Origin of the sequence: Streptomyces sp. NPDC058239, assembly GCF_042882185.1 — a bacterium.
Taxonomy (GTDB): Bacteria; Actinomycetota; Actinomycetes; order Streptomycetales; family Streptomycetaceae; genus Streptomyces.
Genome location: NZ_JBHVWS010000042.1, coordinates 1 through 57671, shown reverse-complemented (window position 1 = coordinate 57671; position 57671 = coordinate 1). Strand labels below are relative to the sequence as shown.

41 protein-coding genes and 8 pseudogenes (1 of these 49 running past the window's edge) are annotated in these 57671 nt (G+C 69.9%); 30 read left to right on the top strand and 19 right to left on the bottom strand.

Annotation, left to right across the window (positions count from 1 at the left end):
• The 3 genes in view from mutA to meaB are tightly spaced (at most 12 nt apart) and all read left to right on the top strand, a layout consistent with a single transcriptional unit that may run on beyond the window.
• Nucleotides 1–1607 carry the 3' portion of a methylmalonyl-CoA mutase small subunit gene (gene mutA / locus ACFVYE_RS33625; RefSeq protein ID WP_389608060.1) on the top strand. It extends 259 nt beyond the left edge of the window, so the window shows 1607 of its 1866 coding nt (coding positions 260–1866); the start codon falls outside the window, past its left edge; the stop codon is at nucleotides 1605–1607.
• Nucleotides 1607–3808: a methylmalonyl-CoA mutase gene (gene scpA, locus ACFVYE_RS33620; protein WP_383965834.1), complete on the top strand. Its 2202-nt coding sequence runs from the start codon at nucleotides 1607–1609 to the stop codon at nucleotides 3806–3808. The genes mutA and scpA overlap by 1 nt, the downstream gene beginning before the upstream one ends.
• Nucleotides 3809–3820: 12 nt before the next feature.
• Nucleotides 3821–4840 carry a methylmalonyl Co-A mutase-associated GTPase MeaB gene (meaB, locus tag ACFVYE_RS33615; RefSeq protein WP_389608059.1) on the top strand — a complete coding sequence of 340 codons (1020 nt, stop codon included), beginning with the start codon at nucleotides 3821–3823 and terminating at the stop codon, nucleotides 4838–4840.
• A gap of 58 nt (nucleotides 4841–4898) precedes the next feature.
• Here the strand turns inward: meaB and ACFVYE_RS33610 are convergent, their stop codons facing one another.
• Nucleotides 4899–5786 carry a GNAT family N-acetyltransferase gene (locus ACFVYE_RS33610; protein ID WP_389608058.1) on the bottom strand — a complete coding sequence of 296 codons (888 nt, stop codon included), beginning with the start codon at nucleotides 5784–5786 and terminating at the stop codon, nucleotides 4899–4901.
• A gap of 378 nt (nucleotides 5787–6164) precedes the next feature.
• Here ACFVYE_RS33610 and rho point away from each other — a divergent pair, with 378 nt between their 5' ends.
• Both rho and ACFVYE_RS33600 read left to right on the top strand, forming a co-directional pair.
• Nucleotides 6165–7304: a transcription termination factor Rho gene (rho, locus tag ACFVYE_RS33605; RefSeq protein ID WP_389608057.1), complete on the top strand. Its 1140-nt coding sequence runs from the start codon at nucleotides 6165–6167 to the stop codon at nucleotides 7302–7304.
• An 86-nt stretch (nucleotides 7305–7390) separates the two neighbouring features.
• Entirely contained in the window at nucleotides 7391–8389 is a 999-nt protein-coding gene (locus ACFVYE_RS33600) for an aldo/keto reductase family protein (RefSeq protein ID WP_389608056.1), read from the top strand.
• A gap of 227 nt (nucleotides 8390–8616) precedes the next feature.
• Here the strand turns inward: ACFVYE_RS33600 and ACFVYE_RS33595 are convergent, their stop codons facing one another.
• From ACFVYE_RS33595 to ACFVYE_RS33540, 12 genes are all read right to left on the bottom strand, one after another.
• Nucleotides 8617–9978, bottom strand: a complete 1362-nt coding sequence (locus ACFVYE_RS33595) for an NAD(P)/FAD-dependent oxidoreductase (protein ID WP_389608055.1) — start codon at nucleotides 9976–9978, stop codon at nucleotides 8617–8619.
• Between the two features lie 132 nt (nucleotides 9979–10110).
• Entirely contained in the window at nucleotides 10111–10452 is a 342-nt protein-coding gene (locus ACFVYE_RS33590; protein WP_383965818.1) for a hypothetical protein, read from the bottom strand.
• A 29-nt stretch (nucleotides 10453–10481) separates the two neighbouring features.
• Nucleotides 10482–12212 carry a cytochrome c oxidase subunit I gene (gene ctaD / locus ACFVYE_RS33585; RefSeq protein ID WP_383965815.1) on the bottom strand — a complete coding sequence of 577 codons (1731 nt, stop codon included), beginning with the start codon at nucleotides 12210–12212 and terminating at the stop codon, nucleotides 10482–10484.
• 357 nt (nucleotides 12213–12569) lie between these two features.
• Nucleotides 12570–13307, bottom strand: coding sequence for a glucose 1-dehydrogenase (locus ACFVYE_RS33580; RefSeq protein ID WP_389608054.1), 738 nt, complete (start codon nucleotides 13305–13307; stop codon nucleotides 12570–12572).
• 212 nt (nucleotides 13308–13519) lie between these two features.
• Entirely contained in the window at nucleotides 13520–15742 is a 2223-nt protein-coding gene (locus ACFVYE_RS33575) for an NADP-dependent isocitrate dehydrogenase (RefSeq protein WP_383965808.1), read from the bottom strand.
• Nucleotides 15743–15857: 115 nt separating this feature from the next.
• Nucleotides 15858–16904, bottom strand: coding sequence for a glutathione S-transferase family protein (locus tag ACFVYE_RS33570; protein WP_389608053.1), 1047 nt, complete (start codon nucleotides 16902–16904; stop codon nucleotides 15858–15860).
• The gene (locus ACFVYE_RS33565; protein WP_383965802.1) at nucleotides 16901–18415 is read right to left on the bottom strand and encodes an MFS transporter; all 1515 of its coding nucleotides are present in this window, start codon (nucleotides 18413–18415) and stop codon (nucleotides 16901–16903) included. Before ACFVYE_RS33565 ends, ACFVYE_RS33570 begins: the two co-directional genes overlap by 4 nt.
• 211 nt (nucleotides 18416–18626) lie before the next feature.
• On the bottom strand, nucleotides 18627–19985 hold the full coding sequence (locus ACFVYE_RS33560; protein ID WP_389608052.1) for a nitrate/nitrite transporter: 1359 nt from the start codon (nucleotides 19983–19985) through the stop codon (nucleotides 18627–18629).
• Nucleotides 19982–20386, bottom strand: a complete 405-nt coding sequence (locus tag ACFVYE_RS33555; protein ID WP_383965798.1) for a nitrite reductase (NAD(P)H) small subunit family protein — start codon at nucleotides 20384–20386, stop codon at nucleotides 19982–19984. The genes ACFVYE_RS33560 and ACFVYE_RS33555 overlap by 4 nt, the downstream gene beginning before the upstream one ends.
• Entirely contained in the window at nucleotides 20383–22920 is a 2538-nt protein-coding gene (gene nirB, locus ACFVYE_RS33550) for a nitrite reductase large subunit NirB (RefSeq protein ID WP_389608076.1), read from the bottom strand. The genes ACFVYE_RS33555 and nirB overlap by 4 nt, the downstream gene beginning before the upstream one ends.
• Nucleotides 22921–22952: 32 nt before the next feature.
• Entirely contained in the window at nucleotides 22953–24200 is a 1248-nt protein-coding gene (locus ACFVYE_RS33545) for an NAD(P)/FAD-dependent oxidoreductase (RefSeq protein ID WP_389608051.1), read from the bottom strand.
• Entirely contained in the window at nucleotides 24197–26275 is a 2079-nt protein-coding gene (locus tag ACFVYE_RS33540) for a molybdopterin oxidoreductase family protein (RefSeq protein ID WP_383965792.1), read from the bottom strand. The genes ACFVYE_RS33545 and ACFVYE_RS33540 overlap by 4 nt, the downstream gene beginning before the upstream one ends.
• Nucleotides 26276–26467: 192 nt before the next feature.
• Here ACFVYE_RS33540 and ACFVYE_RS33535 point away from each other — a divergent pair, with 192 nt between their 5' ends.
• The 23 genes and pseudogenes from ACFVYE_RS33535 (at nucleotide 26468) to ACFVYE_RS33425 (ending at nucleotide 49906) form a co-directional block, all read left to right on the top strand.
• The gene (locus ACFVYE_RS33535; RefSeq protein ID WP_383965789.1) at nucleotides 26468–27595 is read left to right on the top strand and encodes a uroporphyrinogen-III synthase; all 1128 of its coding nucleotides are present in this window, start codon (nucleotides 26468–26470) and stop codon (nucleotides 27593–27595) included.
• Nucleotides 27592–27909 (top strand): annotated as a pseudogene (locus ACFVYE_RS33530) (sirohydrochlorin chelatase); the annotation flags it as partial. The gene ACFVYE_RS33535 and the pseudogene ACFVYE_RS33530, both read left to right, overlap by 4 nt.
• 123 nt (nucleotides 27910–28032) lie before the next feature.
• Nucleotides 28033–28528: pseudogene (locus tag ACFVYE_RS33525) on the top strand (CbiX/SirB N-terminal domain-containing protein).
• 97 nt (nucleotides 28529–28625) lie between these two features.
• Nucleotides 28626–29099: a universal stress protein gene (locus ACFVYE_RS33520; RefSeq protein ID WP_383966271.1), complete on the top strand. Its 474-nt coding sequence runs from the start codon at nucleotides 28626–28628 to the stop codon at nucleotides 29097–29099.
• Nucleotides 29100–29394: 295 nt separating this feature from the next.
• Nucleotides 29395–29958, top strand: coding sequence for a hemerythrin domain-containing protein (locus tag ACFVYE_RS33515; RefSeq protein ID WP_383966285.1), 564 nt, complete (start codon nucleotides 29395–29397; stop codon nucleotides 29956–29958).
• A 12-nt stretch (nucleotides 29959–29970) separates the two neighbouring features.
• Nucleotides 29971–30228: pseudogene (locus tag ACFVYE_RS33510) on the top strand (hypothetical protein); the annotation flags it as partial.
• Between the two features lie 818 nt (nucleotides 30229–31046).
• Nucleotides 31047–31286, top strand: a complete 240-nt coding sequence (locus ACFVYE_RS33505) for a hypothetical protein (RefSeq protein ID WP_383966282.1) — start codon at nucleotides 31047–31049, stop codon at nucleotides 31284–31286.
• A gap of 29 nt (nucleotides 31287–31315) precedes the next feature.
• A complete protein-coding gene (locus ACFVYE_RS33500) occupies nucleotides 31316–32188 on the top strand; it encodes a TauD/TfdA dioxygenase family protein (RefSeq protein WP_383966269.1) in 873 nt (290 codons plus the stop codon).
• A gap of 52 nt (nucleotides 32189–32240) precedes the next feature.
• Complete coding sequence (locus ACFVYE_RS33495; RefSeq protein ID WP_383966266.1) at nucleotides 32241–33368, top strand: hypothetical protein; 1128 nt, start codon at nucleotides 32241–32243, stop codon at nucleotides 33366–33368.
• Nucleotides 33369–33912: 544 nt separating this feature from the next.
• A complete protein-coding gene (locus tag ACFVYE_RS33490) occupies nucleotides 33913–35778 on the top strand; it encodes an ABC transporter ATP-binding protein (protein ID WP_383966279.1) in 1866 nt (621 codons plus the stop codon).
• A gap of 101 nt (nucleotides 35779–35879) precedes the next feature.
• Nucleotides 35880–37355, top strand: a complete 1476-nt coding sequence (locus ACFVYE_RS33485; RefSeq protein ID WP_383966263.1) for an NUDIX domain-containing protein — start codon at nucleotides 35880–35882, stop codon at nucleotides 37353–37355.
• An 81-nt stretch (nucleotides 37356–37436) separates the two neighbouring features.
• On the top strand, nucleotides 37437–37883 hold the full coding sequence (locus ACFVYE_RS33480; RefSeq protein ID WP_383966260.1) for an HIT family protein: 447 nt from the start codon (nucleotides 37437–37439) through the stop codon (nucleotides 37881–37883).
• Nucleotides 37880–38914 (top strand): phosphotransferase enzyme family protein, encoded by a 1035-nt coding sequence (locus tag ACFVYE_RS33475; protein ID WP_389608050.1) that lies wholly within the window; start codon nucleotides 37880–37882, stop codon nucleotides 38912–38914. The genes ACFVYE_RS33480 and ACFVYE_RS33475 overlap by 4 nt, the downstream gene beginning before the upstream one ends.
• Nucleotides 38856–39695 (top strand): annotated as a pseudogene (locus tag ACFVYE_RS33470) (MFS transporter); the annotation flags it as partial. The gene ACFVYE_RS33475 and the pseudogene ACFVYE_RS33470, both read left to right, overlap by 59 nt.
• Before the next feature lie 91 nt (nucleotides 39696–39786).
• Nucleotides 39787–40431, top strand: a complete 645-nt coding sequence (locus ACFVYE_RS33465; RefSeq protein WP_383966277.1) for a hypothetical protein — start codon at nucleotides 39787–39789, stop codon at nucleotides 40429–40431.
• A 28-nt stretch (nucleotides 40432–40459) separates the two neighbouring features.
• Nucleotides 40460–41632, top strand: a complete 1173-nt coding sequence (locus tag ACFVYE_RS33460; protein WP_383966274.1) for a protein-L-isoaspartate O-methyltransferase — start codon at nucleotides 40460–40462, stop codon at nucleotides 41630–41632.
• Nucleotides 41629–42486, top strand: coding sequence for a class I SAM-dependent methyltransferase (locus ACFVYE_RS33455; RefSeq protein ID WP_383966254.1), 858 nt, complete (start codon nucleotides 41629–41631; stop codon nucleotides 42484–42486). Before ACFVYE_RS33460 ends, ACFVYE_RS33455 begins: the two co-directional genes overlap by 4 nt.
• On the top strand, nucleotides 42483–43913 hold the full coding sequence (locus ACFVYE_RS33450) for a phosphotransferase (RefSeq protein ID WP_389608049.1): 1431 nt from the start codon (nucleotides 42483–42485) through the stop codon (nucleotides 43911–43913). The genes ACFVYE_RS33455 and ACFVYE_RS33450 overlap by 4 nt, the downstream gene beginning before the upstream one ends.
• Nucleotides 43910–44953: a GNAT family N-acetyltransferase gene (locus ACFVYE_RS33445; protein ID WP_389608048.1), complete on the top strand. Its 1044-nt coding sequence runs from the start codon at nucleotides 43910–43912 to the stop codon at nucleotides 44951–44953. Before ACFVYE_RS33450 ends, ACFVYE_RS33445 begins: the two co-directional genes overlap by 4 nt.
• Nucleotides 44950–45600, top strand: a complete 651-nt coding sequence (locus ACFVYE_RS33440; RefSeq protein WP_389608047.1) for a M15 family metallopeptidase — start codon at nucleotides 44950–44952, stop codon at nucleotides 45598–45600. The genes ACFVYE_RS33445 and ACFVYE_RS33440 overlap by 4 nt, the downstream gene beginning before the upstream one ends.
• Before the next feature lie 35 nt (nucleotides 45601–45635).
• Nucleotides 45636–47951, top strand: a complete 2316-nt coding sequence (fxlM, locus tag ACFVYE_RS33435) for a methyltransferase, FxLD system (protein ID WP_383966242.1) — start codon at nucleotides 45636–45638, stop codon at nucleotides 47949–47951.
• Nucleotides 47944–48751 (top strand): annotated as a pseudogene (locus ACFVYE_RS33430) (PIG-L deacetylase family protein). The gene fxlM and the pseudogene ACFVYE_RS33430 overlap by 8 nt, the downstream one beginning before the upstream one ends.
• A gap of 60 nt (nucleotides 48752–48811) precedes the next feature.
• On the top strand, nucleotides 48812–49906 hold the full coding sequence (locus ACFVYE_RS33425) for an NUDIX domain-containing protein (protein ID WP_389608046.1): 1095 nt from the start codon (nucleotides 48812–48814) through the stop codon (nucleotides 49904–49906).
• A 706-nt stretch (nucleotides 49907–50612) separates the two neighbouring features.
• Here the strand turns inward: ACFVYE_RS33425 and ACFVYE_RS33420 are convergent.
• The 3 genes and pseudogenes from ACFVYE_RS33420 to ACFVYE_RS33410 all read right to left on the bottom strand — a co-directional run.
• On the bottom strand, nucleotides 50613–51248 hold the full coding sequence (locus tag ACFVYE_RS33420; protein WP_383966234.1) for a DUF6000 family protein: 636 nt from the start codon (nucleotides 51246–51248) through the stop codon (nucleotides 50613–50615).
• Between the two features lie 79 nt (nucleotides 51249–51327).
• On the bottom strand, nucleotides 51328–53316 hold the full coding sequence (locus ACFVYE_RS33415; RefSeq protein ID WP_383966231.1) for a tyrosine-type recombinase/integrase: 1989 nt from the start codon (nucleotides 53314–53316) through the stop codon (nucleotides 51328–51330).
• Nucleotides 53317–53551: 235 nt separating this feature from the next.
• A pseudogene (locus ACFVYE_RS33410) lies at nucleotides 53552–53750 on the bottom strand (SAM-dependent methyltransferase); the annotation flags it as partial.
• Nucleotides 53751–54426: 676 nt separating this feature from the next.
• On the opposite strand from ACFVYE_RS33410, the gene ACFVYE_RS33405 reads away from it, so the two are divergent.
• Both ACFVYE_RS33405 and ACFVYE_RS33400 read left to right on the top strand, forming a co-directional pair.
• Entirely contained in the window at nucleotides 54427–54630 is a 204-nt protein-coding gene (locus ACFVYE_RS33405; RefSeq protein ID WP_010982331.1) for a cold-shock protein, read from the top strand.
• Between the two features lie 631 nt (nucleotides 54631–55261).
• Nucleotides 55262–55507 (top strand): annotated as a pseudogene (locus ACFVYE_RS33400) (hypothetical protein); the annotation flags it as partial.
• Between the two features lie 252 nt (nucleotides 55508–55759).
• Here the strand turns inward: ACFVYE_RS33400 and ACFVYE_RS33395 are convergent.
• From ACFVYE_RS33395 to ACFVYE_RS33385, 3 genes and pseudogenes are all read right to left on the bottom strand, one after another.
• Nucleotides 55760–56551, bottom strand: coding sequence for a DUF2785 domain-containing protein (locus tag ACFVYE_RS33395; protein ID WP_383966228.1), 792 nt, complete (start codon nucleotides 56549–56551; stop codon nucleotides 55760–55762).
• 330 nt (nucleotides 56552–56881) lie between these two features.
• On the bottom strand, nucleotides 56882–57229 hold the full coding sequence (locus ACFVYE_RS33390) for a hypothetical protein (protein WP_389608045.1): 348 nt from the start codon (nucleotides 57227–57229) through the stop codon (nucleotides 56882–56884).
• Between the two features lie 49 nt (nucleotides 57230–57278).
• Nucleotides 57279–57578 (bottom strand): annotated as a pseudogene (locus ACFVYE_RS33385) (integrase core domain-containing protein); the annotation flags it as partial.
• Nucleotides 57579–57671 lie beyond the last annotated feature (93 nt).

Here is a 57671-nt window from a genome sequence, read left to right as displayed (position 1 = left end):
ACGCGGCGGGCGGCTGGGACGTACGGCAGCGGCACACCCTGTCGGATCCTGCGCGTCTCAACGAGGCGGTGCTCGCCGATCTGGAGAACGGTGTCACCTCGCTGTGGCTGACCGTGGGCGGTGCCGGCGGCGTTCCGGTGTCCGCTCTGGCGGGGGCGCTGGACGGCGTATATCTCGATCTGGCTCCCGTGGTGCTGGACGCCGGGAGCGAATTCGACGCTGCGGCGACGGAGTTGCTGCGGCTCTACGCGGAGCGGGGTGTCGGTGCGCAGACCGCGCGTGGCAACCTCGGCGCCGACCCGCTCGGGCAGGCCGCCCGCAGCGGCGCCGCCCCCGGCCTGACGGCGGCGGTCCACTGGGCACAGCAGTGCGCGCAGGAGTATCCCGGACTGCGGGCCCTGACCGTCGACGCTCTGCCGTACCACGAGGCCGGCGGCTCGGCCGCCGAGGAGCTGGGCGCTTCGCTGGCGACGGGTGTCGCCTATCTGCGGGCGCTGACGGAGGCCGGGCTCCGTGTCGAAGAAGCCTGCGCGCAGCTGGAGTTCAGGTACGCGGCGACGGCCGATCAGTTCCTGACCATCGCCAAGCTGCGGGCTGCTCGGCGGCTGTGGGCCCGGGTGGCCGAGGTGTGCGGGGCCGCCGACGCCGGCGCGCAGCGCCAGCACGCGGTGACGTCCTCGGTGATGATGACGCGGCGCGATCCCTGGGTGAACATGCTGCGGACGACGCTGGCATGTCTGGGCGCGGGCGTCGGCGGGGCCGACTCCGTCACCGTGCTGCCGTTCGATCACGCCCTGGGGCTGCCGGACGCGTTCGCCCGGCGCATCGCCCGTAATACGTCGACGATCCTGCTGGAGGAGTCGCATCTGGCCCGGGTGATCGACCCGGCGGGCGGTTCCTGGTACGTGGAGCGGCTCACTGCCGAACTCGCCGACGCCGCCTGGGCGTTCTTCCAAGAGATCGAACGGTCGGGCGGCCAGGAGGCCGCCTTGCACTCGGGAATGATCAGCGAGCGTCTTGCGGCCACCTGGGCGGCACGCAGCAAGGATCTGGCGCGACGCAAGGAACCGATCACCGGGGTCAGCGAGTTCCCGCAGCTGGCGGAGCGCGCGGTGGAGCGCGAGGCGGCCCCCGCCGAGGTGTCCGCCACGGAATCGGGCGGTCTGCCCAGGGTCCGTCGTGACGAGGCTTTCGAGGTGCTGCGCGCCCGGTCGGACGCCCATCTCGCGGCGACCGGGCAGCGGCCGCGGGTGTTCCTCGCCGCGCTCGGGCCGGCCGCGGCCCACACCGCGCGGGTGTCGTTCGCCTCCAACCTGTTCCAGGCGGGCGGGATCGAACCGGTCCACGACCCGGTCTCGGTCGACGCGGCAACGGCCGCCGACGTATTCAGGGCCGGCGGAGCCACCGTGGCGTGCCTCTGCTCCAGCGACACCCTCTACGCCGAGCAGGCCGGGGCGGTCGCCGAGGCACTGGGCTCGGCCGGAGCCCAGCGAGTGTTCCTCGCGGGCCGACCCGGCGAGTACACCGGTGTCGACGAGTACGTCTTCGCGGGCTCCGATGTGGTGGCCGTGCTCTCTTCCCTTCTCGACCGTATGGGTGTGGCGTAATGCGTATCCCTGACTTCTCCGACATCGAGCTCGGACCGGGCGGCGCCGCCGAGGTGTCCGAGGACCAGTGGCGCGCCTCGGTGAAGGAGTCCTCCGGCAGTTCCGACGGCGATCTGCTGTGGGAGACCCCGGAAGGCATCGCGGTCAAGCCGCTATACACCGGGCGTGACCTGGAGGGGCTCGACTTCCTCGGTACATATCCGGGCATGGCCCCGTATCTGCGCGGCCCGTATCCGACGATGTATGTCAACCAGCCCTGGACGATCCGGCAGTACGCCGGGTTCTCCACCGCCGAGGAGTCCAACGCCTTCTACCGCCGCAACCTCGCGGCCGGACAGAAGGGCCTCTCCGTCGCCTTCGACCTGCCGACCCATCGCGGCTACGACAGCGACCACCCGCGGGTGACCGGAGACGTCGGCATGGCCGGCGTGGCGATCGACTCGATCTACGACATGCGTCAGCTCTTCGACGGCATTCCGCTGGACAGGATGTCGGTTTCCATGACGATGAACGGCGCGGTGCTCCCCGTACTCGCGCTGTACATCGTGGCCGCCGAGGAACAGGGCGTCGGGCCCGAGAAGCTGGCCGGGACCATTCAGAACGACATTCTGAAAGAGTTCATGGTCCGCAACACGTACATCTATCCGCCGAAGCCCTCGATGCGGATCATCTCCGACATCTTCGCGTACACCTCGCAGAAGATGCCGCGCTACAACTCGATCTCCATCTCCGGCTATCACATCCAGGAGGCGGGTGCGACAGCCGATCTGGAGCTGGCGTACACCCTCGCGGACGGTGTGGAGTATCTGCGGGCCGGGCGGGACGCCGGTCTTGACGTGGACGCTTTCGCACCGCGGCTGTCGTTCTTCTGGGCGATCGGCATGAACTTCTTCATGGAGATCGCGAAGTTGCGGGCGGCCCGGCTGCTCTGGGCCAAGCTGGTCAAGGAGTTCGAGCCGAAGAACGCCAAGTCGCTGTCCCTGCGCACCCATTCGCAGACGTCGGGCTGGTCGCTGACCGCGCAGGACGTATTCAACAACGTCACGCGGACCTGCGTGGAGGCGATGGCTGCCACCCAGGGGCACACCCAGTCGCTGCACACCAACGCGCTCGACGAGGCCCTCGCCCTGCCGACGGACTTCTCGGCGCGGATCGCCAGGAACACCCAGCTGCTGCTCCAGCAGGAGTCGGGCACCGGCCGGGTCATCGACCCGTGGGGCGGCAGCGCGTACGTGGAGAAGCTGACGTACGACCTGGCACGCCGGGCCTGGCAGCACATCCAGGAGGTCGAGGCGGCGGGCGGCATGGCGCAGGCCATCGACGCGGGCATCCCGAAGCTCAGGGTCGAGGAGGCCGCGGCCCGTACTCAGGCGCGAATCGACTCCGGGCGCCAGCCGGTGATCGGGGTCAACAAGTACCGGGTGGAGACCGACGAGCAGATCGATGTGCTCAAGGTCGACAACTCCTCGGTGCGCACCCAGCAGATCGAGAAGCTGCGCCGGCTGCGCGAGGAGCGCGACGAGTCGGCGTGCCGGGCCGCGCTGCGGGCGCTGACGGCGGCGGCCGAGCGGGCCCCCGGCCCCGGCCTCGAAGGCAATCTGCTGGCACTCGCCGTCGACGCGGCACGCGCGATGGCGACCGTGGGCGAGATCTCGGACGCCCTGGAGAAGGTGTACGGGAGGCATGCGGGCCAGATCCGTACGATCTCCGGTGTGTACCGCAACGAGGCAGGTGAATCCCCTTCCGTGGAACGGACCCGGGCGCTGGTGGGCCAGTTCGAGGAGGCCGAGGGGCGCCGTCCGCGCATCCTGGTCGCCAAGATGGGGCAGGACGGCCACGATCGCGGCCAGAAGGTGATCTCGACGGCCTTCGCCGACCTGGGCTTCGACGTCGACGTCGGCCCGCTGTTCCAGACGCCGGCCGAGGTGGCACGGCAGGCGGTGGAGGCGGACGTGCACATCGTGGGCGTCTCCTCGCTGGCCGCCGGGCACCTCACGCTCGTACCGGCGCTCCGCGAGGAGCTGGCCGCCGAGGGCCGCGACGACATCATGATCGTGGTGGGCGGGGTGATTCCGCCGCAGGACGTCGAGGCATTGCACGAGGCGGGGGCGACGGCGGTGTTCCCGCCCGGCACCGTGATTCCGGATGCCGCGTACGACCTGGTGACGCGGCTCGGTGCCGCGCTCGGCCACGAGCTGTGAGCCGCTGACCCGATGCCTCCGAAGATCGACATCGACAGCTATGTGAAGGGGGTGCTCGACGGGAAGCGGGCGTACATCGCGCGCGCGATCACTCTCGTCGAGTCCACCCGCCCCGATCACCGGGCGCTGGCCCAGCAGTTGCTGCGCGAGCTGCTGCCGCGCTCCGGGAACGCCCGGCGCATCGGCATCAGCGGCGTGCCGGGGGTCGGGAAGTCCACCTTCATCGACGCACTCGGCACGATGCTCACCGGGCTCGGTCACCGGGTCGCGGTGCTCGCCGTCGATCCCTCCTCCAGCCGTACCGGAGGCTCCATTCTGGGCGACAAGACCAGGATGGAGCAGCTCGCGGTGGACCCCGCGGCGTTCGTACGTCCTTCTCCGACCGCCGGGACGCTCGGTGGAGTGGCCAAGGCGACCCGTGAGTCCATCGTGGTGATGGAGGCCGCGGGGTACGACGTGGTGCTGGTGGAAACGGTCGGCGTCGGCCAGTCGGAGACGGCGGTGGCCAATATGGTCGACACGTTTCTGCTGCTGACCCTGGCCCGTACCGGGGATCAGCTCCAGGGCATCAAGAAGGGCGTCCTGGAGCTGGCGGACGCCATCGCGGTCAACAAGGCGGACGGCCCGCACGAACGCGACGCACGAGCGGCCGCGCGCGAACTGGCGGGCGCACTGCGGCTGATGCACCCGGTCGACGCGGCCTGGACGCCTCCGGTCCTCACCTGCAGCGCCCGGGAGTCCACCGGTCTCGACACGCTGTGGGAGCGGCTGGAGCAGCACCGTGCGCTGCTCGAATCGACCGGCCGGCTCGCCGCAAAACGGCGTGACCAGCAGGTCGACTGGACCTGGACGATGGTGCGGGACGAGCTGCTGGAGAGTCTGCGCGGCCATCCGGAAGTGCGCGCGCTCACTCCGGATCTCGAACAGCGGGTACGGGACGGTGAGTTGACGGCCACACTGGCGGCCGAGCAGATCCTGGGGGCGTTCCGGGGCACGCTCCCTGCGGCGGAGGCCGGTAACCCGGCGGGCTAGGGGGCGAGGTTCCAGGGTCCTGCCGGCGGACCGGGGTCGGCCCCGATCCGCCGGACGGTCACCCCTGGAGATCGAGCTGGTACTCGACCGACTTGTGCGTCGGCTCGTAGCCGAGCGCGTCGTTGATGCTCCGCATGTACGTGTTGCTGTCCGCGGTGTCCGCCAGCAGCCCGTCGAGGGCCGGGTGGCGTTCGCGGGTCTGCAGGATGGACTGCGCCTTCATCCACCGTGCGAGGCCGTGCCCCCGGTGTTCGGGGAGGACTCCGGTGCCGTAGTGATGGCCGTCGCCCTTTCCGTCGCCCGGGACGACCAGTTCGGTGAAGCCCGCGATCGTGGAGTCGGACTCGTCGACGGCGGCAACGGTGTGGAGCAGCTCGCCACGTGCCGCGACGGCAGCCGCGACGGCCCGGACCCGGTCCACGTCCCAGACGACCGTGCCGTAGTCGGTGTCGTCCATGGGCATGTCGTCCATGGCGCGGCGCGATGCGGCGAACGTCGGCGCAAGGTCGTGCGGGACGGTGCCGTCCCAGGACACCAGCCGGTAGCCCGGATGCGGCTGTCCGACGATCCCGCGGAGAGCTCCGGTGTCGGCCTTCGCCAGCGGAAGGCGGGCGTACGTCAGGGTGAGGACCTTGCGCAGCCCCTTGGCCCGCAGAAAATGATGGCCGGAGGAACCGGCCTCGACCTGTGCGATGACGCTGCGTCGGCCCTCCTCGCGGGCAGCGGCGACGGCCGCGTCCAGCAGCTGTGAGCCGATGCCGTTGCGGCGCTCCGCCGGGTGGACGTGGAGTTCCAGTTCGGCGAGATGCTCCTGGCCCTCACGGGTGAAGACGCGCAGGAACGCCGAGCCGACGGGGTTGCCCGTGGGGTCGGACGCCAGCCACGCCAGCCGGTGGCTCGCGCCGGCACGGTCGGGGTCGGTCAGTGCGGTGATGCGTATCGGCAAGATGACTCCTCCGCGCCGAGGGCGCCGGTCAGGACGGGTGAGCGGGCGTGCGGCCCGGAGAACCACATCACTCCGCGAGCGCCGCGGCAACCGGATATCGCAGCCGTCGGCGCCGGCCCGGTGCGCGCGCCGTGGTAGGGTTCGGTTGGTACATGTGTACGCCTCGATTCGAGGCGCCGGTGCCGATTCACTCTCGTAAAGCTGCTGCGCCCGTCCTTTCCTGACCGGTGATCCAGCTTTCCCGCACGCACCACTTCTTCCCGTCCGGTACGGGCTTTCCCGTCCGGGCTTTCCTGCCCGTCGTCCGGGGCGTGATCTCTTCCGCCCACATGCCGACCGGGCCCTTTCATTCGCCATGTCCGCGAAAGGACCACCCGTATGACCAGCACCCTCGAACACCCCGTCGCTCAGCAGGAATTGCCCACCGAGGCCGCCGGTGTCCTCGACATCACGCAGCAGGGGCACGGCGCACTGCGCGTCCATGGCGGCCACCCCTCCCCCGGCGACGTACAGGTCTCCGCCGCCCTGATCCGCCGCCACGGCCTGCGCAAGGGCGACGTCGTCGAAGGCTCCTGCGATCGGCCGCGCACCCTGTCCGGGGTCGTACGGGTCAACGGCCGCTCGCCGCAGGCGCTCCGCGGCCGGCCCCACTTCCGCGATCTCACCCCGCTCCACCCCCGGCATCGGCTGCGTCTGGAAACACCGTCCGGCAGTCCGGCCATGCGCCTCGTCGACCTGGTCTCCCCCATCGCCAAAGGGCAGCGCGGACTTGTCGTCGCGCCGCCCAGGACAGGCAAAACTGTGCTGCTGCAGCAGGTCGCGGCAGCCGTCGCCGCCAACCATCCCGAGTGCCATCTGATGGTGGTGCTGCTCGACGAACGCCCGGAGGAGGTCACGGACATGCGCCGGTCCGTACGGGGCGAGGTACTCGCCTCGACGTTCGACCGGCCCGTGAAGGAGCACATCGCGCTCGCCGAACTCGCGGTCGAACGCGCCAAGCGTCTGGTCGAACAGGGCCAGGACGTCGTCATCCTGCTGGACTCCCTCACCAGGCTGTGCCGCGCCCACAACAACGCGTCAGCCGCGGGCGGACGGACCCTGAGCGGCGGCGTCGACGCAGCTGCCCTGCTCGGCCCCAAACGGCTCTTCGGTGCCGCCCGGTTCACCGAGGAGGGCGGCTCCCTCACCATCCTGGCCACCGCACTGGTGGAGACCGGCTCCCGCGCCGACGACTACTTCTTCGAAGAGCTGAAGAGCACCGGCAACATGGAACTCCGGCTCGACCGCACGCTGGCGGACAGGCGCACCTACCCGGCCGTGAACATTCAGGCGTCCGGCACCCGACGCGATGAACTGCTCGTCCCGGAAGCCGAGTTTCGGGTGGTACGCGGACTGCGCCGCGCGCTGCACTCCCGGGACCCGCAGACGGCACTCGAAACACTGCTGGACCGGATCCGGCACACTCCGGACAACGCGGCATTCCTCCGTACGGTCAGCCGCACCCTCCCGGATACGTGAGCCTGCCCGAGCCGCGCCGGACGGCGCAATAGCATGGGACCGCCCTTGCATGATCCGTCCCTCACGAGCACAGGGAGAGCAGGCACATGGAATTCCGCCGACTCGGCCGCAGCGGTCTGACCATCAGTGAGATCGCTTACGGAAATTGGCTCACCCACGGCTCCCAGGTGGAGGAGGACGCAGCGGTCGCCTGTATCCGGGCCGCCCTCGATGCCGGGATCACCACCTTCGACACGGCGGACGTCTATGCCGAGACGCGGGCCGAAGCCGTCCTGGGCCGGGCGCTCAAGAACGAGCGCCGCGAGGGACTCGAGGTGTTCACCAAGGTCTACTTCCCGACCGGTCCCGGGCACAACGACCGGGGACTCGGGCGCAAGCACATCATGGAGTCCATCGACAACTCGCTGCGCCGCCTGCAGACGGATTACGTGGACCTGTACCAGGCGCACCGCTACGACCACTCGACCCCGCTGGAAGAGACCATGGAGGCGTTCGCCGACGTCGTCCGCTCCGGCAAGGCCCTCTACATCGGCGTTTCGGAATGGACGGCCGACCAGCTCCGCGCCGCACATGGGCTGGCCCGCGAACTGCAGGTGCCACTGATCTCCAACCAGCCGCAGTACTCGGCGCTGTGGCGGGTCATCGAAGGCGAAGTGGTGCCCGCGTCCGAGGAGTTGGGCATCGGTCAGATCGTCTGGTCACCGATTGCTCAGGGCGCCCTCACGGGCAAGTACAAGCCCGGTGCGCCGCTCCCGGCCGGCTCTCGGGCGACGGACGACAAGGGCGGCGCGAGCATGGTCGCCGGCTGGCTCCGTGACGACGTGCTGGAGCGTGTCCAGCGGCTGCGGCCGCTCGCCGACCAGGCCGGTCTGAGTCTTGCCCAGCTCGCGGTCGCCTGGGTGCTGCAGAACTCCAATGTCTGCGCCGCGATCATCGGCGCCTCCCGGCCCGAGCAGGTGACGGAGAATGTCGGGGCAGCGGGTGTGACACTCGACGCGGAGCTGCTGAAGGGTATCGACGACATCCTGGACCCGGTGGTGGAACGGGACCCCGGGCTGACGGCCGGGCACGAGAACAACAGCTGATTCGACCGGCCCGCGCATGTGGGGCACAGGCCTTCGGAACAGCGGCCCCTGCCCCACACCTCGGACGCCCGGGGCGAACCGGGAGCGTGGCGCCGCCCGGCATCGGTCACAACGGCCCGGTCTCGTGGGTCACTCCCCCCGCCACGTCGCGACAAAGAAATGTGACCGGTGCCGAGGCGGATTCTTTTCCGCGCGGTACGCGGCCTTTCTTTCCGAGCTGTACGAGGTCAGGTACCGGTGTGCAGCGCGGAGGTGTGTTCGCGGACCTGGGCCGGCGTGAGGTAGGAGTCCGTGTACTCGAAGTCGCGCAGCTTGGCCGGGTTCCGGGACTGGAAGCCGGTGCGAACGAAGTCGTCGCCCGCAATGGCGTTGAGCATCCAGTTGGTCATGACCCGTGCCTTGGCCACATTGGTCCGTAGCGCCGACCAGTGGTAGCCACGGGCGACGGCCTGCGCGATGATTCCGTGCATCTCGATGCCGAGCGGCTTGGAGACCGCGTCCTTGCCGCCGAGGTCCACGACCAGACCGAGATCCTTGTGGACGTACGGCTTCAACGGCTGGTGCCGCAGCGTGGCGATGAGGTTGTCGGCGAGCCTTCGGCCCTGGCGCATGGCGTGCTGCGCAGTGGGCGGGCAGACCGCCCCGTCGCCCTTGCTCAGGTCCGGTACGGCCGCGGCGTCGCCGAGCGCGAAGACGCCGTCGAAGCCCGGCAGCCTCATCTCGGGCGTCACCGCCAGCCGGCCGCGTACGGTCTCCGAGTCGAATGTGGCGACCAGCGGACTCGCGGTGACTCCCGCCGTCCAGATCAGTGTGCGGCAGGGCACCACCCGGCCATCGGTGAACGTCACCTTCTCCCGCCCGGCCTCGGCGACCGAGACTCCGAGCGACACCTCGATGCCACGTGCGCGCAGCAGCTCCAGGGCGCTCCGGCCGAGCTTGTCCCCCAGTTCTGGCATCAGCTTCGGCGCGATGTCGATGAGATGCCACTTGATCAGCTTCGGGTCGAGCCGTGGGTAGTGCCTGACCGCGTTGGTGGTGAGGCGATGCAGACAGGCAGCCGTCTCGGTGCCCGCGTATCCGCCGCCGACCACCACGAACTGCAGGCGCGAAGCCCGTTCGTTCTCGTCGTGGCTGGCGTCCGCGAGATCGAGCTGAGCGATCACGTGGTCACGCACGTACGCCGCCTCGGCCAGCGTCTTCATACCCCGGGCGTTGTCGAGCAGGCCGGGGATGTCGAAGGTACGGGTGACGCTCCCGGGGCTGAGCACGATGTAGTCGTAGGGCTCGTAGACGACCTCGTCGGTGATCTTGCGAATGACGCAGATCTTCGCTTCGGGGTCCACTCCGATGGCCCCGCCCGGGATGATCCGGGTGCGGTGCTTGCGACTGCGGCGCAGCGACACCGCGACCGACTGCGGGGTGAGCACACCTGCCGCCACCTGCGGCAGCAGGGGCAGGTAGAGCTGGTACGAGAACGGGGCGACGAGCGCGATCTCAGCCTCGCCCGGGATCAGCCCGCGCTCCAGACGGCGTACGCACTCCACCCCGGCGAACCCTGCGCCGACAACGAGAATCCTGGGTCGTGCCACAGTATTCGTCCCTTCTCGGGCCTGCACGGTCGTCCGTTCGCCTGCCCCGTCGCACGCGCCCGTCAGGTCACATCTTTACGAGCCGCATCCCACTTCGCCTGCTGAGGACGGCGGACGGACGACACGACCGGGTCAGCGGGCCAGTAGGGTGACGGCCGTGCAGGTGCCGCCGACCGCGCCCACGAGCACGACACCGGCGGCCATGCACCGTGCCTTGAGCCTGCGGTAGCGCGCCTCGTATTCGCCGCGCAGTCCGGTGGCGCGGGCGGAGATACGGCAGAGCATGGCCCGCGACGTGGCGAGGCGGTCTGCGGTGTAGACCCGTTCCACGTCCTCGCGCTGTGCCGTGGTGAGCCAGGGCAGCTCGTCGGTGAAGCGGCCGGCCTGTCGTCGCGCCTCCTCGACCTCGGCGTTCCACAGCAGATAGCCCTCCAGTTGCGCCAGACCGCGGGCACTGTCCTTGTCGGGGTCCACTCGCTCCTCCTCTCCTGTCGCCGCCGTGCTCACGCCTGCCTGTCCCCCGAGGTCCACGTCGTCCCGGTGTCGGGACGGTTGAGGTCTTCGTCGAGGGAACGTACCGAGGGGTGGTGCAGGTCGAACGCCGGGGATTCGGAACGGATCCGCGGCAGCGTGTGGAAGTTGTGCCGCGGCGGCGGGCAGGAGGTCGCCCACTCCAGCGAACGGCCGTAGCCCCACGGGTCGTCGACCCCGACGTTCTTGCCGTACTTCGCGGTCTTCCACACGTTGTAGAGGAAGGGCAGCATCGACAGGCCGAGCAGGAACGAGGAGATCGTCGAGATCGTGTTGAGCGCGGTGAAGCCGTCGACGGCGAGATAGTCCGCGTAACGACGCGGCATGCCCTCGGCACCCAGCCAGTGCTGCACCAGGAACGTGCCGTGGAAACCCACGAACAGCGTCCAGAACGTGATCTTGCCGAGCCGCTCGTCCAGCATCTTGCCGGTGAACTTCGGCCACCAGAAGTGGAATCCGGCGAACATCGCGAAGACCACGGTGCCGAAGACGACGTAGTGGAAGTGCGCGACGACGAAGTACGAGTCCGAGACGTGAAAGTCCAATGGAGGCGACGCCAGGATCACACCGGTCAGACCACCGAAGAGGAAGGTGACCAGGAAGCCGATCGACCAGAGCATCGGCGTCTCGAAGGACAGCGATCCCTTCCACATCGTGCCGATCCAGTTGAAGAACTTCACACCGGTCGGTACCGCGATGAGGAATGTCATGAACGAGAAGAACGGCAACAGCACACCGCCGGTGACGTACATGTGGTGCGCCCACACGGTCGCCGAGAGGCCTGCGATCGAGATCGTCGCGCTGATCAGGCCGATGTAGCCGAAGATCGGCTTTCGGCTGAAGACCGGAATGATCTCAGTGACGATCCCGAAGAACGGCAGAGCGATGATGTACACCTCCGGGTGGCCGAAGAACCAGAAGAGGTGCTGCCAGAGCAGCGCGCCGCCGTTGGCCGCGTCGAAGACGTGCGCACCGAACTTGCGGTCCGCCTCCAGCACCAGCAGGGCCGCCGCGAGGACCGGGAAGGCCAGCAGGACCAGCACACCGGTCAGCAGGACGTTCCAGACGAAGATCGGCATGCGGAACATCGTCATGCCGGGGGCGCGCATGCAGATGATCGTGGTGATGAAGTTGACCGAGCCGAGGATCGTGCCGAAGCCGGAGAAGGCCAGACCCATGATCCACATGTCGCTGCCGATGCCCGGCGAGCGGACCGCGTCGGTCAGCGGGGAATAGGCGAACCAGCCGAAGTCGGCCGCGCCGCTCGGGGTGAGGAAGCCGGCCACCACGATGATCGAGCCGAAGAGGTACAGCCAGTACGCGAACATGTTCAGCCGCGGGAACGCCACATCGGGGGCGCCGATCTGCAGCGGCATGATCCAGTTCGTGAACCCGGCGAAGAGCGGCGTCGCGAACATCAGCAGCATGATCGTGCCGTGGATCGTGAACGCCTGGTTGAACTGTTCGTTCGAAAGGATCTGGATGCCGGGACGGGCCAGCTCGGCGCGCATGACCAGGGCCAGCACGCCGCCGACGATGAAAAAGGCGAACGATGTGAGCAGATACAGCGTGCCGATCGTCTTGTGATCGGTGGTGGTCAGCCACTTGATGACGACGTTTCCCGGTTCCTTGGCCCGGACCGGAAGCTCGTTCGCATACGCCTCCTCTTCCTCCGCTGCCCCTGTTGTGCCCGTCGTCGTCACTGGGACGCTCCTTCGATTGTCATTCGCGAGTGGACTGAGCACCCGGCAGGGGCACCGCCTCCACCGGGCCGGCCGCAGGGCCGATCCCGTGCGCGTCACGCCAGATTCCAGGTGCAGCAAATCAGCCGCGGGGCCACTATGTGCGGCCCTGCGCCCGCCGTCGCGTGACTTTCACTCGTCAGGGCGTCCTGGGGTCCGGGCCTCGGCCCGCTCGCACACGACCGATGCCTGTGCGGACTTCCACGTCGGTGACGGACGTCTCGGAGCAGAGCGAACTCCCGCACCGTCCAACGCTGTTACCGCAGAATCCGGTGAACGCCCGGATCGGTGACCGGCCCCGGGCGACCCAGCTGTCGCTCAGGCCAGCCCGCCCGTCGCGCGCACGTTCTGGCCCGTGATCCACCGACCGTCGTGGCCGGCCAGGAAGGCGACCACATCGGCCACATCGGCGGGTTCGCCCAATCGGCCGAGGGGGGTCATGCCGGCGACTGCCTCGAGCGCCTGCGGCTGGTTGGTTCCGCGCAGCAGATCGGTGTCGGTCGCACCGGGCGAGACGGTGTTGACCGTGATCCCGCGCGCTCCGAGTTCGTGGGCGGCAATGGCGGTGAGCTGCTCGACCGCACCCTTGCTGGCGGCATACGCGGAGATGCCGCGGCCCGGCCGCACGGTGTTCGCCGTGGAGATGTTCACGATGCGGCCGCCGTCGCGCATCCGCCGGGCCGCATGGCGGATCGTCATGAAGACCGCTCTGGTATTGACCGTCATCACCTTGTCGAACACCGCAGGGTCGGTGTCCACGATGAGGGACGGGGTGAGGCACAGTGCGGCGTTGTTCACCAGGATGTCCAGGCCGCCCAGCTGTGCCTCGGCGGCTTCCATCAGCTGCTCCGCCGCGTCCGGGTCCGCGAGATCGAGCCGGATGGCCCAGGCCTTGCCGCCGTTGCCCTGCACCGTGCGGACGACCTCTTCGGCCGCGTCGTCGCTGGTGGCGTAGTTGAAGACCACGTGGGCCCCGTCTCGGCACAGGCGCTCGACGATCGCCCGGCCGATGCCCCGCGAACCTCCGGTGACCACAGCGTTCCTGCCTGTCAGCACGGTCTCTCCCCCTCCAGGAGCAGTTGATCCGGGTCGTTCGAACCTACCGGCACAGCGGCTCCTTGTACGCGATTGCGCAGAGAACCGTCGGCGCCGGCCGAACGCCTTCGCTGCCGGCTCGGGACACGGAACCGCCCCGGCCGGGCATGGTGCCGACCGGGGCGGGAGGGGTGTGGGGGCGCCGGGATGCGCCCCCTTCCGTGACTGTCTCGTCAGCCGATGGCGGCGATGGCCTGCGTGAACGTCGCCGACGGGCGCATGACAGCCGAGGCCTTGGCCGGGTCGGGCTGGTAGTAGCCGCCGATGTCGGCCGGCGAGCCCTGCACCGCGATCAGCTCGTCGACGATGGTCTGCTCCTGCTCTCCCAGCGTCTTCGCGAGCCCGGCGAACGCCTGCGCAAGCTGCGTGTCGTCGGTCTGCTGCGCCAGCTCCTGGGCCCAGTAGAGGGCCAGGTAGAAGTGGCTGCCGCGGTTGTCGATGCCACCCAGCTTGCGGCTCGGCGACTTGTCCTCGTTGAGGAAGGTGCCGGTCGCGCGGTCGAGGGTGTCCGCGAGGACCTGGGCACGCGAGTTGCCCGTGGTCGTCGCCAGGTGCTCGAAGCTGGCCGCGAGCGCGAAGAACTCGCCCAGGCTGTCCCAGCGGAGGTAGTTCTCCTTGACGAGCTGCTGGACGTGCTTGGGCGCGGAGCCGCCGGCACCGGTCTCGAACAGTCCGCCGCCGTTCATGAGCGGGACGATGGAGAGCATCTTCGCGCTCGTGCCCAGCTCGAGGATCGGGAACAGGTCGGTCAGGTAGTCACGCAGCACATTGCCCGTGACCGAGATGGTGTCCTCGCCGCGGCGGATGCGCTCCAGCGAGAACGCGGTCGCCTTCACCGGCGACATGATCTCGATCTGCAGGCCGTCGGTGTCGTGGTCGGCGAGGTACGTCTTGACCTTGGCGATCAGCTGCGCGTCGTGGGCGCGGTCCTCGTCGAGCCAGAACACGGCCGGGACGCCGGTGGCGCGGGCGCGGGTGACGGCGAGCTTCACCCAGTCCTGGATCGGCAGGTCCTTGGCCTGGCACATGCGGAAGATGTCGCCCGCGCCCACGACCTGCTCCAGCACGACATTGCCGCTGCCGTCGACGACCCGCACCGTACCGGTGGTGGGGATCTCGAAGGTCTTGTCGTGGCTGCCGTACTCCTCGGCCTTCTGCGCCATCAGGCCGACGTTCGGCACCGAGCCCATGGTCGACGGGTCGAAGGCGCCGTTGGCGCGGCAGTCGTCGATGACGACCTGGTAGACACCCGCGTAGCTGCTGTCGGGGAGCACCGCGAGGGTGTCGGCCTCATTGCCGTCCGGGCCCCACATGTGACCGGAGGTGCGGATCATGGCCGGCATGGAGGCGTCGACGATGACATCGCTCGGTACGTGCAGGTTGGTGATGCCCTTGTCGGAGTCGACCATGGCCAGCGCGGGGCCTTCGGCGAGCTCTGCCTCGAAGGATGCCTTGATCTCGGCGCCCACGTGCGGCACCGAGTCCAGGCCCTTGAGGATGCCGCCGAGGCCGTCGTTCGGGGAGAGACCGGCCGCGGCGAGGACCTCGCCGTACTTGGCGAAGGTGTTCGGGAAGAAGGCACGGACCACGTGGCCGAAGATGATCGGGTCGGAGACCTTCATCATGGTGGCCTTGAGGTGGACGGAGAACAGCACGCCCTCGGCCTTGGCGCGGGCGACCTGCGCGGTGAAGAACTCGCGCAGGGCCGCGACTCGCATGACCGCCACATCGACGACCTCGCCCGCGAGCACCGGCACCGACTCACGCAGAACGGTGGTGCTGCCGTCGTCGCCCGAGAGCTCGATGCGCAGCGAACCGGCCTCGGCGATGACCGTGGACTTCTCGGTGGAGCGGAAGTCGTCGACGCCCATGGTGGCGACGTTCGTCTTCGAGTCGGCCGACCAGGCGCCCATCCGGTGCGGGTGCGCCTTGGCGTAGTTCTTGACCGAGGCGGGGGCGCGGCGGTCGGAGTTGCCCTCGCGCAGCACGGGGTTCACCGCGCTGCCCTTGACCTTGTCGTAACGCGCGCGGACGTCCTTGTCCTCATCGGTCTGCGGGTCGTCCGGGTAGTCCGGAAGCGCGTAGCCCTGTGCCTGCAGCTCGGCGATGGCAGCCTTCAGCTGCGGGATCGAAGCCGAGATGTTCGGCAGCTTGATGATGTTGGCCTCGGGCGTCTTGGCCAGCGCGCCGAGTTCGGCGAGCGCGTCGTCGATCCGCTGGCTCTCCTGGAGGCGCTCGGGGAAGCTGGCGATGATGCGCCCGGCCAGCGAGATGTCACGGCTCTCGACATTGACCCCAGCCGTCGAGGCGTAGGCCTGAACCACGGGCAAGAACGAATACGTCGCCAGGGCCGGGGCCTCGTCGGTGTGTGTATAGATGATGGTCGAGTCAGTCACCCTGTGCTCCGCTCCACGTCTGCAACATTGCTTGACATCAAGATATCTCGTGATCGCTGCCGACTCGACAGGGCCCCGCCCCCTGCTTCGGCAGGAGGCGCCACGGGCGCCGGGCTCAGGGACGCCCCGACGGCGGGACCTCCTCCCCGGGCTGCACCGGACCGGGCGGAGTGCCGTTGCCGAACGGGCGTCCGCCCAGTTCCTCCCGGTGGTGCGGGGTCAGCCAGCCCGACAGATCGGGGCCGACGGGCACGATGCCGGTGGGGTTGATGCCCGTGTGGACCCGGTAGTAGTGCTGCTTGATGTGGTGGAAATCGACCGTGTCGCCGAAACCAGGGGTCTGGTACAGGTCTCTGGCGTACGCCCACAGGACGCGGTCCTCGGCCAGCTTCGAACGGTTGCACTTGAAGTGTCCGTGGTAGACGGCGTCGAAGCGCACCAGTGTGGTGAACAGCCTGATGTCGGCTTCGGTGAGGGATTCGCCGACGAGATAGCGCCGGTCCGCGAGACGCTCGGACACCAGGTCCAGGCGGCCGAACACATCCTGGTAGGCGGCCTCGTACTCGGACTGCTGCCCCGCGAAGCCCGCGCGGTACACGCCGTTGTTGACATCGCGGTAGATGTCCTGCATGACCTCGTCGATCTCGTCACGCAGGGCCTCGGGGTACAGGTCGGGGGCGCCCTGCCGGTGCAGCGCGGTCCACTCGGTCGCGAAGTCCAGCGTGATCTGCTGGAAGTCGTTGGTGACGAGCCTGCCGCTCGGTACGTCGACGATCGCGGGCACGCTGACCCCGCCGGGGTAGTCCCGCTCCCGCGCGTTGTACGCCTCGCTCAGGTACCGGATGCCGAGCACCGGATCCCTGCCGTCCTCGTCCAGGGTGAATCGCCAGCTGCGGTCGTCCTGGATCGGGTCGGCGACGGCCAGCGAGAGGGCTCCCTCCAGCCCGAGGAGCCGCCGGGAGACCAGGGAGCGGCTCGCCCACGGGCAGGCTCGGCTGACGACCAGCCGGTAGCGGCCGGCTTCGACGGGCCAGCCGTCCCGGCCGTCGGCGGTGATGCGGTCGGCGAAATGGCTCCTGGACCGTTTGAACGCCTTGTGCCCGTACGCCGCGTTGCCATTCGCCCCTGCGCCGGTGGCCGCGCTCATCTCGCTCTCCTTCATGGCGTTCTCCCTACGGACGGACTGCGGACGGACCGATGCTTACGACTCCTGCTACGGCGCTCCCCCCGCACATCTGCCAGCCCGACGAGCAGAGCGGCCAGGACGAAGGCGACCGCGACGACGAGCCCGTGGTCGTACGCGGTGGCCCATCCGTCGCCGCCCAGTCGGGCGAAGAACATCGAGCCGACCGCCGCGATCCCGATCGCCGACCCGACGCGCTGGCCGGTCTGGAGGGTGCCGCCGGCGCTCCCCGCCCTGGCCACCGGCACTCGGGAGAGGGTCAGTGTCTGGTTCGGGGCGATGACCAGGCCGCTGCCCAGACCGGCCAGGAGCAGTGGGGCCACCATCGCCCACCCCGCACCTCGCCCGGGCACCAGATGCACGGCGAGCGCGGTGGCCGCCAGCCCCACGGCCACCGTGATCAGACCGGTCACGACGAGGGGGCGCCCGAATCGGCCGACCATTCGGCCGCCGGGGCTCGCCGCGACGGCCGCGCCCAGTGCGAAGGGGGTGATGGCGAGTCCCGCCTGCAGGGCGGAGTAGTGCAGTCCGCTCTGCAGGTAGAGCGTGGTGATGAAGAAGATCGAGGTGAATCCGGCGAAGTACATCAGGCTCAGCAGACAGCCCAGCCAGTAGGAGCGGACCCGGAAGAGCGACAGGTCGACGACCGGTTGCGTGCCGCGTCTGCCGCATCGGGATTCCCAGCCGGCAAACGCGGCGAGCAGCGCCACGGCCACGGCGATCAGCAGCCACTTCCGGTTGCCGGGCCACTGCTGCGACTGCACGAAGGGCAGCAGCAGAGCCAGTACACCCGCACCGAGCAGCAGCACGCCGAGGGGGTCGAGGTCACGCAGGCGCACCCGGCCGGCCGAGGGGGTGTCCGGGAGCAGGCGCCGGGCGAGCAGAAGGCAGACGGCGCCGAGCGGCAGATTGACGTAGAACACCCAGCGCCAGCCCTCCTCGGCCCCGGCCGCCTGGATCAGCAGGCCACCGGAGAGCGGGCCGACAGCGGTGGAGATGGCGACCACGGTGCCGAACATGCCGAAGGCCCGGCCGCGCTCCTGGCCGGAGAACATCTGCTGGATCAACGCGGAGATCTGTGGTGAGATCATGCCTCCGGCGAGGCCCTGTACCAGACGGGCGATCACCAGCCAGAGGCTGGACTGAGCGGCTCCGCAGGCTGCTGAGGCCAGGGTGAACAGGGCGAGCCCGGCCATGAACACCACGCGGCGTCCCCGCGCGTCACCGAGCCGTCCCGCGGGAATGAGGAACAGGCCGAAGGCGAGGGAGTAACCGGAGAGGACCCATTGCAGGTCGGACTCCGGGGTGTGGAGCCCTTCCCGGATCGACGGCAGGGCGACATTGACGATGGATACGTCCAGCAGGGTCATGAACCCCGCGATCAGACACACCGCGAGCGCCCGCCAGCGGCGCGGGTCGGGGGTGCCGGGGCCGGGGGCAGAGTGGGCGTCCCACCCCGCAGCACCCCAGTGAGCTGCACTCTCTGCCATGGCTCGCACCCTAGGACCAAGGGCCCCGATACTCATCCCGGCAGGGCCGCGACGGCGGTTTTCCGGCATCCGTTTCAGTGGACGGGCAGCACCGGACGCAGGAAGCGGCCGTGTCCCGGGGCGGGACACGGCCGTCGACAGTCCGTGCGGGCTCCAGACCGTGGCGGTCGAGAACCGGTCGCCGGACGCGCCGTTCGCAGCGGCGGTGCGGTCACACCCCCTGCAGGCGGTGCGCGGACCGTCGCAGGTAGAAGGCCCAGGTCACCACCAGGCAGAGACCGTAGTACCCGAGGAACGCCAGATAGGCGGCCTGTCCGTTGTGTGACTCCAGGAAGGACTGCCGGAAGGCCAGATTGACCAGCACTCCGCCGAAGGCGCCGATCGCCCCTGCCACCCCGATCAGGGCCGTGGTCTGCCGCCGCGACCTCCGCTCGGCCTCGGCCGGCGACGTGCCGCCCGCGATTTCGGCCCGCGCCCTGGCCCGGAAGATCGCCGGGATCATCTTGTACGTCGACCCGTTGCCCGCCCCGCTGAGCACGAAGAGGGCGATGAATCCGGCCAGGAAGAGCGCCAGCGAGTGCTGCCTGGACGCCTCCAGTACCACTCCCGCGCCCAGTGCCATCGCCGCGAAGGTCCACAAGGTCACCCGGGCGCCGCCGAACCGGTCCGCCAGCAGCCCGCCGAGCGGGCGGGAGAGCGAGCCGAGCAGCGGCCCGAGGAAGGTGAGGCAGGCCGCCTTCACCGGGGTGTCGAACTGCTCATGGAACTGCACCTGGAGGACCTGACCGAAGGCGAAGCCGAAGCCGATGAACGAGCCGAAAGTGCCGATGTAGAGCACTGACATCACCCAGCTGTGCGCGTCGCCCAGCACCTCGCGCATCGCTCCGCGTTCATTGCGCGCGCCTGCGAGGTTGTCCATCCGCAGCGCCGCGCCGAGCGCCGCCAGCACGATCAGCGGCAGATAGACCAGCACCAGCAGGCGTGGGTGGCCGGCGCCCGCGGTGGCCAGCACCAGCAGGCCGAGCAGCTGCACCACCGGTACCCCGAGATTGCCACCGCCCGCGTTCACCCCCAGGGCCCAGCCCTTGAGGCGCTGCGGGTAGAAGGCGTTGATGTTGGCCATCGAGGAGGCGAAGTTGCCGCCGCCCACCCCGGCCACGGCGGCCACCACGAGCAGCGTGCCGTAGGAGACGCCGGGCCGCAGCACGATCCCGGCCAGCACGGCCGGCACGAGCAGCAGCAGCGCGCTGAAGACGGTCCAGTTGCGCCCGCCGAAGCGCGCCACCGCGAAGGTGTACGGAATGCGCAGCACCGAACCGAGTGCGGTGGGCACGGCGGTGAGCATGAACTTCCCGGCCGCGTCGATGTGGTACTCCGGGCCGAGGAAGAGCACCAGCACCGACCACAGGCTCCAGATGGAGAAGCCGATGTGCTCACTGAGCACCGAGTAGACCAGGTTGCGCCGGGCGATCCTGGCACCCGCCAGGGTCCAGAAGTCGGTGTCCTCGGGGTCCCAGTCCTTGATCCGGCGGGTGCCGGCATCGGCGGCGGTTGCGGTGAGGCTGATCATCGGCACACCTCCGCAAGCGTCGCCGCGACCACGCGCACCGGCCAGACCCTGAGGTGGGCCGTGGAGCCGTCGGGGGCCTGGTCCTCGTCCAGGCAGTGTCCGGTGCGCAGGTCGAAAGCCTGCTTGAGCATCGGCGAGATCACCACCGGTACGCTCCCCCGGCTGCCGAGCAGGCCGCGCGAGATGACGTGGGCGCCGCTGAACGGGTCGCGGTTCGCCAGCGCGTGCACCGCGCCACCGCGCTCGCGGAAGACCGCAACCTGCTCGTCCTGCGGGCCGACGAGCACCGCGACGCCACGCCCCGGGACCAGATCCTGGTACCGGCAGACCCGTGTCCATGCATGGCCGTCGCCGATCTCCACCATGTGCTCGGCGTTCTTGGACAGGATGGCCTCGCTCATTGCGTGCGTACCTCCAGGGCAGGGCCGGCGATCAGGGCCGGTGCGAGGGGGAACCCGTCCTCTTCGGGACGGGCGGGGCGGATGCCGTCGCGCTCGTGGACGAAGCGCACGGTGGGGTCGGGGGTTCCCGGGGCGTTGGCGAAGGAGACGAAGCGGCGTACCCGCTCGGGGTCGGCCAGGGTCGCCGCCCACTCGTCCTCGTAGGTCTCGACATGACGGGCCATCAGCTCGTCCAGCTCCGCGCAGAGGCCGAGCGAATCGTCCATGACGACCGCGCGCAGGTGATCGAGGCCGCCCTCCAGGCGGTCCAGCCAGGGGGCGGTGCGCTCCAGGCGGTCGGCGGTGCGGATGTAGAACATCAGGAACCGGTCGATGGTGCGGATCAGGGTGTCGTGGTCCAGGTCCACGGCCAGCAGATCGGCATGACGTGGTGTCATTCCCCCGTTGCCGCCGACGTAGAGATTCCAGCCTTCCGAGGTGGCGATCACTCCGAAGTCCTTGCTCTGTGCCTCTGCGCACTCCCGGGCGCAGCCGGAGACCGCGGACTTGAGCTTGTGCGGTGCCCGCAGGCCCCGGTAGCGCAGCTCCAGTTCGATCGCCAGGGCCACCGAGTCCTGCACGCCGTAGCGGCACCAGGTCTGCCCGACACAGGACTTGACCGTGCGCAGCGCCTTGCCGTACGCGTGACCGGACTCGAAGCCGGCATCCACCAGGCGGCGCCAGATGCCCGGCAGCTGGTCGACGGTGGCGCCGAACAGGTCGATCCGCTGACCGCCGGTGATCTTGGTGTAGAGGCCGTAGTCCCGTGCGATCTCGCCGATGACGATCAGGCCGTCGGGGGTGATCTCGCCGCCCGGGATCCGGGGCACCACCGAGTAGGAGCCGTTGCGCTGCAGGTTGGCCAGGAAGTGGTCGTTGGTGTCCTGGAGGGCGGCCTGTTCTCCGTCCAGCACATGACCGTTGCCGAGGGCGGCCAGGATCGAGGCCACGGCCGGTTTGCAGATGTCGCAGCCCTCGCCGCTCCCGTGCTCGTCGATCAGCCTGGAGAAGCCTGTGATGCCCTTGACCCGGATGATCTCGTACAGCTCGGCGCGGGTGTGAGCGAAATGCTCGCAGAGGCCGCGGGCCACTTCGATCCCGCCCGCCTCCAGCTCCTCGGTCACGATGGAGCCCATCAGTTTGACGCAACTCCCGCAGCCGGTACCGGCCTTGGTGCACTTCTTGACGTCGGGGACGGTGCGCATGCCCTGCTCGGACACGGCCGCCCGGATCGTGCCCTTGCTGACGTTGTGGCAGGAGCAGATCACCGCCTCGTCCGGCAGTACCAGCGGGCCCTGCTGATCGTCCGCGCCGGGCAGCAGCAACTGCTCGGCCGGGCCTGGCAACTGCGCCTTGGCGACAGCGAGCGGGCGGAGCGTGGCATAGGAATCGGCGTCGCCGACCAGCACTCCGCCGAGCAGCCGGCCGTCCGGGCCGACCACCAGCTTCTTGTAGATTCCGGCCCGGCTGTTGGCGTACAGCACCTCCAGGGCGCCCTCGGTGGTGCCCAACGCGTCACCGAAGCTGGCCACGTCCACGCCCAGCAGCTTCAGCTTGGTGGAGGTGTCTGCTCCGGTGAATTCGGCGCCGGTACCGGTGAGTTCACGGGCCACCGTGTCGGCCATCGCGTAGCCGGGGGCGACCAGGCCGTAGACCCGGCCGTCGACGGCGAGGGCGCACTCGCCGATCGCCCAGATGTGTGGGTCCGAGGTGCGGCAGTGCTCGTCCACCGCGATACCGCCTCGCTCGCCGACCGGCAGGCCGCAGTCGCGGGCGAGCTGGTCGCGCGGGCGCACACCCGCCGAGAAGACCACCAGGTCGACGGCCAGGCCGGTGCCGTCGGAGAGCGCCATGCTCCGGGCCCGGCCGTGCTCGTCGGCGTCGATCCGCTGAGTGCCGGCGCCGGTGTGCACGTGAACGCCGAGATCCTCGATCTTGCGCCGCAGCACTGCTCCGCCGCCGTCGTCGACCTGGAGGGCCATGAGCCGGGGCGCGAACTCCACCACATGGGTCTCAAGACCCATGGCCCGCAGCGCTCCGGCTGCTTCCAGGCCGAGCAGGCCGCCGCCGACCACCGCGCCGACTGTGGCGTGCCGGGCGCTCGCGGTGACCGCCTCCAGATCCTCGATGGTCCGGTAGACGTGACAGCCTGCGGCGTCGTGGCCCGGCACCGGCGGCACGAACGGGTAGGAGCCGGTGGCCAGCACCAGGGCGTCGTAGCGCAGTTCGGCGCCGCTGCGACTGGTGACGGTGCGGGCCCGCCGGTCGATTGCGGTGGCCGGGTCGCCGAGACGCAGGTCGATGCCGTGCTGTTCGATGAACCCGGGCGGGCACAGCGTCAGTTCTTCTGCCGATGTGCCGGAGAACCAGGTGGTCAGGTGGACCCGGTCGTAGGCGGGCCTGGCCTCCTCGGCGAGCACAGTGACTCGCCAGCGGTGTGGCTGTCCGGCGGTCGGCTGTTCGAACAGGGCTTCCAGGAAGCGCTGTCCGACCATGCCGTGGCCGACCAGGACCAGGGACTTCTCGATCACGGGCGGGCTCCTCGGGTGGCGGTACAGACGGTCATGGGGTGGCGGTAGGGGGTCCCGACAAGGAGGTCGAGGGGTTCCGGCGGCAGCGGATCGTCGCGCTCGTAGGCCCGGGTCAGGGTGCCGACCGCGGCCAGGTCGCCCAGCAGGATGCCGCCGACGAGCCGGTCGCCGCGCAGCACGAGCTTCTTGTACGAGCCGCGGGTCGGGTCGACCAGGCGCAGTACGTCGGTGCCCGGGAGGTTCTCGCCGACTTCGCCGAAGGCCGCGTACTCCAGGGGCCCTGCGGTCAGCCGGGTCAGTGGGCGTGAGCCGGTGTACCGGACGTCGTGGTCGGTGCCGGCCAGTCGGGCCGCCAGCAGATCGGCCTGGTCCCAGGCCGGGCCGGTCAGTCCGTGGACGATCCCGCGGTGTTCGGCACAGTCGCCGATCGCGTACACCCCGGGGGCGGAGGCCGCCAGCCGGTCGTCCACCACCACTCCCGAGCGCACCGCGAGCCCGGCCGCACCGGCCAGCCCGGTGCGCGGGCGGACCCCGCAGGCGAGCACCACCAGGTCTGCCTCCAGCAGGTAGCCACTGGCCAGTTCGACCCCGGTCACGCGCGCTCCACCGTGCAAGGCGCGGGCCCGGTTGTCCGGGTAGGTCTCCACCCCCAGCGCGGCGAGGGAGCCGCGCAGCGCGTGCCCGGCCTGCTCGTCGAGGTGACGGTCGATCAGGTGTGGTGCCTGGTGGACGATTTCCACGGGAAGGCCGAGCGCGGCCAGTGCCCGGGCGGCGCTCACCCCGAGCACCCCGCCGCCGATCACCACGGCGCGCTCGGCACCGGCGGCGTCCTCGGCGAGCCGGGCGCAGTCGGCCAGTGAGCGGAACGCGTGCACTCCGGCCTTCAGCCCGTTTGGCGCGTGCAGTCCGCGCAGCGGCGGGAGTACGGGGTTGGCGCCGGTGGCCAGGACCAGCTCGTCGTAGTGGGCCGACTCACCGCCCGCCAGCCGCAGTTCGCGCAGCACCGGGTCGAGACCGACCACTTCGCAACCGCCGCGCATCAGAGTTCCGGCGCCGTAGGGCAGTGCGATGGCCTCCGGGTCGTAGCGCCCGGTCAGCACGTCGGCCAGCAGCACCCGGTTGTAGGGGCCTCGCGGCTCGGCACCGTACAGCACCACTTCCCCGTCCCCGCCCAGCGCCTGGTACTGCTGCGCGAACCGGGCGCCCGCCATGCCCGCGCCGACCACCGCGATCTGCCGGCTCATCGGACCCGCTCCACACGCACGGCGCACACCTTGAACTCGGGCATCCGGGAAGTCGGGTCGAGGGCCGGGTTGGTGAGCGTGTTGGCCCGTCCGGCGCCGGCCCAGTGGAAGGGCATGAAGACGGTGTCGGGCCGGATCGTGTCGGTGACCCGGGCGGGGGCCACCGCACGGCCGCGTCGGCTGGTGACCGCGAGCGGCTCGCCGTCGGCCGCGCCGAGCCGCGCGGCCAGCTGCGGGTGCAGTTCCACGAACGGCCCGGGCGCGGCCCGGTTCAGCTCGGGCACCCGACGGGTCTGGGCACCGCTCTGGTATTGCGAGAGCACCCGCCCGGTCGTCAGGTGGAGCGGGTACTCGTGGTCCGGCTCCTCGGCGGCCGGGCGGTGCGTGACCGGCGCAAAGCGGGCCCGGCCGTCCGGGGTGGCGAAGCGTTCCAGAAACAGCCGGGGCGTGCCGGGATGCCCGTCGCCCGGGCAGGGCCAGAAGACCCCGTCCTCGGCCCGGATCCGCCGGTAGCTGATCCCGGAGTAGTCGGCCGGACCACCGGCCGAAGCACGACGGAGCTCCTCGAACGCTTCCTCGGCGTGCTCCGGGAAACCCTTGGCCACGCCGAGCCGCGCGGCCAGTTCGCGCAGCACATACAGGTCCGTGCGTACGCCCTGCGGCAACGGGAGCGCTGCCTGGCGCAGGATCACCCGTCCCTCCAGGTTGGTCAGCGTGCCGGTCTCCTCCGCCCATTGCGCGGCGGGCAGCACCACGTCGGCGAGGTGCGCGGTCTCGGAGAGCACCAGATCGCTGACCGCCAGGAAGTCCAGGGCCCGCAGCCGTTCGGTGATGTGCCCGGCGTTCGGCGCGGAGACCACCGGGTTGGAGCCCATCAGCAGCAGCGCCCGCGCACCGCCCTCGGTCCCCAGGGTGTCGAGCAGTTCGTAGGCCGAGCGGCCCGCACCCGGCAGGTCGTCGGCCTCGACCTCCCAGACGTGGGCGATGTGCGCGCGGGCGGCCGGGTCCTCGATCGAGCGGTAGCCGGGCAGTTGGTCGGCCTTCTGACCGTGCTCGCGTCCGCCCTGCCCGTTGCCCTGGCCGGTCAGGCAGCCGTAGCCGGAGCCCGCCCGGCCGGCCTTGCCGAGCGCCAGGCAGAGGTTGATCCAGGCTCCGACGGTATCGGTCCCCTTGCTCTGCTGCTCGGGGCCGCGCGCGGTGAGCACGATGCCGGTGCCGGCGTCCGCGAAGAGCCTTAGGGATTCGCGCAGTTGGTGCACGGGGACGCCGGTCAGCCCCTCCACCCGCTCCGGCCAGTGCGCCATCGCCGCGGTGCGGGCCGCTTCGAATCCGGTCGTGCGCTCGGCGACGAACGCCTGGTCCACCCTGCCGTCGGCGATCGCCAGGTGCAGCAGGCCGAGCGCGAGCGCCAGGTCGGTGCCGGGGACCGGTTGCAGGTGCAGGTCGGCCTGTTCGGCGGTGCGGGTGCGACGTGGGTCGACCACGATCAGGGTGCCGCCGTTCGAACGGAGTTCGCGGAAGTAGCGCAGCGCGGGCGGCATGGTCTCGGCCGGGTTTCCGCCGACCAGGATCACGCAGCCGGCCTTCGCGATGTCCGCGATCGGGAAGGGCAGTCCGCGGTCCAGGCCGAAGGCGATCTTGTGCGCGGCGGCTGCCGAGGACATGCAGAACCGGCCGTTGTAGTCGATGTTCGGGGTGCGCAGCACCACCCGGGCGAACTTGCCGAGCAGGTAGGCCTTCTCGTTGGTCAGGCCGCCCCCGCCGAAGACCGCGACGGACTCCCGCCCGTGGCGGTGCCCGGCCGCCGCCAGACCGGCGGCCACCCGGTCGAGCGCCTCGGTCCAGGACGCCTCGCGCAGCTCGCCGCCCCGCTTGTCGCGGATCAGCGGCGCGGTCAGCCGGACACCTGCGCCGAGCACCGCGGTGGCCGACTGGCCCTTCCCGCAGAGTGCACCGCGGTTGACCGGAAAGTCGGGGCGCGCCAGCACTTGCGCCTCGCCGCCGTCGTGCGGCGCCCGCAGGCGCATTCCGCACTGCAGCGAGCAGTACGGGCAGTGGGTGTCGGTCGTCGTCATGTCACCGAGCGTCGGTCCGCGCCGTTACGCGGCCGGGTCGCACTTGTTGCGCCCGGGGTACGGCTGCTTCACCGTCCGCCGGGCCCAAGGTGACACGGCGGAAATCTTGCGTAACGTCAAGGCGGCCTCCGCTTACCTCTGCGTGATGGGCTCGCAACCGGGGCGAAACAGCACTGGCCGAGCCTGCACGACATGGACAGCACGCAGCCTTCGGGCCCTCTGGTCGGCTTCACTGTCGGAGTCACCGCCTCGCGCCGCCGCGAGGAGCTCGTCGCGCTGCTGCGCCGGCGCGGCGCCAAGGTGGTCGAGGCGCCGGCCCTGCGGATCCTCCCGCTGGAGGACGACGCGGCTCTGCGCCGGGCCACCGCGCGCTGCCTGACGGGGCCGCTCGACTATGTGGTGGCGACCACCGGGGTCGGCTGGCGCGGCTGGCTGAGCGCGGCCGACGGCTGGGGATACGGCGAACGGCTGGCCGAGGTGTGCCGGGAGGCAGTGGTGCTCACCCGCGGCCCGAAGGCGACCGGCGCGGTGCGCGCCGGAGGCCTGAGCGAGACCTTCTCCCCCGTCACCGAGGCCACCGACGAACTGTTGGCCTGGCTGCTCGCGCGCGATCTGCCCGGCAGACGGATCGCCGTGCAGGAGCACGGGGTGCCGCTGGACGCATTCACGGCCGCGCTGAGTGAGCGCGGAGCCGAGGTGATCCCGATTCCGGTCTACCGCTGGGGCCCGCCCGACGATCCGTCGCCGCTGCGCCGGCTGGTCGAGCAGACGGTCCGCCGCGAACTGCACGCGCTCACCTTCACCAGCGCACCCGCGATCACCGCATTCCTCGCCACCGCGGACGAACTCGGTCTACGCGAAGAGGTGTTGGCCGGTCTTCGGGGGGATGTGCTGTCGGTCTGCGTCGGTCCGATCTGTGCCCGGCCGCTGGAGGAGGCCGGAGTTGCCGTGCTCTGCCCCGAGCGGGGTCGGCTCGGGGCCATGGTGCGTACCATCGAGGCTGCCCTGCCCGGCCGTGGCAGGCGCGAAATCCGCTCCGGCGCAAGCTCTTTGGTGCTTCAGGGGAACGCCGTACTGATCGACGGCGGGCCGGCCGTGCAACTGCCTCCGCTGCTCGCGGCGGTGTTGCGGGCGCTGGCCGAGCAGCCGGGGCGGGTGCTCAGCCGGGCCGAACTGCTGCGCCGTGTCTGGGTCACCGGCCAGGCCGACCAGCACGCCGTGGAGGCGGCCGTCGCCAGGTTGCGCGCGGCGCTGGGCGGGCACGCCCGGCTGGTCCGTACGGTGCCCAAGCGCGGCTACAGCCTGGCGGCAGCGATATGACGGACGCGCCCACGCCTCCCACCCTGCTGGCCGTCGCACACGGCACGCGCGACCGGGCAGGCATCGCCACTTATCACGCACTGCTCGACGAGATCCGCGCCCAGCGGCCCGGACTGACGGTCCGCCTCGCCTTCCTCGACCTCGCCCCGCCCACGCCGGCCCAGGTGCTGGCCGACTTGCAGGGCCCGGTGGTGCTGGTACCGCTGCTGCTGAACACCGGCTACCACATCCGGGTCGACCTCCCCGCCGTACGAGCCACCGCCCCGCACCTGGATGTTCGGACTGCCGCGGCACTCGGTCCCGATCCGCTGCTCGCCGCCGCTCTCGGTGACAAGCTCACCGAGGCGGGCTGGTCCCCGACACGATCCGGCTCGGATGCCGTCGTGCTCACGGCCGCCGGGTCCACCGATCCGGTTGCCGGCGCGGACACTGTGCTGATGGCCGACCTGCTCCGACAGCGGCTCGGGCACCCGGTCGTCCCCGCCTACCTCTGCGCGAGTACGCCGACCCCGGCCGACGCGGTGGGGGCCCTGCGCGCCGCGGGCCACCGCCGGGTGGCGGTGGCCCGCTATCTGATGGCTCCCGGCCACTTCGCCCTCCGTGCGCAGAGAGCCGGTGGCTGCCTCGTCTCCGCCCCGCTCGGCGCGCACCCCGATGTGGCGCGGCTGGTGCTGAAACGCTTCGACGAAGCGTCCGGGCCTTCGCACTGATCCTCCGCAAACCTCTGCAGGCCGCGAAGCCGCTCACTCCGGAACGGTTCGTACGCGCGACCGCCGCGTGGATCGAGGGCGCCACCGACCGGACCGCCGCATGGGACACGAGCGCCGTTCTCAGTGCGGTGGCCGACGCCGTCGGCCAGGATCTGCTGCGTCGCGTCCCGCCGCAACTGCCCCCGGCTACGGCCTGCTCCTCTGCCGCCCCGTGTCCGACTGAGAGTCGGCGGTGACGGTGCACCCCATCCGCGTCCTGGCCGATGCAGTCGGCCTCGCTGTGGCACTGTGGACGATGCTGCAGGCCATCGGAGGCTGACGTGACCGTGCTCGTCTGGATCAATGAAGGCACCTGGCGGGCCGCGGTGGACGCCGCCCGCTCCCACGCCCGGGCCGGGGACGAGATCACCTTGCTGCACGTCACCGGCGACGACGTCGCCGAAGCAGCCCACGGCGCATTCGTCGGTCTGCTGGGCCGCGGCCACCGCGAGCGAGACCCCGGCGACCAAGTGGCGGCCCTGTCCGCGAGCGCAGCCGCCGAGCTCATGGATGCGGCCGCCGACCGCCTGGGTCGGCCTGCGGCGCGCCTACAGGCCCACGGCCGCGTCGAAAGGGAGGTCGTCCGCGCTGCGGAGGGCGCCGGCCTGCTCATCTGCGCCCGCGACGGCGACCGGCACCGTCTGGGGCCCCGCAGCCTGGGCCCTGCGACGCGCTTCGTCGTCGACCACGCTCCTTGCCCGGTCCTGTTGGTCTGGCCGGAACGGCCGCCCGGCATCGACTCACTGCCAGGGTGATTCTCCCGCCGGAGTGCGGGCTCCGGTCACGGTCGGCAGTGTGGGATCGGGAGCGCACACAGGGGCGCTGAGGTGCGGTGCGGCCCGGTCGGGTACAGGGTGAAGGCATGAGCCCGACCGCGCCGCTCGTGAGACACAGGTCTCGAGGACCCGGGGGCGATCGTCGACAACCCGATGGGGGTCGAATGGCGGGGAGCCGAAGCCCACCCGTTCGAGCTGAAAGCCCGACAGGCCCCAGGAAAGCGGGGCCCGCTCCGGCGTGTCCGGGGACAACGAAACCGAGGAAGTGATCGTCATGGGACACGGTGGCAACGTGATCGCGGAACTGACGGCCGATCATCGTGAAGCGGAAGAGCTGTTCCAGCAGATCGAGGCGCAGCCCGTCGACCATCCGCAGCGGCGGGACCTGGCTGACCGGCTGACCGCGGAACTGGTGCAGCACTCAGTGGCCGAGGAAATGCACCTGTACCCAGCCGTGCGCAAGCACGTCCGCAACGGTGCGGAGCTGGCGGACAAGGAGCTCGCCGAACACACCAGGATCGAGCGCATGCTCAAGGACCTCGAAGACCTGAACGCCGACGATCCGCAGTTCAACGACATCGTCGCGAAGCTGAAGCTCGAGTTCGCCGCCCACCTTCGCGAGGAGGAGAACGACCTCTTCCCGAAACTCGCAGCCACCTGCTCGCCCCAGAAGCTGGACGAGCTGGGGCAACTGGTCCGCCGGGCCAAGGAGACCGCACCCACCCGCCCGCACCCCGCCCTCCCCCACACCCCGCCCGCCAACAAGTTGATCGCGCCCGGCGCAGGGCTCGTGGACCGCGTACGGGACCTGCTGAGCGGCCGCAAGACCACGGGCTGAACCGTCCCGGTGGTGCGGCGCTTCGAAGCGGTCGTCATGCCCCTGCTCCAACGCCTGCCGGGACCCGCCCGCCTGGTCAACGCGCGCGGCCGGGTCGCCGCCTCCACCGACCCCCACCACCTGGTCGGATCACTCACCAAGGACCCGGACTTCGCGGCAGTACCGGCCGGACCGGCAGGCGGCACCGAACACGGCGGGCTGCGACTGCGGCCCTGCGACGGTGTCCCCCTCATCCTGGTGACGGCGGAAACCCCGGCAAAACGCCCCTGAACCCCGTTCTGTCACAGGCCACGGAGGCGGGGGAGACGATTCGCCACCGCGTCCCATGACAGCGGCTCCGGCTGCCCCGCGAGCTTCATCGCCTGCGCCGCCGAGGCCGCGTCCACCCGCTGTAGCGGAAGGCGTCCGCGGGGAAGCAGCGCAGTTCCGGGTGGGCCGGGTCGAACTGCGGCCTCCTGGACGGCAGGACAGAGACAGAGCCGCGAAGACCCTGCGCACGGGGTCGTCGGTGTACTCCGTGATCGTTCCGGACACCTGACCGTTCCGGACACCTGGAGGACGACGACGCCCACGTCGAGCGGGAGGGGCGTTGCGGGTCGGAGCCGCAACCCCACCTCGTTCCCGGAGACGGGAGCCAACGGTCCGTGACTGCCTGGGCCGGCGGGAGGCCGCCCCGGCCACCGCTGCTCAGGATCCAGGTGCCGCAGTCCGTGACCCGTGGCGACGTTCCCTCAATACTGGGACCGGGCCAACAAATCCCAGCACCATCGACCAGCCATGGTTTGATCTGACGATCCTTCAGAAGAGCCACCACCAGTCAGCATCATCCCCGCCGGGCCCCGCTCCGGGCCGCTGAGAACCGTCGGGATCAGCAACCTGCCACAACGAATCCGACCTGCGAAAACCCAAGTCGGAGGGTCAGCCGCCGGTCTTACCAGGAGGTACACATGAGGATGCTCATCAACGTCCCGCAGTTTGGCGCGGCCGCAGGTCAGGCCCATGCTCGGAGGCCGTTGGTCAGCAAACTCCCAGCATGAGTCAGGAGACGTGTACTTGGCACGGCCGCGGTCCTCAACCGCTTCGAGCTCCTGGTCGATGGCATCGAGGTCGTTCACGGCTACGAGGACGAGCCCGACCAGGCCGCGTTCGTCGAACGGGCCCGCGCGGTGGACCTGTACGACGACGAGCAGGCCCTGGCGTGGAAGGCGATCGACGCCGGACGCGTACCGGCCGGCAGCGTCGGGCTCGGCATCGGCATCGAGCGGCTGTGCATGGCCGCCACCGGCATCAAGGACATCACCGTCTTCCAGCAGTCGCCCCAGTTCTGATCGCCATCACCGTCCGGAAAGGAGCCGCGATGTCCTTGTCGCTGCGCCCGCTCGACGACAGCGGCTTCGGCGCCGTCGTCGACTGCAACCTCGCGACCGACGCCGAAGACCTCGCGCCCCAACTGGCGCGAGCCCTGCACGAGCTCCGGCTCCTGGTCGTGCCCCGGCAGCACCTGACCCACGCCGATCTCCTGACGGTCGCCTCCTGCTTCGGAACGGTGGACACGAGCGTTGACCGCCGATACGCCGTCGGCGGCTTTCTCGGCCTGACCGTCATCAGCAACATCGTCGAAGGCGGTGAGCACGTCGGCATCTACGACGGGGACGACGAGGAAGAGTGGCACGCCGACAACAGTTTCAAGCCGGAACTGACCGCCGCGACGATGCTGTATTCGGTCATCACCCCCGAGCTGGGTGGTGAGACACGCTTCGCCGACGCGACCCGCGCCTACGCCGACCTCCGCCCGGCGGTACGGCAGCGGATGGAGGGGATGCGCGCGGTGCACTCCATCCAGCAGCTCGGCGCGTTGCAGAGCCAGGCCAGCGGCGGGCAGTCGTCGGTCGCGGCCGGGAGCCTCGCCGGCCATGCGGAGGTCGAGCACCCGCTCGTCCTGACCCATCCGGTCACCGGAGCCCGCTCGTTGCTGCTCGGCTCCATGGTGATCCGGTGCGTCACCGGGCTCTCCGAGGAGGCCATCCGCGCCCTGATCGACGAGCTGCTGGAGCACACGACCAGCGCGCCGTACGTCTACAGCCACCGCTGGAGTCAGGGAGATCTCGTCGTGTGGGACAACCTAGCCACCCTCCACACTGCCTCCCCGTGCGACAGCTCCCGCCACTCCCGCCTGCTGTACCGCGCTGCTGTTCGACAGCCCGCAGCTTCTACTGGCTCCGCCGGATGACCGGCGGCAAGAACACGCGGTCTACGTCTGTCGCCAGCCCTAGGGTTTGCCCATGACCGTGAAGGTGCCCCAGAAGGAATCCGCCCTCAACCTCGAGCGCATCACCCAGATCGGAGGCCAAGTACACGGAGTGTGCCCGGAGTTCGACGCTGGCTCCTTTGTGCGGGACGTGATGGCCGACCTGCCCAGGCTGGAGCTGAAAGATCGCATTACTCGCACCAGCGAGGCCCTCCACACCCATCTTCCGGTCACTGGCGTCGAAGCCCTCGACGTACTGCTGTGCTCGCTGCCGCCGACTCCCGAAGCCGCCGGCGTGACGAACGATTTCGGGTGGCATACCTACTCACCCCACTCCGACTTCGTCGCCCGCTACCTGCGCACCGGCGAGTACCTGGACCAGGCCCTCGACGCCCTCGCGCGCTTCACTCGGTACTTCTCGGCAGAGGTCGCCGTGCGGGACTTCCTCAACGACTTTCCCGACGAGACGATGAAGGCCGTCGACGCGTGGTCTCGCGACGAGGACCACCGGACCCGGCGGCTCGCGAGTGAAGCCACCCGCCCCCTCCTGCCCTGCGCGCCCCGAATCTCCCTGCCCGCCGATGTAGCGCTGCCTGTTCTCGAACGGCTCTACGCCGACTCCAGCACCTACGTCCGGACCTCTGTCGCCAACCACCTCCACGACCTCGCCGACACGCAGCCCGACGTCGTCCTGGCCACCCTCCAACGGTGGAAGGACACCCAGAGCGCCACCGACAAGCACTTCGCGTTCATCGCCCGGACGGCCCTGCGGAGCAAACTCAAAAAGGGCTGGCCGGATGCCTACGCCTTCCTCGGCTACCCGCATGACGCACCGGTCGAGCTGACACCTCTCGTCCTGGAGCGCACCGAGTTTGTCGACGGCGACGTGCTCAGCTTCTCCGCCGCTCTCACCGCCACCGTGGCGGTCCCGGTGCATGTGATGTTCGTGATTTCCTCCACGACGCGCACCGGCAAGCCGCGCGAGAAGGTCTATTTCCTCAACCGCAACACCGTGGAGCCCGGCCGGCCGCTTCCTCTGGCCAAGCCGCACAAGCTGCGTTCGACGGCCACCACGAAGATCACTCCCGGCCCGTACACCCTTGCGATCCAGGTCAACGGCCGCCGCTTTCCAGCCGTTCCGTTCACGGTTGTCGCAGCATGATCCGCAACCGGCCTCCTACCTGATCTGACTGCCCCCCCCCACAGGGCCGTGCCTCATCCTCGCCACGGCCCGGTCAGCCATGCCCCACACCGGGACCCCAGCCCGTGCGGCAATCCCCCGAAGGAGTGACCCGACCGCGTCGAACAGATTTCAATGCCCGCCGCCGCATCCTGCCCGCCCCAACGGCCCGATCAGAACGTGTGTTCACGAAATGAGCCGTGACGAAGCCCGATCCGACGCGTTCTTAGAGCACTAGTGCCACTTCACCGCCCAGATGGAGGAACGTCATGAATCCCGCTCCCACTCCCGTGCATCAGCCCTCTGGAATCGAACGAAGGCCTGCCCTCGTCACGGTGCGCCGTGTTGACGACACCCGCTGCTCAGCACGTCTGGATACGGGGTGGGCGGCATGAGTGAGTCGACCGATGAAACCGCCGAGACTGTCCCGGAGCCGCGCCCCACCCCCTTTCCGCCCGCCCCGCCGGCTGAGTCACCGGAAGCTGCGCCGGCCGCCGGTGCGGAGCAGACCACCCCCGCCCCGGAGATGCGGTACGTGGACCTGACCGGCAGCCGTGAAGCGGCCGGCCGCTCCATCCGGATGCGTGACATGGCCCGGCGCCTGCCCCAGCTGGTCCGGCGGTCGCTGGCACTCGCCTGGCGCGTCGACCGACGGGCCACCACCGGCCTCCTGCTGTGCCAGACGGTCGCCGGCGTGATGCAAGCCCTGGGCCTAATCGCGATCAGCGGCACCCTCACCGCACTGCTGACCAGCGGAGACGTCTACCACCGGCTCCTGCAGGCATGGCCATCCGTAGCCCTGCTGGCCACCGCAACCGGGATGCGGGCACTGCTGGGGATCACCGTCAGCTGGCTCTCCTCCCGGCTGAGCCCCCTCATGTCGCGCGAGGCCGAGCAGATGCTGCTCACCGGCTGCGCCGAGGTGGAGCTCTCCGCCTACGACGACCCCGACTTCAACCGTGACCGCGAGGCCGCCGACCGCGGAGCGCAGGTCACCGGGGACCTCATCGACGAGGGCCAGGACCTGATCGCCTCGGCTGCCTCCTTCCTCGCCGGAGCCATCGTCCTTGCCGGTGTGAGCTGGGTGCTCCTTCCGCTCCTGGTCGCGGCCAGCCTGCCGCAGGCTCTCGCCCAGGTCAGCGCTGCCCGGGTCCGCTACCTGGCGAACCTCCGCAGCAACGGCGACAACCGCATGCTGTCGGTGCTGCGTTGGCACATCTTCACCCGCGAGGCAGCCGATCAGATCCGCGCCGGCACCATGGCCGATTTCCTGTCCGGCCGGTACCGGCAGACGGTCTCCCGGATCAACCGCGAGGACCGGACCGCGGCCGACAGGGGCGCCCGCATGTCGCTGGTCGGCGCGCTGTGCGGCGGCCTCGGATCGGCTGTCGTGTGGGCGGCGGTGGTGTGGCTGCTGGCCACCGGCCGCATCAGCGTCGGGCACGCCGGCACGGCCGTCTTCGCTCTGCAGACGGTGGGCCAGTCGGTGCGCGGGCTGGTCGCCGTCGGGGCCCGTGCCGTGCGTACGGGCCTCTACATGGACGACTGGACAAGATTCCTCGACTTGGCCGGCGGGTACACGATGCGCCGCGGCGAGCACCGGCCGACGCCACCGGACGAGATCAAGATCAAGTCGGTCTCGCACCGCTACGCCGGGAAGGACCAGGACGCGCTGTCCGACGTCTCGCTCACTCTGCGCCGGGGCGAGGTCACCGCACTGGTCGGCTTCAACGGCTCAGGAAAGTCAACGCTGTCGAAGCTGGTCAGCGGCCTGTACTTGCCCACGGGCGGACAGGTGCTGTGGGACGGCGTCCCCACCGACGATGCCGACCCGCAGGCGCTGTGGCAGCAGGTGGCCCTGGTACCGCAGGACTACGCGCACTGGCCGCTCACTGTGCGCGAGAACGTCACCCAGGGGCAGCCCACGGCCCGCGGTGACGCGGCGGTGCGTGAAGCGTGCGAGGCCGCCGACGCCGACGAGGTCGTCGGCAAGCTCGGCGCCGGCCTGGACACCCTCCTGGCCCGCGAGTGGCTGAACGGGGAGGAACTGAGCGGCGGCCAGTGGCAGCGCATCGCGCTCGCCAGGGCGTTCTTCCGCGAGTCCGGGCTCTTGGTCCTCGATGAGCCGACCGCCAACCTCGATCCTCGCGCTGAATACAGAATCTTCCAGCGGCTGCGGGACCTGGCCCAGGACCGGGTGGTGTTGCTGGTGACACACCGCATCACCAACGTCGCCGTCGCCGACCGGATCGTGGTCCTCGACGAGGGCAGAGTCGTGCAAGAGGGCACCTACAAGGACCTCGCCGAACAAGAGGGCGGCCTGTTCCAGCAGTTGCTGTCCTACCAGGTCACCTCCGAGCCGGACGACGAAAGGCAGGGGACCCGCGCATGAGGGGCCCCGATACCACTTCAGAAGCTCCGCCCGTGCCCTCGGCCACCACGTACTCCGCCGACCCATCCACCAGTCCCTCCGTGCTCCCCCGAGGTGTTGACGTGCCGGTCACTCGCTCCCACATCCACGCGACCGCCGAAAGCTATCTGACTCGGCATCCGCATGAGCGAGAGGCCCTGGCCGGACTGTTGGCCATCCTGGACGGCCCTGACGACCCGTCCAACCGCGCAACTCTCCCCGGCCACGTCACCTGCAGCGCGGTCGTCATCGACCGCAACCGTCACGTACTGCACATCGGCCACAAGGTCTCGGGGCTGCTGCTCACGCCCGGCGGCCACGTCGAGGCGGACCGGAGCCTCCTGGCCGCGGCCCTGCGGGAAGTGTCCGAGGAAACGGGCATCCGGCCCGGGGACCTGTGTCTGACCCCGCAGTTCCTGGGCGCGCCGGTCGACATCGACGTTCACGGTATCGACGCCAATCCGGCCAAGGGCGAGCCGAGCCATCAGCACTTCGATTTCCGCTTCGCCTTCTACGTCAGCGCCGAGCAGCTTCCGCCGCTCCGGCTGCAGGACGAAGAGGTCTCGGGTGCCCAGTGGCTTGCGTTCGCCGACGTCAGGTCACCGACGCTGCGGGCCAAGCTGCTGGACGCCGAGGCTTCTGGGCTCGACGGGCGGCCGGAACCCGTCAACGCGTCGGCTCTGGTCCACGACAGCTACGGGCGCTACCTGCTTCATCTGAGGGATCTGCGTGAGGGCATCTGGGCGCCCGGGGTCTTCGCCCTCCTGGGAGGCGGGCGCGAGAGGGGTGACCGGTGCCTGGAGGGGACCTTGCGGCGGGAGCTCGCCGAGGAGGCCCCCGGCCTTGAACCTGTGGGCCTGACGCCCTACGCGGTGGAGGAGGCGACGAGCGTCGAAGGCCTCGCGGTGCCGATCAAGGTCTACACGGCCCGCTGGAGCGGGCACCCCGACGCGGCGGACCTGCAAGAGGGCGTCCTCCTGCAATGGTTCACCCCCGACATGCTGGACCGGCTGCCCCTGAGCCCCGGCCTCGGCGACCTGATCCGCCGGCACGCGGCCGAGCATCCCCCGGCCGGCAGTCCGCCGGACCGCATCCGCCCTCTGCACGAAGAGGCACCGGAAGGGACCGAGCTCCACATCGTCGGCGTCCACCTTCACCTCCAGGACGAACAGGGCCGGATCCTCCTCGGACTGCGCCACCCCGACTCAGCCTTCGCGCCGGACGAATGGCACTTTTTGGCAGGTCATTGCGAGAGGGAAGCCGCCATCAGCTGCCTGGTGCGCGAAGCTCAGGAGGAGGCCGGGCTGATCGTCGATCCCGGTGATGTCGAGCTCGTGCATGTGGTCCACCACGTCGACTCGCCGAAGGCCCGGGCACGGATCGCGCTCGTCTTCAAGGCCCGGACATGGTCCGGCGCCCCGCAACTCCTGGAGCCCGACCGGTGCGTGGCGTGGCGGTGGTTCAGCCCGCAGGATCTTCCGGCAAAGGTCGTGCCGTACACCCGCCAGGCAATCGACGGCATCAGCGCGGGCCGCCCCTACACCCAGACGGGCTGGTGAGCACCCGTGACGCTCCCACCGACCACCAGCGCTTCCTGGCCTGAACACTTTCTCGCTCACCGCGCCGGCCACGACTGCCCGATGTGCGGCAACGATTGGACGGCCGACGACATCGGGTGGGGATTGCTGCTGCACCGCGGCGAGGTGTCCCAGTCCTACCTCTGGCGCTCCGGCCAAGTCCGGGGCTACTCCATCACCATCGTGACTGCGCACCACGTCGCCGAGCCCACCGAACTCTCGGACGACGAAGCCGCCGCCTTCTGGCGCGACACCCTCGCCCTGGGCCGAGCCCTTGAGACCCACTACCAGCCGCTGAAGATGAACTACCTCCTTCTCGGCAACGCCATTCCCCATGCGCACCAGCACGTCGTTCCGCGACGCGAGGCGGGTTCGGACCCGGCGCCGGGCGGCCCCTTGCCCTTCGACGTGCTCGACTTCGGGCGCCAGGACGAAGACCAACTGCAAGCGGACGCCCGAGCGCTGCGCCGGCTGCTGAACGGCCCCGGCAAGCCGGAGGCGGGGCGATGAACGCTCAGTCCGACGTCATGGTCGTGGCGGGAGTCCTGGCGCTGCACTACCGCATCTTCCCGACAGACGTCTACGAAGGGCCGACAGGGACCGCCACGTGCAACTACGTGGCCAGGGTCGGCGACGGTCGCCGGTGGTTCGTGAAGGGCTACCCGGAGAGCGCCGAACTGGGCGCCGAACGGCGCGCCCTCGAACTGGCCGAATTCGCCGCGCTCGGCGGGGTCCCGGTGCCGGCGATGCGCCGCACCGTGGACGGCGACCTCATCGCCACGGACGGCGAGTTGGCGGTGTCCGTCGCCGCGTTCGCCGAGGGCGCCGAGACAGCGGAAGGTGGTCTGTACGGCGAGCGGTGGGCCGCCGTCGGCGCGACCGTGGGCCGAATGCACCGCATGCTCGCGCGGCATCCGGACGGGCCGCCGCGCCGCACCCCGTCCCACGAGATCTGCGACGTCGAGCGAGGCCGACAGCGCCTGGAACGGCTTCTCGCCCGCTATGCGAAGCAGCCCCCGAGCTCCCCTTTCGGAGCGTGGGCGAGGGACACCGCCCGGGCGCGGCTGGACGAACTCCCCGCCAAGGCATCCATGCTCAAAGCACTCCCCACAAACCTCGCCGCGCAGATCGTCCACGGCGACCTGTCCTCCCTCAACGTGATGCTGAGAGGCGAAAAGGTCGTCGCGGTCATCGACTTCCGGCCGCCGGCGCACCGCAGCCCGATGTGGGAGCTGGGGCGCATCGTGCTCGATCCGCGTACGGTCCTGAACGCCCCGGACTGGCCCACGGGCCTGGCCACGGCCGTCGCCGCCTACCGGGAGGCCAACCCGGCCATGCCGGTCAAGGACCTCCTGACGGTGCCGCGGGTGGCGGCCGGCTACCTGGCCTGCTCGGTGTATTCGCTCTCCGAACCGCTCGACGACCCGCCTGCGGTCACCCCTCAGTCGGAGGCGTACGGGCGGGCCCGCCACGAGGCCCTGGGTGTGCTGTGTGCTCGCCTGGACGAGGCGGAGGAGGTGCTCCGTGACCTCCTGCGCTGATTCCCCCGCACAGCCCGAGACTTCGCTGTGGCGGCACCGCAACTTCCGGACGTTCCTGATCGGGCAGAGCGCCAGCGTGACCGGCAGTTCGATCAGCTCGATGGTGATCCCGGTGATCGCGGTCCTGGAGCTGCATGCCACCACCTCTCAGGTGGCCTGGCTGTCGTTCCTGGGGCTGCTGCCACCCGCGTTGCTCGCCCTGCATGCCGGGGCGCTCGCCGACCGCCACTCCAAGCAACGCCAGATGATCACCGGGGATCTGGTCAGTGCGGCCGCGCTGGCCACGGTGCCGGTGGCGGCTGCCCTCGACGCACTGACTCTGTCCCAGCTCATGGCCGTCGCCGTAGTGCAGGGCGCTGCGGGCGTGGTGCATGACGCGGCGGCCATCAGTATTCTGCCCAGCCTGGTCGACCGGTCCCTGATCCAGCGGAGCAACAGCCGGGTTGGCGCGCTGTTTGCTCTCTCCGCGACCGGCGGCAGCAACCTCGGCGCCGCGCTGACCGCCTTGGTCGGACCGGCCCGGGCCCTGCTCGGTGACGTCTTCTCCTACCTGATCAGTGCCTGGTGCACCGCCCGTATCCATACGCCCAAGACCGACCGGGCACGGACGGAGGAACGCCGGTTGTGGGCGGAGATCGGCGACGGCCTGCGGTACGTACGTGGCGACGACCGGCTGCGCACACTGACGCTGGTCAACGCGACGACGTCCTTCGCCCTTGCGCTGCTCAATACGTTGTGGGCGCTGTACCTGCTGCGGACCCTCGCGATGAGCACCACGGCCTTCGGCGTCGTGCTGGGGCCCGGCGCCCTGGGCGCGGCCGCCGGGGCGCTCCTCGCCCCCGGTCCTTGCGCGACGGTTCGGGGCCGGGCCGATGATGCTTGCCGCGCTCGCGATCACGCCGGTGACCCAGATTCCGCTGCTGCTCGCCTCTTCCGGTCTTGGCTGGGAGATCGTGATCGGTGTTGCACTGATCGTGCAGTTGGCGTGTGCCGGTGCGGCGGGCACCACCCAGCGGTCGATCCGTCAGATCATCACCGCGCCCCGCATGCAGGCACGGATGCAGGCGGTGAGCACCTGGCTGACCGCGGGTGCCCGTCCGGTCGGCGCGCTGCTCGCCGGCGCGCTGGGGACGTGGGCCGGCGTCCGGGCTGCCCTGGTTGTCGGTGCTTGTTTGCTCATCGTGCCGCTCCTGGTCCTGGCCCTCTCTCCGCTGCGCGGCCTGCGGCAGATGCCCGACGCTCCGCCCGAACTGGAAGAACCCGCGCCTGCAGAAGAACCCCCGCGAGCTGGCCCTCCGCCACAGGTACGTGCCCTGGAGCGGCACCCGCCGCAGACATTCACCGTGAGAGCTCGTCGGACGGAGGCGCGACATGACCGAGCTGAACACCGGGGACACAACGCGAAGGCCCGTTGCCCCCGTCTCCCCCGTTCCAGCGAAGCCCACCACCACAGCGCCGTCCCACACCAGGACCGCAGAGGTCACCCGGTCCGGGGGCGGGGCCGGCGCCCGGGGTGATCGCGGTGCTGCCGCGGTCCGGGAAGCGATGGTCGCCCGCCTGGAGGAGGCCGGCGATCTAGCTGCCGGCTCGGTACGCGAGGCCCTGCTTGCCCTGCCGCGCGAGGTCCTGATGCCGCAGGCGTACGTGCGGCGCAGCGCGCCGGATGAGAAGCCGCCGCGGTGGGACCTGCTGGACTGGGCCCGGCTGGATGACCGGGAGGAGTTGCTGCGCGTCCTGCACAGCGGCGACAGCGTGTCGGTCCAGCACGCGGGTGAGCCGCTACTCGGCCGGGGCCCCGGCCCTCGGCGCGGGGGTTCCATGACTGCGATGTCGAGCACGATAGGCATGACCGCGGGCTTGTTGGACTTGCTGGAACTGCGACGGGGTCAGCGAGTTCTGGATGTCGGGACCGGCGCGGCGGTCACCGCTGGCGTGATGTGTTTCGTCTGCGGGGACGGCGGGGTCGTCACGCTCGACGTCGACCGCCATGTCGGCGCGGCCGCGCGAGCACGCCTGGCCGAGCTCGGGTATCGGCCCGCCGTGGTGACCGGGGACGGGATGGCCGGCTGGCCGGACGGGGCGCCATTCGACAGGATCTTCGTGTCCTTCGCCGTGCCCCGCATCCCGCCGGCCCTGGTGGCTCAGCTCGCGCCGGGCGGTCGCGCCCTGATGACGGTGGGCACCTCTTCGCCGTCCTGGCCGGGTCTCGCCGTGATCACCAAGACCGCCACGGGAGAAGCGGTTGCGGAGCTCCGCGCGGTGGAGTTCGGGCATCGCGGCGGTGTGGGCTTCGACCGGCTCTTCCTGTCCGCCGACTTCCGCCAACGGGTCGTCACCCACGGAGGTCGCTGGACCCAGCGCAGCCGCCTCGTGCCCCCGGCAGACACCGAGCGCGGCATGTGGCTGGCCCTGGACCACCTCCACCCTGGTCTCGTCCGCCACTTCGGCGCGGACGAACTGACGATCGGCGCACCGGGGTGCGGCTCCTGGATGCGGGCACGCCCGGTCGGGCACCGCCGCTGGGAAGTCACCGTCGACGGGCCGCGCGACATCTGGGCGGAGATCCACGACGTCGCAGACCGATGGCGTGCGGCCGGCTCCCCTCATACCTACCGCCTGCAGATCGACGCCGACGGCGCCCAGCGGGCGACGACCAGCTGCACCACCCTCACCTGGCCTCTTCCCGACCTCCCTCGCACCTCTGGAGACGCACAGTGACCACCTGTCCCGGCAGACCAGCCGCCGACTCCACCGCCTCCGAGGAGGCGCTCTTCGGCACGACGGCTGCCGAGTACGCCCGCTACCGGCCGGGAGTGCCGGACGCTGCCGTTCGCCTGCTTGCCGCGACCCTGCACGGCGTGCCGGCCTCGGTGCTGCTGGACCTGGGGACCGGGACCGCTCAGGTACCTTGCGCACTGCTGTCCGTCGTGCCGCGGCTGGCGCACGTCGATCTGGTGGACGTCAATCAGGGGATGCTCACCCAGGCGATGGCGGAGCTGAAAGCCGCCCTCGGAGCGTGCACGGTATCCGCGTACGCCGGTGAGGCCCACACCTTCACCCCGCAAGTGCCCGGCCGGGGCCCTGATCTGATCACCTGCTGCCGGGCGTTCCACTGGATGGACCGCGCCGCCGTCCTGAAGATCGCGGACCGGGTGGCCGCGCCGCACGCCACCGTGGCGATCATGGGTGACGAAAGCCTCTGGACCCACGACGCCGAGTGGACCAGCGCGTTGCGCAAGCTGATCCAGACCTACCTCGGGCCGGGGCGTCGTGCCGGCACACGCGGAACCTACACCACGCCCGGCCGCTCCTACGAAGACGACCTGGCCGCCTCGCCGTTCAGCGAGTTGCGCGAGCACCGTTTCCCCGTGGCCCGCGCGTGGACACCCGAGACGGTCGTCGGCTACCTCCGCAGCACCTCCTTCGCACAGCCCAATCTCTTCGCGGACCGACACGAGGCGTTCGAGGCCGAAGCCCGCCAACTGCTCGACGTGCACGCCAAGGACGGGGTGCTACGGGAAGAATCGGTGTTCACCGTGCTGCTGGCCCGCCGACCCGGGAGCTCATCGTGAGCGGGCAGCAGCGCCACCGGGAGCCAATCGACGTCCACCTGATCCTGCGCCGCGACGGAGAGGCGGGCGCGGAGGTCCTGCTGTCCCGCCGGGCCGGTGACGTCTACGCCTCGGGCCTGTGGCATCTGGTCTCCGGACACCTCGACGGACCGCATGAGGACGTCGTCGACGCGCTGATCCGCGAGGCGGCGGAAGAGGCCGGCGTGAGCATCGACGCGGCGGAGGTCCGCTTCGCGGTCGCCGTGCACCACCGCAGCCCTGGCGGCAAGGCCAGGACCGGAATGTTCTTCGAGGCGCGCACCTGGCAGGACGCCCCCTACATCCGGGAGCCAGCCGTGTGCGACGCGATGGGCTGGTTTCCGCTCGACGCCCTGCCGGAGCCGATGGTCGCGTACTGCCGGGCCGGCCTGGACACCTACCGGTCCGGCCAGATGATGGCCGTGCACTTCCAGGAGCCCGGGGACCCGATCGCCTACGACCCGCCCTTCGACCGGTGCCGTCCCGTCCCTGCGGTCGGGACGTCCGGACCGGGCCCGCGGCTGCGGGAGTTCACCGAACAGGCCGTCGGACGCATCACCGGCTGGACGGACGTCTCCTGGGCGCGAGAGGGCAGCCAGGTGTGGCGGGCGCGCGGCGCCGAGGGAGGGGTGTGGTTCGTCAAGCTCCACCAGAACGAGCGCTTCCACCAGAGGGAGGTGACCGCGCTACGCACATGGGCTCCGCTACTGGGCGCGGCTGCACCCCGGCTGGTGGCCGTCGACGAGAAACTCAGGGCGGTGGTACTCACGGCGATGCCGGGCCGCCCTCTGCACGGCGTCGTCCTGTCCCCGCGGCAGGAGAAGGCAGTCTTCCGGAGGATCGGCGCGCTGGCCCGCCGGATCCACCACGCCTCTCCCCCGCGCCGCGCCCCCGTCGACAGCGGCCCGGCTGTCGACAAAGCCGAACGGCACCTGGCCGCAGCGGGACCGCACCTGAAGCCGGGAGATGCCGAGTTCGTCCGCGGCCTTGTCCGGCAGGCGGAGACTCTGCCGCCGCTGGAGTGGGTGGAGACCCACGGCGATTTCCAGCTGCGCAACATCCTCCACACCGATGACGCCGACACCGCCGAGGATGACGACGGCTTCCTTGGGGTGATCGACCTCGAGCGCAGCGAGCCCGGCCCGGCCGTACGGGATCTGGTCCGCATGTCCGACGCCTGGGCGGGCCGCCCCGAGCTCTTCCAGGCGTTCCTGACCGGGTACGGCCGGCCCCTGACCGGGGCCGAGGAGGCACGGCTGGTCATCGACATGGCTCTCGATTCGGTCAGCGGGATCGCGTTCGGCGTCGCCCACGGTGATCCGGAACTCGTCGAGCGGGGCCGACGGACTCTGGCACGGTTGCGCACCGGGCACAGCACCCTCAACTCACCTACGGGAGAGCGCTCATGAACCGCGACACGGCATCGGCCCCCGCAGTGAGGCCGTCGTCTGACGCCGGCCACCCGCCAGTCCGTGCGGCCATGCCCGCCGACGCCGAGGGCATCGTCCGGATGCGCTCCGAGTACGTCCTGTCCACGCCCCTGAGCGAGGAATGGATTCGGCGGTGCACTGACGAGCTGGCGCCGCGACTGACCGAGTCGGGGGACGCGCGGGCCTTCGTCATCGATACCTCGGACGGCGCGCTCGCTGCCTGCGCCCTCGGTCTGATCCACCCCGTGCTCCCGGCCCCTGCCTACCCCCGGGGGCTGGCCGCCCGCGTGCACGTCGTCGCCACGCGACCGGACGTCCGGCGCCGCAGCTACGCCCGGGCCGTGGTCTCCGCGCTCCTGGACCACCTCGCGCACGTTGAGGAGGTCACGCTGTTCGAGCTCCACTCCAGCGTGGAGGCAGCCCCGCTCTACCGCGAGCTCGGGTTCGCGGGCAGTCCGGCCCTGATGCGGATGACACGTCTCAACGAACCGGCTGCTGCGAGCACACCGGGAAGCACCTCTGCCTGGATGCCGCCCGAGCTGTACGCCGCCACGGTGCCGAAGACCACGGCGTTCGCCTGCATGTACTTCACCGACGAGGACGACCGGCCCATCCAGCTGCACTCCGTTTACTCGCCCGCTCACCCGTGGCAGCTGGTGGGCGGAACGATGGACCTGGGTGAGCGGCCCTGGGAGACAGCCGTGCGGGAATGCCGGGAGGAGACCAGCCTGACGCCGCCCGGGCCGCCCCGGCTCCTGGCCACCGTGTTCGGACTGCCGGGTGCCAAGTGGCCCTACAGCACGATCGGCTGCGTCTTCGACGGCGGCCGGCTCACCGCGGAACAGATCCGCGGCATCGCCTTGAGCCCGCAGGAGCACGACGAGGTCCGTGTCCTGCCCCTGGCTGAGTGGAAGGCACTGATGCCGCCTCGCGACTTCGCGCGCCTGAGCGCGGTGGAATCGGCCCGCCGCACCGGCGAGGCCGCGTACTTCGGCACCTGGGACTGGGGAAACAAATGAGCAGCATCGTGTTGATGTCCGATCCGAGGGTGGCCGCGATCCCTCTTCAGGACAGCGGCGAGAACCTCGTCGACGTCCGCGAGCACGGCCTGAAGGTCGATGTCCGCAGGCAAGACGCGACCGGGGCCTACGCCCACGTCCGGCTGGAGGTCCTCACCCGGCTGCTGCACGCGCAGTCGCACCTCCCCACCGGCGTGCTCCTGTTGTTCGTGGAGGGCTACCGGCCGCCGGCCCTGCAGCGGCGCTACTTCGAGAAGTACTCCGACGAGCTGGCCCGTACCCACCCTGACTGGCAGGCCGCCGAGCTCCGCGAAGCCGCCAGCCGCTTCGTCTCACCTCCGGACATCGCACCGCACTCGGCCGGCGCGGCCGTCGACGTGACACTCGTCGACCACCAAGGCCGCGAGCTGGACATGGGCACACGCGTCAACGCCAATCCCGAGGAAAGCGGCGGCGCCTGCTACACCGATGCCCCTGGTCTCAGCACCCGGGCCCAAACGAACCGGGCCACCCTCAAAGCCGTGCTGTCCGCGGCCGGGCTCATCAACTACCCGACCGAGTTTTGGCACTGGAGCTTCGGCGACAGGTACTGGGCGCTGCAGACCAAGCAGCCGGCCGCCCTCTACGGCCCCGTCGAACTGCCGTAACGCCGAACCCCCTTTTCATGAGCAAGGAGCGATCTGTGGGATACACCCGGGCCGACTGGTCCGAGCACTTCAGCAACGGGCGCGGCTTCCGGCGGCTCGGGGACGAGGAGAGGGGCCTGCTCGTCGAGCACGCCCCCGCTCCCGAGGGCGGCCGCGCGCTCGACGCCTGCTGCGGCACGGGCGAGATGGCCGCATACCTCGCCTCACTCGGGTACACCGTCGACGCCGCCGACTTCGCCGAAGGCGCCCTCGAGAGGGCCCTCCAGGAGCACCCCGGACTAGAGGGGACGCGCTGGCTGTGCCTGGACATCGAGCACGACGACCTGGCCGACCTTGCCGACGACGGCTACGACCTGATCACCCTGCGCCTCTCCGTCGCCTTCATCCGCGATCGCGCCCGGGTGCTGCGCCGTCTGGCCGCGCGGCTACGCACAGGCGGAGCGCTCGTCGTCATCACGCCGGTCGCGGAGCACACTCACCAGGAGCGGCGCCACATCGCGTTGGACGAGGACGAACTCACCACGCTCACCGATGGGTTCGACAGCGTCGAGCGCTTCGACGCGGAGGGCCTGGCGGTGCTGGTTCTGCGCGGGCCGGGTGGCTCGTTCAGCGCGGAAGAGAAGCTGCGGCCCGACCCGCAGGCGATCCTCGGCGCCGCGGTGGTGGTCACCGACGCGTTCGGGCGGGTCCTGCTGGGCCGCTCAACCCGGGGCATGTGGGAGCTGCCCGGGGGCCGGATCGAGACAGGTGAAGCCGCCTCGGCCGCTGCCGTGCGGGAACTGGAGGAGGAGAGCGGACTGACGGCGGACGCGGCGGACGCTCATGTCGTCACCGTGCTCCACGACGACCGCCTGGACGTGCGCCGTGTCACCCCCGTGGTACGCGTGACCCGTTGGGGCGGTGAACTGGGTCTGCCCGAGCCGCACCGTTTCCTGCGCTGGGAGTGGCACGACCTGCACACCCTGGCCACTCTCGGGAGAATCTTCGCGCCCAGCGCTCAGGCCCTGACCGCGGTGTGGCCCGGGGTGCTGCCCGGGCTGCCGCCTGTCCACTCCTACGGGTGCGACACCGCTGTCCCGCCGGTGCCCGGTGAGCCGGCGGAGGCCGCACGGTTGCGCGAGCAGATGACGGAATCCGTGATCGACAAGGGCTGGGCTCCCTCCGTGCGAGTCCGGGCCGCGCTGGGCGAGGTCCCACGGCACCGCTTCGTCCCCGAGGCCCCGCTGGAGGATGCATATCACGACGACCTCGCCGTGGTGACCGTCCGGGATTCGCCCGAGACCGCGCTCAGCTCCGTATCGGCCGCCTGGCTGCAGGCCGACATGTCCGAGCAACTCCGGCTGGAGCCGGGGATGACCGTGCTGGAAGTCGGGTCGGGCGGATACAACGCGGAGCTGCTCGCGCACATTGTCGGCGAGCGCGGCCGGGTGGTGACCGTGGACGTCGACCCGTACGTGGTGCACCGCACCCGGCGGCTGTGCGCGGAAGCCGGCAGCGGCCGAGTCATCACCGTCCTCGGCGACGGCGGACTCGGCGCGCCCGGCCATGTCCCGGCCGACGGGTTCGACGGTGTGATGATCACGCATAACGCGGCCGACATCGCCCCGGCATGGCGGGAACAACTCGCCGAGGGTGCCCGGCTGGTCGTGCCGCTGGAGATGGGCGGCTACACCCGCTCCCTCACCCTGGTACGGCGCGGCAACGTGTTGCACTGCGAGCACTGGACATACTGCGGTTTCGTGCGGGACCGCGGTGCCGCCGCTCGCACCACCCCAGCCGTGTGGCTGGCCGACGGCGAAGTCACGGTGCGGTGGGAGGACGGGACACCCGGCGACACCGCCGGTCTCGACCAGGCTCTGCACGGGCCCCGGCACGAACTCTCCACCGGCCTCGTTGTCCGGGGCACCTTCAACTTCGAGACCTTGCAGGTCTACGCCGCCACCACGTTGCCGGGATTCTGCCGGCTGACTACGCCGAAGGGATCCACGCTCATGGCGCAGCAGGACGCGGCAGCGATCCTGGCGAACGGCTCCCTCGCCTACCTGACCTACAGGCAGGTCAAGGACGCCCCGGAGCCGGCCGATCGCCTCACGGAGTTCTTCATCCACGCCTACGGCCCAGCTGCTGAAGACCTGGCGGAGCACTTCGCCGAGTGCGTCCGCGTCTGGGACCGCGAGGTGCGCGAGAGCGGCTATCCGCCGATGACCGTCCACCCGGCCGGAACCCCCGACGACCGGCTGCCGCCCGGCGATGTGCTCGACAAGCCCAGCGCAAGGCTCGTTTTCCCGTGGCCGGGCCGAACCCCCGTCGGCGCGCAGAACCTCCTGGCGGCGGGCGGACAGCGTGCCTGACTCCGACAAGCTGATCCCCGCGAAGCCCGTGACGTCCTCTGATACGTCGTCCCTGCTCGGTGTGTTCGCCCATCCCGACGACGAGAGTCTCCTCGCCGGTGGCGTACTCGCCCAGCATGCCGCCTCGCGCGCGCACCGCTGTCGTCACCATGACATGGGCGCTTGAGAGCCCGCGGGCCGCCGAACTCGCGGACGCGTTGCGCGCACTCGGCGCGGGCGCGCCTCGCATGCTCGGGTATGGCGACGCCCGCAACCTGCAGGCGGCCCCCGGCCGTTCCCGGCTCGTCGACGCACCGCTGGACGAGGTGATCGCCGCCCTGGTCCACCAGATCCGCTCGTTCCGCCCCGACGTTGTGGTGACGCATGACGCCCTGGGCCAGCTGACCGGTCACCCAGACCATCGCCGCACCCACCAGGCCGCTCTCCTCGCCGTTCAGGACGCGGGGCTCGCGCACCTGCACCCCGAAGCCGGGGAGCCCTGGCAACCGCGCGCCGTGTACTGCGCCACGCACCCCGAGTCCGGCGTCGGCGATCTCGGGCCGCTGCTGAAGGCCGTCGGCAAACCCGTGCTCGCGGTCCCGGACACGTACGCCACCACGGCCGTCGACGTCACCCCCTGGCTGGAGCAGAAATGGTCGGCGATCCTCGCGCACCGCAGGGAGGTCGCCCGTGAACGGCCGCTGCCCGGGATCCTCGCCCGCCTGCCTGAAGAGACCCGGCGAAAGATCATCGCGACCGAATTCTTCACCCGGCTCACGACCGGGCCCCTCCCCGGCGCTCCCCATCGGCTCACTGCCTGACGGCGGTCAACCGCCTCACTCTTCCCTGGGCCCGACCGGCCCCTTCTGACTCGGAGAGCCATGACGACCACATCCGTTCCCGGCGAGCTGCCCGGCACCGCAATGACCGACGAGGCGTACGGCGCCCTGCGTGCCTCGGCCGCACTGTGGGTCGGCACGTCCGTGCTGATCACCAACCAGCTCGGGCAGGTCCTGGTCCAGCACGTCGACTATCGCGACACGTGCCTCTTGGCGGGCGGCGCCGTCGACAAGGGCGAGTCCCCCGCTCACGCCGCCGCCCGTGAGCTGGTGGAGGAGCTCGGGGTCACCGCCGCCGTCGACCGGTGCCTGGCCGTCGACTGGGTCTCCGCCGACAGCGTCGGCGCGCCCGCCGCTATGCGGTTTCCCGGCGAGATTCTGCACGTCTTCGACGGCGGCGCCTGGGACGACGACCGGATCGGCGAAATCCGTCTGCCGCCGAGGGAGATCACCGGGATCGAGTTCGTCGAACCCGCACGGCTGCCCGACCTGCTCTCCCCGACCGACGCCCGACGCGCCCTGTCCGCGCTGCGGGCCCGGATCAACGCGGCCGGCACGGTACTCCTGGAAAACGGTCTCCCGATCGCTCCCACCGTTTTCGACCGCCTTGGCGTCCTGCAGACCGCCCGCCCCGCCTACCGCTACCCCTGGCACCACGGCCCGGCCCCGCAAGAGCTCACCGTCACTCAGGCGTGGGCGTGGCTGTTCGCGCCGGACGGGCGCGTCCTCGTCCTCCTCGAACCCCACACAGGAGTCGCCATCCTGCCCGGCGGCACACCCGAAAGGCACGACCAGGGTGACCCCGTATCCACTCTGCGTCGCGAAGCCGACGAGGAGGCAGCAGCCCGGTTTGGGAGCCCGCTGCTCCTGGGACACGTCACCGATCCCACGGGGCGGCTCGGATACCTGCGCTACGCCGCAGCACTCACCGGCGTCGGTCCCGCACGGCCCGATCCGGCCACCGGCCACACCTACACCCGCGTCCTGGTCTCCCCCGAACAGAGCACGGAACTCTTCGACTGGGGACCGGCGGCCGCCGACCAGCTCGCCGCCGTCCACCAGGCCCGCCAGAAGCTCGGCCTCCCCCGGGCCGCCCGCCAATCCGTCACCGAACTTACCGGCCCCACCGCCTGGTAGCCGTCTGTCCCGTCCCCGGCCCACCGTCTCAAGGAGTCTCTCGACAGTGAGCGACGCGCGCCGACAGACGATCCGACCCTTGAGCAAAGCGGAACGGGAAGCACGGCCATCAGGGAAGACCGCTGCCATAGAAACATGTGACCACGAGACGTGATGTCGCATGTCCGACGTCCGTGTGTCCGCCCTCGGGGCATGCGCCACCGGGCACCTCGCCAGCGCTGTGAAGTGTGAAAGCGAGTGATGGAGAGATCCATGCGCGAGCGTCAGGCCAGCCAGCGTGCCCAGGTACCGAACCGCAGGGGTGGCAGCGTTGGAGCCTCGGCCGCAGTGGGAGAACCTGTTCGTCGCCCCCGCGTACAACCGTGTTATCACCGACGAGGAGTGGTCTGAGGACCCGGTCGCTGCCGGCCGCAAGGGCGATCCGATTCACAGCGCCCGCCTGCAGAACACTTGCTGCACCGCCCAGGAAGGGGGCGGTGCTCAGCGTTGAAGGGAGCGGGCGCTCGCCTGGTCGGGAACGTCGAGCCGTTTGCCCATGGCGCGGCTCACCGAAAGATCTCGTCCTGGCACGTAGGAAGGCCGAGAGCCATAGCCGGCCTGCCGGTAAAGCGTCAGGGCACCGTAATTACGCCAGCCGGTCTCCAACACTTATCTGGACAGTTTCTCCTCAGAAGACGGGCAATTTCGCCCGATCGAGTGCGCTCGGTCAGGGGTGCCCGGGAGGGGCATCGTGCTGCGCGTGCTCGTCGGCGAGGGCGCACATTTCACCGATGTACTGCCTCAACTTTTCAGGGGGCGTGTTTCGGTCGTTGGCCCATTGGCTCCAGAGTCCGTCCGGTCCCAGGAACCCAGCGGCGTGCGTGGTGCCGAGGGCTCCGTCGAGGTACAGGAGCGCGCCCAGCGCCCATTCCTGGTCGAATCGGCACTCGGGCCGTCGGAGGTAGTGGTCCAGGTAGGTGGCAAGCAAGGCCGCGTCCTCAGTAGTGCCGAGCAGGGCGAGTGCGATGCAGTAGCCCTGGCCTGCGTAGGTGAGTTCGCTGGTGAGCAGGAGGCCACCAATGCGCTCGCGGAACTGCTCGCGGCGGTCCAGCCCGATCATCCATGCCGCGGTTATGCGGGAGCGCCAGTTGGGCTGGAGCATGAATTCGAGTTCGGCGTCAGTGACACTCCGCGAGTCGAGGCCGAGGGTCTGGAGGAAGTGTGTGCGTTCCTCGGCGGGCAGCCTGACGAAGTTGCCGTGGAGCAGGTCCAGGTAGCGGCCGGTCTTGGGGCTCGGAGTGGCCATCACGTAGCGGCGGAGGGTGTCGGTTCCGGGGTCGGGCATCGGCTCAGGGAAGGGCATGGACGCATCCTGGCTGTGGTGGACGGGCCGGTCCAGTGGGTTACCAGGTCACGGATTCTCGTAGGCACCACCCGAGGGCTCACCGAGGTCGTCGAGAAGTCTGGAGATGCGGTCGGCGATCCGCCGGTGTCGTTCGATCTCGCGTGCCCAGCCGCGGGCCTCGGCGTCCACGATCAATTCCCGTTCGGTGCAAAGACGTTCGCGCAACCTTGGGGCGTACTCGGGTGTGGTGATGAATTTCGCGCAGGTCAGGTAGAGGTCGCACTCGCAGGGGCCCTCTTGGGGCAGGCGCAGGCAGCGGCCGAGTTCCAGCTCGGTCTTGTAGAAGTTGGTCTTGAGCCAGTCCAGGGCGTCCTGGTCGAGACGTCCGGCGCGCAGGGTGTCGGCGAGCGGGGCCGGCGATGACGGCGCCGGGTTGCAGGACGGCCTGGTAGTCGGCCAGAACGGTGGGGTCCGAGATGTGCGTGTAGGTCATCGACATGCCCGGGCTCTTGTGTCCGAGGACCTTCATGATGGTCTGCATGCGGGCGCCCTTCTCGGCGAGCTGGGTGCCCAGGGTGTGCCGGAAGCGGTGCGGATGGATCGCCGGTTTCCCTTCCCCGTTGAGGATCGCCAGCTGCTGGCAGATCTCGCCGAGTGTGTTGGCGAACAGGTAGTCGGGGTGGGCGAGTCCGCCGTTGCGCAGCAACAGGTAGCGCACCGGCCTTCCCAGGTCGGGATCGTGGATGCCCCGGTCGGGCTGAGGCTCGCGCAGGGCGACGAGAGCGCGAATGGCCTCAGCCGCCTCCTCGTGCAGGGGGACGGTGCGCTCTTTGAGATCCTTGCCGGCCGCCAGCCGCAGGCGCGGGGTGCCGTCCGGGTAGGCGTCCAGGCAGTCCAGGTGGAGCTTGCGGATCTCGGTGCGGCGGGCGCCGCTCCAGCGCGCGACGAGCAACGCGCACCGCTGCAGCGGGCATTGAAGCGCCCGGACCTGCTCCATCACGGGTTCGAGCTGATGCTCCGGGATGAAGCGCGGGACCTTCTCGATGCGGCGCGGCATGTCCGCGTGGGTGATCAGCGGGCGGGTCGGGACGTCATGCCACTCGGCGAGGGCGGCATGGCGGAAGAACACGGCGACGGTCGAGATGATCCCCGCGCGGTAGGCCGGGCTCAGCGGCTCGTCAGGATGCTTGATCTTCCGCAGACGGTTGACCGACTCCATGAAGGCGACCAGGTCGGCGCGGTGCAGCTGGTCGAGGCTGTCGATGTGGGGACGCTCGGTGTCCAGCCAGAGCCCGAAGCGCCGCAGTCCGCCGCGGGTACTGCTCATGGACTCCGGCCGCAGGACCAGGGCGCGTTCGGCGAGAAAGCGTTCCATGACGGCGTTGATGCGCGGCTTGCCGCTCAGCGAGGGCGGCGGGACGACCTCCTGCCGGGGCGGGCGGATGTCGATGACGCCGGCGTGGAACAGTGCCATGCCGGCGCGGAAGGCGCTGGTTCCCCAGGCTCTCATGATGGTGGACAGGCGCTCGGGGGCGATGACCTGGTCGATGCCGGGGATCTGGTCGAGATTTCTGATGGCCCGGCGCATCTCCTCCACGTCGTCGGCGGTGATCGCGCCGAGATCCGGGTCGGCGCGGTGCAGGACGAGCCGGATCAGGGCCCAGGGCAGGCGGAAACTCTCCTCCCGACGGGCGTGCCCGAGGGAGATCAAGCACTCTCGCATCGCGTCAACCTGATGGCGCAGCGGCAGCCCCAGCTGGTCGGCGATGAGGAACGGTTTGAGCACGCCGATACCCAGCAGCCATCCCCAGTCCAGGCGCAGCCGTCCGGTCAGCGCCAGGTAGATCAAGTAGTGCCGGGCGTTGAAGTTGGTCCATCCGGCACTCGGGTCGAAGCCGTCCGTGGGGCCGCTGCGCTGGCTCTGTTCTTCTCCGGTGTGCCAGCCCAGGCGTTGCCGCAGCGGCAGGGCGAACCAGGCGGTCAGCTCGGGATAGGTGCGCACGAAGCGCCAGTGGTAGGCGGCGTGCTTGGTGCGCCACTCGGCGCTGACGTCCAGCCGGGTGATGAAGGCCGTGTACTCCGGCATGGGGCAGTGGCACGGGGTCTGGGGATCGGGGGCCGGCGATGAGGCCGGGTTCTGGCTCACGGCGTCTGTTCCCCGATCGCCTGGCGGTAGTCCTTGATGACGTCCGGGTCGCTGACGCGGGTGTAGACCTTCATGGAGTCCGGAGTCGCATGGCCCAGACGGGTCATCAAGGTCAGCTCCCGCATCCCGCCCTCGAACATCCGCGTGGCATGGGTGTGCCTTGTGTCCGCAGAGGCCACGCGAGCTCCGCGTTCACGCAGCAGAGCGGTGGCGATTCCGGTACCCGCGTCAACATCGGCGACGCGGGCACCCGCCAGGGGACGGCTCGTGAACTGTTCGATGAAATCGAAGAGCTCGGGAGGATACGAAGGCCGGCTAGCCGCGTACGGGTAAGCGGCCGCGTTGAACGAATGGGCGCGTGAGCCGGCAGTCATCCCCACATCATCGCCCCTCTGCCCCGCTGACCGCCCACCTCGTTGATCGTTTCCGGTCACAGCACTACCGCTCTCTGGGGCACGAGTGCTGCCAGTGCGCGGGCATGACTGATCGGCTCCGGACCTGCTCCCATCAGCGAGAGGATCTGAGAGGTGATCAGGTGGGAGTCGACGACTTCTTGACTTCGCTTCCTGCTTCGTCGCGTTGTGCCAGGATGTTTCCTGGTCTGACCTGCGCTCAACAGGCTGTGACCGCCAGTCCGGCGGCCGTTGTCACGTTCGTCGCGGCATTGTGGCCCCGGCCGTGCACCGCATCTGCAGGCGGCGCACGACCATTCCCGGATCTGCCGGGGGCTTAGAGACGTCCTTGGCCACACTCCGAGCAGACCTGGCTGGTCGGGTCGAACCGGCCGACGCGCTGCTGGCCATCCCATGCGGCGAGGCACCGGGGCCTGGGATGTGACGGCTTGAGATTCTCCTCACTTGAGCGTTCGCGCCATGAAGGCGGAACTGCCGGTGTACCGTCAGCGTCAGCTGTCATGGTTCCGAAGCACTGGTCGCCCGTGAGCGTTCCCACGGGCGTTTCTGCTGTTCAGAGTCTCTGAGGACCAAGGCGATCACCTCCGGCTCCCGCACGATGTGGGAGCCGACTTCCAGTCCCCCCTTGGAGGGCAAAATGGCCAGCGGAACCGTCAAGTGGTTCAACTCGGAAAAGGGCTTCGGCTTCATCGAGCAGGACGGCGGCGGCCCCGATGTCTTCGCCCACTACTCCAACATCGCCAGCTCGGGCTTTCGTGAGCTCCAGGAAGGCCAGAAGGTGAACTTCGACGTCACCCAAGGCCAGAAGGGCCCCCAGGCGGAGAACATCACCCCCGCCTGAGCAGCTTGCACCTACACGAAACCCGCCCCGCGACAATCGCTGGGCGGGTTCCGTGCGTTCTGGAGCTGGCCGCCGTCCGGTACTGAATGCCGACAGCGGCCTGGAGGTGCATCCCGCTGGAGCGGGTGATCCGACGCCCCTGCTCGCGCGAGCACTTGCTGATCCAGCAGTTGACGGGCCGCACGCTGCCGCAGACGACCGCTGGCTTCCCGGGGCTTGCGAAGCTGCTCGTCCTCACTACTGGAGCCCCTGTAGAAGGTCTCGGGCGGTTCATCGGTGTCCGCCTCAGGCCGGGTCCGTGGCCGATATCGTCGGTGGATGGATACACGCGTGACCGGCATCGTCATGGAGCACGGCAGGCTTCTGGTGCTGGACCAGGACACCGACGGGCCCAGAAATTGGTCCTTGCCGGGCGTTCATTAGGCAAGTCACTTGTCGGAATCAAGGTTGTCGGGTTGGGTACGCCTGACCGGTGCGGAGTGCTCCCGAGTGCGATGAAGGCCGCCAGCGCGGCCAGGAGAGCCAGTACCAAAAGCAAGTGGGAATGTCCACCGCGCAGGGCGGCCAGAGCTGCGCCAGCGAAGTGGGCCAGCGCACCGGCCGCTGTTGTGGGGGCTACGAGGAGGCCGGAGAGGTGACCGGCTTCGGCGACGAGGGAGTCTGGGTGTCGCACAGCCGCGGCGACGGCCGGTTCGAGCAAGCCCAGCTGGTATGCCGCGGATTCGGGTACAACGACGACGCCGGCACCTGGCGGGCCCGCCACCACCCCCGCTTCGTCGCCGACATCACCGGTGACGGACGCGTCGACATCATCGGCTACGGCGGCCCCGGGGTGTACGTAGCCCGCAACCTCTACCGCCGCTTCAGCACCCGATAGCCCAGGCCACGGACTCCTGGTCCGGAAACCACCACCCCGGCACGGCAGAGCACTTTCATCTGTCTTCCCGACCGCCTCGGCGGCAAGACGGGGTCGGCTGGCGGGCTCGTACTCAACTGTCGCCAGTCCTCAGAGGCGCCCGGCCGACTGGTTACCTTGCGTGATCGTCAGCGGTTGTACGGCCCCGGGCCCCGCCGCTCTCCTTGAGGGGCGGCCGGTGTGCGCGACCAGGTCGGGCCCCGTCGTCCCTGGTCAGCGTTTGACGATTCGGTCGAGGACGGTGGCAACGCCGGACTTGATCGCGTCGCGGTGGTGGAGGGGTACCGCGGGCAGTTCGCTGGTAGGGCGCACGCCCCGGTCGGCGAGAATGTAGAGCAGGCGCAGGGTGCGCAGGCAGTTGCTGATGTGGGCGGGCACCGGGGTGCTGATGCGGTCGGCTCCAAAGCGGTCGGCGATTGGATCGAGCCAGCCGACGGCGTCGCGTTCGCTCAGGTCGGTGCGGGTGAGGACGCGGGCGATCGCCCGGGCCAGGCGGTCGTCCTCCAGTTGGTCGTAGACGTGGTTGGTGTGCGCCGTCAGCCTCGCAGTGGCGAGGTTCAGCATCCGCACCGGCGCCACCTCGAGGTGGCAGCCGAAGGCGGCGAGCAGGTCCGCGCCGTGCGCCACCGCGTGAAGCCAGCCGAGGGTCTCGTCGTGACCGCGCAGATCCCGCTCGGCCGGGTACCAGCGCTCGAACGCGTCGACCCAGTTGGCTTTGAAGTCCCCCGCGGTCACCAGCATGTCGAGCACGAGGGGCGCGAAGGTGCGGGCCTCGACCCGCGGGTCGTTGAAACGGGCGGCCATCTGGTCCCCCAGTTCCAGCCGCCGTGACTTCTCGATCGTGCCGCGGGCGATCCAAGTAGCGAGGACGGCGTAGGGCGCGCCGTCCCGGACCAGCGGATCGGGATCTGCCAGCGCACGAGACAATTCCCGGACGAGGTCGTCCATGGGGCGGTCGTAGGGCACCGCGCAGTCGGCGGCCTCGACACTCTTCCAGTCGGTCATGACGGGCAGAATAGGTTCTCGTTTTCGTCGTACGCCTGCGAATTATGTCCGGGCATCCGCTTTGACCTGGCAACTTCCGTGCTGGACCACGTAGTTCTGGCGACAAGGAACGGGCCGCCCTCGAAAGGCTGGCCGGGTCGTTCATGAGGTCGGCCGCCAGGACAACGCAGACCCGGCAGATCGCCCCGGTCCGGCACGCGGACACGGCGGACGCGTTATGCCACGGGTGCCACCGGCTGAAGACCGCGACCGACTGAGGTCCAAGCCTGGCACCAGGTCGCCCCGGCGCAGCCTTCTCGGGTCTGCGCCGGGGCGGTGATTCTCTGCCCGTTAGTGGACGGAGATCGTGAACCAGGAATCTGCCTTGGTGCCGTTCTCGTTGGTCGTGTTGACCTTGGCGGTGTTCTGGGCACTTCCACACCCGTGCCCGCTGCCCCAGGTGACCTGAATGATTCGATTGGTCGAGTTCGCGGTGGCCTGGAGGATGGACTTTGACACCTTCAGGTCGGCGTCGGCGAAGTTGATGCAGTATTCGCCGGGGTTGATGCGCTTGACGGACTCGATCCCTTTGGCGTTATGGATGGTTCCATTGCTCTGGACCGTTGCTGCCGCCTGCGCGTACGGGGCCTTCACGTCGTCGGCCACTACGTATGCGACCCCGGCCGTGGTACCGGCCAACACAACACCGAGTGCGGCAAGGGGCCTTGACCCCGGAGTTTGAACACGTCTATGCGGCTCGGGTCGGGGTAGTTGATGTTGCGTGGAAGGCGTTCTCGTAGGCGAGCGGGGATCGCTGGCCGAGGCGGGAGTGTCGGCGTCGGGTGTTGTGTCGATGGAGCCGGCGGAAGGCGTCGAGTCGGGCTTCATCCTCGTTTGACCAGCCCTTTCGTCCTTTCAGCGTCTCCCTTTTGAAGCTGGCGTTGAACGATTCCGCGGCGGCGTTGTCCGCGCTGCTGCCGACCGCGCTCATACTCTGGCGGACACCGGTGAGGCGGCAGGCGTCGGCGAAGGCCCGACTCGTGTACTGGCCGGATTCAACCGGTCGTTGCAACACCAGCTTGTTGAAGCAACTGTAGCTGCTCGTTGAACGCCTCGGCGGGCGTCTTCCAACCGAGCGTCT

Excerpts from the sequence above, each read along its gene's own strand:
- scpA (WP_383965834.1), top strand. The coding sequence starts at position 1,607 with ATGCGTATCCCTGACTTCTCCGACATCGAGCTCGGACCGGGCGGCGCC.
- meaB (WP_389608059.1), top strand. The coding sequence starts at position 3,821 with ATGCCTCCGAAGATCGACATCGACAGCTATGTGAAGGGGGTGCTCGAC.
- rho (WP_389608057.1), top strand. The coding sequence starts at position 6,165 with ATGACCAGCACCCTCGAACACCCCGTCGCTCAGCAGGAATTGCCCACC.
- ACFVYE_RS33600 (WP_389608056.1), top strand. The coding sequence starts at position 7,391 with ATGGAATTCCGCCGACTCGGCCGCAGCGGTCTGACCATCAGTGAGATC.
- ACFVYE_RS33570 (WP_389608053.1), bottom strand. The coding sequence starts at position 16,904 with ATGAAGGAGAGCGAGATGAGCGCGGCCACCGGCGCAGGGGCGAATGGC.
- ACFVYE_RS33565 (WP_383965802.1), bottom strand. The coding sequence starts at position 18,415 with ATGGCAGAGAGTGCAGCTCACTGGGGTGCTGCGGGGTGGGACGCCCAC.
- ACFVYE_RS33560 (WP_389608052.1), bottom strand. The coding sequence starts at position 19,985 with ATGATCAGCCTCACCGCAACCGCCGCCGATGCCGGCACCCGCCGGATC.
- ACFVYE_RS33555 (WP_383965798.1), bottom strand. The coding sequence starts at position 20,386 with ATGAGCGAGGCCATCCTGTCCAAGAACGCCGAGCACATGGTGGAGATC.
- nirB (WP_389608076.1), bottom strand. The coding sequence starts at position 22,920 with ATGGTCGGACAGCGCTTCCTGGAAGCCCTGTTCGAACAGCCGACCGCC.
- ACFVYE_RS33545 (WP_389608051.1), bottom strand. The coding sequence starts at position 24,200 with ATGAGCCGGCAGATCGCGGTGGTCGGCGCGGGCATGGCGGGCGCCCGG.
- ACFVYE_RS33540 (WP_383965792.1), bottom strand. The coding sequence starts at position 26,275 with ATGACGACGACCGACACCCACTGCCCGTACTGCTCGCTGCAGTGCGGA.
- ACFVYE_RS33535 (WP_383965789.1), top strand. The coding sequence starts at position 26,468 with ATGGACAGCACGCAGCCTTCGGGCCCTCTGGTCGGCTTCACTGTCGGA.
- ACFVYE_RS33515 (WP_383966285.1), top strand. The coding sequence starts at position 29,395 with ATGGGACACGGTGGCAACGTGATCGCGGAACTGACGGCCGATCATCGT.
- ACFVYE_RS33500 (WP_383966269.1), top strand. The coding sequence starts at position 31,316 with ATGTCCTTGTCGCTGCGCCCGCTCGACGACAGCGGCTTCGGCGCCGTC.
- ACFVYE_RS33495 (WP_383966266.1), top strand. The coding sequence starts at position 32,241 with ATGACCGTGAAGGTGCCCCAGAAGGAATCCGCCCTCAACCTCGAGCGC.
- ACFVYE_RS33490 (WP_383966279.1), top strand. The coding sequence starts at position 33,913 with ATGCGGTACGTGGACCTGACCGGCAGCCGTGAAGCGGCCGGCCGCTCC.
- ACFVYE_RS33480 (WP_383966260.1), top strand. The coding sequence starts at position 37,437 with ATGTGCGGCAACGATTGGACGGCCGACGACATCGGGTGGGGATTGCTG.
- ACFVYE_RS33475 (WP_389608050.1), top strand. The coding sequence starts at position 37,880 with ATGAACGCTCAGTCCGACGTCATGGTCGTGGCGGGAGTCCTGGCGCTG.
- ACFVYE_RS33465 (WP_383966277.1), top strand. The coding sequence starts at position 39,787 with ATGATGCTTGCCGCGCTCGCGATCACGCCGGTGACCCAGATTCCGCTG.
- ACFVYE_RS33460 (WP_383966274.1), top strand. The coding sequence starts at position 40,460 with ATGGTCGCCCGCCTGGAGGAGGCCGGCGATCTAGCTGCCGGCTCGGTA.
- ACFVYE_RS33445 (WP_389608048.1), top strand. The coding sequence starts at position 43,910 with ATGAACCGCGACACGGCATCGGCCCCCGCAGTGAGGCCGTCGTCTGAC.
- ACFVYE_RS33440 (WP_389608047.1), top strand. The coding sequence starts at position 44,950 with ATGAGCAGCATCGTGTTGATGTCCGATCCGAGGGTGGCCGCGATCCCT.
- ACFVYE_RS33425 (WP_389608046.1), top strand. The coding sequence starts at position 48,812 with ATGACGACCACATCCGTTCCCGGCGAGCTGCCCGGCACCGCAATGACC.
- ACFVYE_RS33420 (WP_383966234.1), bottom strand. The coding sequence starts at position 51,248 with ATGCCCTTCCCTGAGCCGATGCCCGACCCCGGAACCGACACCCTCCGC.
- ACFVYE_RS33415 (WP_383966231.1), bottom strand. The coding sequence starts at position 53,316 with ATGCCGGAGTACACGGCCTTCATCACCCGGCTGGACGTCAGCGCCGAG.
- ACFVYE_RS33405 (WP_010982331.1), top strand. The coding sequence starts at position 54,427 with ATGGCCAGCGGAACCGTCAAGTGGTTCAACTCGGAAAAGGGCTTCGGC.
- ACFVYE_RS33395 (WP_383966228.1), bottom strand. The coding sequence starts at position 56,551 with ATGACCGACTGGAAGAGTGTCGAGGCCGCCGACTGCGCGGTGCCCTAC.